This window comes from Paenibacillus sp. D51F, from assembly GCF_053345695.1.
The window spans coordinates 1-55,524 of record NZ_JBKFAO010000021.1; the positions used below are offsets into that span (position 1 = coordinate 1).

Annotated in this window: 45 protein-coding genes, 3 tRNA genes and 1 rRNA gene; 44 read left to right on the plus strand and 5 right to left on the minus strand. The window is 60.4% G+C overall.

All coding sequences use genetic code 11. The annotated features are described in order from the left end of the window. The 6 genes from ACLBWT_RS22320 to ACLBWT_RS22345 all read left to right on the plus strand — a co-directional run. A 23S ribosomal RNA gene (locus ACLBWT_RS22320) occupies positions 1–159 on the plus strand; the annotation flags it as partial. Between the two features lie 100 nt (positions 160–259). Beyond that, positions 260–336: transfer RNA gene (locus tag ACLBWT_RS22325), tRNA-Met, on the plus strand. A 39-nt stretch (positions 337–375) separates the two neighbouring features. Further along, positions 376–452, plus strand: a tRNA-Asp gene (locus ACLBWT_RS22330). Positions 453–471: 19 nt separating this feature from the next. Further along, positions 472–546, plus strand: a tRNA-Gly gene (locus ACLBWT_RS22335). A gap of 113 nt (positions 547–659) precedes the next feature. After that, positions 660–812 (plus strand): YfhD family protein, encoded by a 153-nt coding sequence (locus ACLBWT_RS22340; RefSeq protein WP_447665280.1) that lies wholly within the window; start codon positions 660–662, stop codon positions 810–812. Between the two features lie 498 nt (positions 813–1,310). Further along, positions 1,311–2,207 (plus strand): NAD-dependent epimerase/dehydratase family protein, encoded by an 897-nt coding sequence (locus ACLBWT_RS22345; RefSeq protein ID WP_447665281.1) that lies wholly within the window; start codon positions 1,311–1,313, stop codon positions 2,205–2,207. A 62-nt stretch (positions 2,208–2,269) separates the two neighbouring features. On the opposite strand, the gene ACLBWT_RS22350 is transcribed toward ACLBWT_RS22345, so the two are convergent. After that, on the minus strand, positions 2,270–3,583 hold the full coding sequence (locus ACLBWT_RS22350) for an MFS transporter (RefSeq protein ID WP_447665282.1): 1,314 nt from the start codon (positions 3,581–3,583) through the stop codon (positions 2,270–2,272). 160 nt (positions 3,584–3,743) lie between these two features. On the opposite strand from ACLBWT_RS22350, the gene ACLBWT_RS22355 reads away from it, so the two are divergent. Next, a complete protein-coding gene (locus ACLBWT_RS22355) occupies positions 3,744–4,607 on the plus strand; it encodes a YitT family protein (protein WP_447665283.1) in 864 nt (287 codons plus the stop codon). A gap of 76 nt (positions 4,608–4,683) precedes the next feature. Then, positions 4,684–5,865 (plus strand): radical SAM protein, encoded by a 1,182-nt coding sequence (locus ACLBWT_RS22360; protein WP_447665284.1) that lies wholly within the window; start codon positions 4,684–4,686, stop codon positions 5,863–5,865. A 3-nt stretch (positions 5,866–5,868) separates the two neighbouring features. Here ACLBWT_RS22360 and ACLBWT_RS22365 read toward each other — a convergent pair whose 3' ends face one another. Next, a complete protein-coding gene (locus tag ACLBWT_RS22365; RefSeq protein ID WP_447665285.1) occupies positions 5,869–6,108 on the minus strand; it encodes a hypothetical protein in 240 nt (79 codons plus the stop codon). Position 6,109: 1 nt separating this feature from the next. On the opposite strand from ACLBWT_RS22365, the gene ACLBWT_RS22370 reads away from it, so the two are divergent. The 12 genes from ACLBWT_RS22370 (at position 6,110) to msrB (ending at position 20,523) form a co-directional block, all read left to right on the plus strand. Beyond that, on the plus strand, positions 6,110–6,247 hold the full coding sequence (locus ACLBWT_RS22370) for a hypothetical protein (protein ID WP_447665286.1): 138 nt from the start codon (positions 6,110–6,112) through the stop codon (positions 6,245–6,247). After that, positions 6,244–7,179, plus strand: a complete 936-nt coding sequence (locus ACLBWT_RS22375) for a helix-turn-helix transcriptional regulator (RefSeq protein ID WP_447665287.1) — start codon at positions 6,244–6,246, stop codon at positions 7,177–7,179. The genes ACLBWT_RS22370 and ACLBWT_RS22375 overlap by 4 nt, the downstream gene beginning before the upstream one ends. Positions 7,180–7,523: 344 nt before the next feature. Then, on the plus strand, positions 7,524–7,973 hold the full coding sequence (locus ACLBWT_RS22380) for a MarR family winged helix-turn-helix transcriptional regulator (protein WP_447665288.1): 450 nt from the start codon (positions 7,524–7,526) through the stop codon (positions 7,971–7,973). Positions 7,974–7,994: 21 nt separating this feature from the next. Next, positions 7,995–11,186 (plus strand): efflux RND transporter permease subunit, encoded by a 3,192-nt coding sequence (locus ACLBWT_RS22385; protein ID WP_447665289.1) that lies wholly within the window; start codon positions 7,995–7,997, stop codon positions 11,184–11,186. A 240-nt stretch (positions 11,187–11,426) separates the two neighbouring features. Then, positions 11,427–12,431 carry an aldose epimerase family protein gene (locus ACLBWT_RS22390; protein ID WP_447665290.1) on the plus strand — a complete coding sequence of 335 codons (1,005 nt, stop codon included), beginning with the start codon at positions 11,427–11,429 and terminating at the stop codon, positions 12,429–12,431. A 104-nt stretch (positions 12,432–12,535) separates the two neighbouring features. Further along, positions 12,536–13,321 (plus strand): SDR family NAD(P)-dependent oxidoreductase, encoded by a 786-nt coding sequence (locus tag ACLBWT_RS22395; RefSeq protein ID WP_447665291.1) that lies wholly within the window; start codon positions 12,536–12,538, stop codon positions 13,319–13,321. A gap of 100 nt (positions 13,322–13,421) precedes the next feature. Continuing rightward, positions 13,422–16,202 carry a CHASE3 domain-containing protein gene (locus ACLBWT_RS22400; protein ID WP_447665292.1) on the plus strand — a complete coding sequence of 927 codons (2,781 nt, stop codon included), beginning with the start codon at positions 13,422–13,424 and terminating at the stop codon, positions 16,200–16,202. Between the two features lie 65 nt (positions 16,203–16,267). Then, positions 16,268–16,600, plus strand: coding sequence for a LapA family protein (locus tag ACLBWT_RS22405; RefSeq protein WP_447665293.1), 333 nt, complete (start codon positions 16,268–16,270; stop codon positions 16,598–16,600). Between the two features lie 78 nt (positions 16,601–16,678). Then, positions 16,679–18,136, plus strand: a complete 1,458-nt coding sequence (locus ACLBWT_RS22410) for a nicotinate phosphoribosyltransferase (RefSeq protein WP_447665294.1) — start codon at positions 16,679–16,681, stop codon at positions 18,134–18,136. After that, positions 18,108–19,253, plus strand: a complete 1,146-nt coding sequence (locus ACLBWT_RS22415) for an alpha/beta hydrolase (RefSeq protein WP_447665295.1) — start codon at positions 18,108–18,110, stop codon at positions 19,251–19,253. Before ACLBWT_RS22410 ends, ACLBWT_RS22415 begins: the two co-directional genes overlap by 29 nt. After that, entirely contained in the window at positions 19,254–19,454 is a 201-nt protein-coding gene (locus ACLBWT_RS22420; RefSeq protein WP_447665296.1) for a hypothetical protein, read from the plus strand. It abuts the gene before it with no gap. Between the two features lie 112 nt (positions 19,455–19,566). Continuing rightward, positions 19,567–20,523, plus strand: coding sequence for a peptide-methionine (R)-S-oxide reductase MsrB (gene msrB / locus ACLBWT_RS22425; RefSeq protein ID WP_447665297.1), 957 nt, complete (start codon positions 19,567–19,569; stop codon positions 20,521–20,523). Between the two features lie 91 nt (positions 20,524–20,614). On the opposite strand, the gene ACLBWT_RS22430 is transcribed toward msrB, so the two are convergent. After that, on the minus strand, positions 20,615–21,196 hold the full coding sequence (locus ACLBWT_RS22430) for a TetR/AcrR family transcriptional regulator (RefSeq protein WP_447665298.1): 582 nt from the start codon (positions 21,194–21,196) through the stop codon (positions 20,615–20,617). Between the two features lie 336 nt (positions 21,197–21,532). Between ACLBWT_RS22430 and ACLBWT_RS22435 the strand changes: the two genes are divergently transcribed. The 6 genes from ACLBWT_RS22435 to nrdF all read left to right on the plus strand — a co-directional run bounded on the left by ACLBWT_RS22435 (position 21,533) and on the right by nrdF (position 30,193). Next, on the plus strand, positions 21,533–23,806 hold the full coding sequence (locus ACLBWT_RS22435; protein WP_447665299.1) for a YhgE/Pip family protein: 2,274 nt from the start codon (positions 21,533–21,535) through the stop codon (positions 23,804–23,806). 561 nt (positions 23,807–24,367) lie between these two features. Further along, positions 24,368–24,922 carry a glutathione peroxidase gene (locus ACLBWT_RS22440; protein WP_447665300.1) on the plus strand — a complete coding sequence of 185 codons (555 nt, stop codon included), beginning with the start codon at positions 24,368–24,370 and terminating at the stop codon, positions 24,920–24,922. A 485-nt stretch (positions 24,923–25,407) separates the two neighbouring features. Further along, positions 25,408–26,061: a TVP38/TMEM64 family protein gene (locus ACLBWT_RS22445; RefSeq protein WP_447665301.1), complete on the plus strand. Its 654-nt coding sequence runs from the start codon at positions 25,408–25,410 to the stop codon at positions 26,059–26,061. Between the two features lie 579 nt (positions 26,062–26,640). Beyond that, a complete protein-coding gene (nrdI, locus tag ACLBWT_RS22450) occupies positions 26,641–27,000 on the plus strand; it encodes a class Ib ribonucleoside-diphosphate reductase assembly flavoprotein NrdI (RefSeq protein ID WP_447665302.1) in 360 nt (119 codons plus the stop codon). Further along, positions 26,987–29,071, plus strand: coding sequence for a class 1b ribonucleoside-diphosphate reductase subunit alpha (nrdE, locus tag ACLBWT_RS22455; RefSeq protein ID WP_447665303.1), 2,085 nt, complete (start codon positions 26,987–26,989; stop codon positions 29,069–29,071). The genes nrdI and nrdE overlap by 14 nt, the downstream gene beginning before the upstream one ends. A 165-nt stretch (positions 29,072–29,236) precedes the next feature. Beyond that, entirely contained in the window at positions 29,237–30,193 is a 957-nt protein-coding gene (gene nrdF, locus ACLBWT_RS22460; protein WP_447665326.1) for a class 1b ribonucleoside-diphosphate reductase subunit beta, read from the plus strand. Positions 30,194–30,490: 297 nt separating this feature from the next. Here the strand turns inward: nrdF and ACLBWT_RS22465 are convergent, their stop codons facing one another. Both ACLBWT_RS22465 and metE read right to left on the minus strand, forming a co-directional pair. Beyond that, positions 30,491–30,808, minus strand: coding sequence for a hypothetical protein (locus ACLBWT_RS22465; protein WP_021880059.1), 318 nt, complete (start codon positions 30,806–30,808; stop codon positions 30,491–30,493). Positions 30,809–31,053: 245 nt separating this feature from the next. Further along, complete coding sequence (metE, locus tag ACLBWT_RS22470) at positions 31,054–33,381, minus strand: 5-methyltetrahydropteroyltriglutamate--homocysteine S-methyltransferase (protein ID WP_447665304.1); 2,328 nt, start codon at positions 33,379–33,381, stop codon at positions 31,054–31,056. Between the two features lie 441 nt (positions 33,382–33,822). Here metE and ACLBWT_RS22475 point away from each other — a divergent pair, with 441 nt between their 5' ends. From ACLBWT_RS22475 to ACLBWT_RS22560, 18 genes are all read left to right on the plus strand, one after another. Beyond that, positions 33,823–35,433, plus strand: a complete 1,611-nt coding sequence (locus ACLBWT_RS22475; protein WP_447665305.1) for a PucR family transcriptional regulator — start codon at positions 33,823–33,825, stop codon at positions 35,431–35,433. A gap of 76 nt (positions 35,434–35,509) precedes the next feature. Then, positions 35,510–36,604 (plus strand): XdhC family protein, encoded by a 1,095-nt coding sequence (locus ACLBWT_RS22480; protein ID WP_447665306.1) that lies wholly within the window; start codon positions 35,510–35,512, stop codon positions 36,602–36,604. After that, positions 36,601–37,323, plus strand: coding sequence for a nucleotidyltransferase family protein (locus tag ACLBWT_RS22485; protein WP_447665307.1), 723 nt, complete (start codon positions 36,601–36,603; stop codon positions 37,321–37,323). The genes ACLBWT_RS22480 and ACLBWT_RS22485 overlap by 4 nt, the downstream gene beginning before the upstream one ends. 332 nt (positions 37,324–37,655) lie before the next feature. After that, positions 37,656–38,798 carry a BMP family ABC transporter substrate-binding protein gene (locus ACLBWT_RS22490; RefSeq protein WP_447665308.1) on the plus strand — a complete coding sequence of 381 codons (1,143 nt, stop codon included), beginning with the start codon at positions 37,656–37,658 and terminating at the stop codon, positions 38,796–38,798. Positions 38,799–38,904: 106 nt separating this feature from the next. Then, a complete protein-coding gene (locus ACLBWT_RS22495; protein WP_447665309.1) occupies positions 38,905–40,491 on the plus strand; it encodes an ABC transporter ATP-binding protein in 1,587 nt (528 codons plus the stop codon). Continuing rightward, positions 40,488–42,029 carry an ABC transporter permease gene (locus ACLBWT_RS22500; protein ID WP_447665310.1) on the plus strand — a complete coding sequence of 514 codons (1,542 nt, stop codon included), beginning with the start codon at positions 40,488–40,490 and terminating at the stop codon, positions 42,027–42,029. Before ACLBWT_RS22495 ends, ACLBWT_RS22500 begins: the two co-directional genes overlap by 4 nt. A 25-nt stretch (positions 42,030–42,054) precedes the next feature. Continuing rightward, the gene (locus tag ACLBWT_RS22505) at positions 42,055–42,984 is read left to right on the plus strand and encodes an ABC transporter permease (RefSeq protein WP_447665311.1); all 930 of its coding nucleotides are present in this window, start codon (positions 42,055–42,057) and stop codon (positions 42,982–42,984) included. An 89-nt stretch (positions 42,985–43,073) separates the two neighbouring features. Next, entirely contained in the window at positions 43,074–43,979 is a 906-nt protein-coding gene (locus ACLBWT_RS22510; RefSeq protein WP_447665312.1) for an FAD binding domain-containing protein, read from the plus strand. 331 nt (positions 43,980–44,310) lie between these two features. Further along, entirely contained in the window at positions 44,311–46,626 is a 2,316-nt protein-coding gene (gene pucD, locus ACLBWT_RS22515) for a xanthine dehydrogenase subunit D (protein WP_447665313.1), read from the plus strand. Then, positions 46,616–47,260: a (2Fe-2S)-binding protein gene (locus tag ACLBWT_RS22520; protein ID WP_447665314.1), complete on the plus strand. Its 645-nt coding sequence runs from the start codon at positions 46,616–46,618 to the stop codon at positions 47,258–47,260. Before pucD ends, ACLBWT_RS22520 begins: the two co-directional genes overlap by 11 nt. A 60-nt stretch (positions 47,261–47,320) precedes the next feature. Then, the gene (locus tag ACLBWT_RS22525; RefSeq protein WP_447665315.1) at positions 47,321–47,803 is read left to right on the plus strand and encodes a nucleoside deaminase; all 483 of its coding nucleotides are present in this window, start codon (positions 47,321–47,323) and stop codon (positions 47,801–47,803) included. Continuing rightward, positions 47,800–48,306 (plus strand): 2-oxo-4-hydroxy-4-carboxy-5-ureidoimidazoline decarboxylase, encoded by a 507-nt coding sequence (gene uraD / locus ACLBWT_RS22530; protein WP_447665316.1) that lies wholly within the window; start codon positions 47,800–47,802, stop codon positions 48,304–48,306. The genes ACLBWT_RS22525 and uraD overlap by 4 nt, the downstream gene beginning before the upstream one ends. 64 nt (positions 48,307–48,370) lie before the next feature. Continuing rightward, complete coding sequence (uraH, locus tag ACLBWT_RS22535) at positions 48,371–48,757, plus strand: hydroxyisourate hydrolase (protein ID WP_447665317.1); 387 nt, start codon at positions 48,371–48,373, stop codon at positions 48,755–48,757. A 26-nt stretch (positions 48,758–48,783) separates the two neighbouring features. Next, positions 48,784–50,184, plus strand: coding sequence for an allantoinase AllB (gene allB, locus ACLBWT_RS22540; protein ID WP_447665318.1), 1,401 nt, complete (start codon positions 48,784–48,786; stop codon positions 50,182–50,184). Between the two features lie 23 nt (positions 50,185–50,207). Further along, the gene (locus tag ACLBWT_RS22545) at positions 50,208–51,707 is read left to right on the plus strand and encodes a hydantoinase/carbamoylase family amidase (RefSeq protein ID WP_447665319.1); all 1,500 of its coding nucleotides are present in this window, start codon (positions 50,208–50,210) and stop codon (positions 51,705–51,707) included. Further along, positions 51,704–53,110, plus strand: a complete 1,407-nt coding sequence (locus ACLBWT_RS22550) for a pyridoxal-phosphate-dependent aminotransferase family protein (protein WP_447665321.1) — start codon at positions 51,704–51,706, stop codon at positions 53,108–53,110. The genes ACLBWT_RS22545 and ACLBWT_RS22550 overlap by 4 nt, the downstream gene beginning before the upstream one ends. Next, complete coding sequence (gene ggt, locus ACLBWT_RS22555; protein ID WP_447665323.1) at positions 53,107–54,702, plus strand: gamma-glutamyltransferase; 1,596 nt, start codon at positions 53,107–53,109, stop codon at positions 54,700–54,702. The genes ACLBWT_RS22550 and ggt overlap by 4 nt, the downstream gene beginning before the upstream one ends. 36 nt (positions 54,703–54,738) lie before the next feature. Next, a complete protein-coding gene (locus tag ACLBWT_RS22560; protein ID WP_447665324.1) occupies positions 54,739–55,287 on the plus strand; it encodes a chromate transporter in 549 nt (182 codons plus the stop codon). The last annotated feature ends 237 nt before the right edge of the window (positions 55,288–55,524 follow it).

Consider the following 55,524-nt stretch of genomic DNA (forward strand, 5'->3'; position numbering starts at 1 on the left):
ACGGGATAAGCGCTGAAAGCATCTAAGCGCGAAGCCCCCCTCAAGATGAGATTTCCCAGTATGTAAGACCCCTGGTAGACGACCAGGTTGATAGGTTCGAGGTGGAAGCGCAGCAATGCGTGCAGCTGACGAATACTAATCGGTCGAGGGCTTATCCTATGGTAAGAAGAGCAAATGGACTCAGCATCCATATTCGTTCGATCCAGTTTTCAAGGCGCAAGCTTTGAAAACAGGACATTCATGTCTTGGTACTTACTGGCGCGGGGTGGAGCAGTCCGGTAGCTCGTCGGGCTCATAACCCGAAGGTCACAGGTTCAAATCCTGTCCCCGCAACCAATTTCCTTTTTTACATAAGGAACTGACTGAAACAATTATGGAGCTGTGGTGTAGAGGCCTAACATGCCTGCCTGTCACGCAGGAGACCGCGGGTTCGAATCCCGTCAGCTCCGCCATTTTTTTATTTTACAACATGCGGAAGTGGCTCAGCGGTAGAGCATCGCCTTGCCAAGGCGAGGGTCGCGGGTTCGATTCCCGTCTTCCGCTCCATTTGAACGTTCAACCGCCCTTGGCGGTTTTTTTATTTTGTGCATATTCGGCTGCTTGCTGGCACATAGTAAAGATCCATCCCCTCTTCAAGAGCGGCAAAGGAGGAGCTTGATATGGCAGACAGCAAACACCGCGATCAAACCGGCAATAAAGATCTTCCGTTGGGTAAAAGCGAGGACGTGGAATTCAGCCGGGATTTGGCTGACCGCGAGGATCTCGAAGCTCTGCAGAGGGCCGAGGAAGCCGACCGACGGGCTGAGCAGTAAGAATACGACCCAGTTAATAAGCTTTCAAGCCTTGTTCCTTAACAGGAACAGGGCTTTTTTCGTTTGGTCTTTCTAAATTTTTTCCCAGCCAAAATTCCCCGCTTGGAGGAGAATAGGAACTACCTTCACCGATTCGATAAAGCAATGGCGTTCTCAATGAAGCCAAATGGTGGTCCCAAGGCGATCGCCCCGATCTGAGCGGCACGGACGGCTCTTGGAAATCGGTCGGAACCTGCGACACCGCTTCTCCTACGCCGACGCCGGCACCTACGGCAACGCCGACGCCGACAGCGACTCCGAAGCCATCGGTAACACCGACGCCAATCGAGACACCGACACCTGCCCCTTCCGCGACTCCCGGAGCCAATGCCTGGAAAGGGGGAAACGGCGAAGGGATGGGAACAGAACTTCCTCGCGAGGGACATAGAGGTATGGGTGCAGGTTTTCAGCCTGAGGCGGCGAAGTCTAGAGGATAGAATATCCAAGGAGGATCGATCCATGAACATACTTGTGCTGGGCGGAACGAGGTTTGTGGGCAAGAGGCTGGTCAATCTTTTGCTTGAGGAAGGCCATGAGGTGACGATCGGCACGAGGGGGAAAACGAATGCTTCCTTTATTCGTCCGGTGGAGCATCTGGTGCTGGACCGCGAGGACAAGGCTTCGCTTGCTGCTGCGGTGGATGGCCGTGCGTGGGATGTCGTCTATGATCAGATCTGCTATTCCCCGGAGGATGCCGCTCTTGCGGTAGAAGTATTCGCAGGCAAAACGAAGCGATATATCGAGGTATCCACTTTATCCGTATACGAAGAATCACCGGAAAGGCTCGCGGAAACGGCATGGATGCCGACAGGCTATCCTGTCACGGGCGGCAGCCGGCATACGCTGAGCTACGGAGAAGGCAAACGGCAGGCCGAGGCCGTCTTTTGGGAACAAGACCGATTCGAAGCAGCCATGGTCCGGTTTCCGATTATTCTGGGGCCGGATGATTATACGAAGCGGCTGCACTTCCACGTCGACAAGGTGCTGAGCGGGAAACCGATCGGAGTGCCGTCCCCGGACGCGAGAATCTCCTTCGTGCATTCCGCCGAAGCGGCGGCGTTCCTGTGCTGGCTCAAGGACAGCTCCCTGACCGGACCGGTCAACTGCTGCTCGAACGGGGATATATCCATCCGGGAAGTCATCGGCCTTGTGGAGAAGGCGACCGGCAAAACGGCCGTCATCCCGGAGCAGCCGGCGGACGAGCAGAGATCCCCTTTCGGAATTGGAAATTCCTGGCATATGGACAATTCCCTCGCTGCGGCGGCGGGATTCGAGTTCTACAGCCTTGAGCAATGGCTGCCCGAGCTTATGGAAGAGCTTGTCGCCGAGGCGAAGGCTGCTCATGCCGGGAACTGATCTGCTGTACGGCTAGGCCGCTGTAACATCCATGTCGGCCTGGCATCGATTGAAGCCGTATCCTAGAAGCCGCTCCCTGCCGGAGCGGCTTCTCTGTTTTTGAGATGGCGGAGCAGGAGGGCGGCCGCGCAGGCGCAGGGCAGCGCGCACAAGCCGATGAACAGGAAGCCGGCCTGCATACCGCGCATCTCGCCGCTGCCGGAGCTGCCGAACAGACGCCCGAAGCCGTCGGTGATGGCTCCGATCAGGAGATTGCCCGCTACGCTTGCAAATCCGAGCATCGTCACCGTAAACGTGATGGCTGCATCGCTCCGGCCTGCGTAGCGGACAGCCAGAAACGCCATTACCGTCGGATAGATCGGAGCGATGCCGGCTCCGGCAAGAGCGAACAGCCAGGCTCCCGGTTCCCCGGCGATTACGGCCGCGACGGTGCAGAGACCGGAAAACAGGGAGAAAATGAGAATGGAGCGGATAAGGCCGATTCGGTCGGTAAGAGGGCCAAGCACGAGCCGCGCAGCGGTGAAGCAGACGAAGAACCCCGAGAGCATCGCGGAAGCTGCCGTCCCGTCCCAGCGGTAGGCTTTTTCCAGAAAGGCGGGAAGCCAGCCTCCGAAAGCCATCTCGGCTACGACTCCCGCGGAGAGGATGGCAACGACAAACCAGGCCACGGGATCTCTCGCATACTGGCGCACCGAGAGGCCGCCAGCTGCGGCCGGACCGTCAGGCTCCGTCTCTTGCTTGCGGGCGGACGATGGATCTTCGGCGACTTCCTTGCCGGGGAAACGTGCGAGCAGAGCCGGGATGGCAGGCAGAATAGAGAGGGCCATGACGAGAGCATACATCCCTCCCCAGCCGAGGGGACCGCCGTCTCCTGGACGGAAAGCCATCAAATACGCGGCGGCCAGAGGCGCGGCCATGGAGCTGAGACCGTAAAAGAAATGCGCTAGATTCATCATCGTCCCTGCATTGCGGGTGAAGATCCGCGCTCCAAGCAAGGACAGGACGATCTCGAGGGCGCCGTTGCCGATGTAGAGGAAGAAGTAGGCGGCGGACAGCGAAAAAAAGCCTGAGGAGGCCCAGATGAACAGCCCGGATACGGCCATCGCCCCGAAGCTGGCGACCGTCGTCGCGCGCATGCCGAGCTTGCACACAAGGAAGCCGGTGAAGGAGCAGGCGATCAAGTACCCGAGGGAGTTGAACGCCAGCAGCAGGCCAATCTGGAATTCGCTGATTCGCAGGTCGGCTTGCATGCGCGGAATGGCGGGGCCTTTAATGTTCTCCGACAGGCCGAAGACAAGATAGCCGGCAAAAACGACGGCAAGCAGCAAAAAAGAATTCCATGAAAACGAGCCGGCTCGCCTGCGCAAAGGATTCATAATAGATGCCGCACCTCCGGAGACTGGCATCCGGAAGGCCGGACACTTTTCGTACCAATGTATCACACCGTTCGAGGGCGGACAATAACGGGCTTGCTCCGGCATTTCCGGGGAAGAATGAGGGGATGGGAAGATTCAAGGCGGGAGAGGAATTCACCTCATGAAAAGCACATCCTGGGGAAAGCATGCGAAAAACATAGCCGCCATCCTGGCCGGCTCCGCCCTCATGGGGTTCGGAATCAATGAAATCAATCTGGCCAACGGCTTGGCGGAAGGCGGGATAACGGGCGTAGCCCTGATTCTCAACTACGTGCTTGGCTGGAGCCCCGGCTGGTCCAGCCTCATCATTAACGTCCCTATCTTTTTATTGGGCTGGAGATACATGGGGCGAACCAGTTTTATTCATGCAGTAGTCGGCTCGCTCAGCCTCTCGCTGTTCCTCCTCTTGTTCGAACCGTTCAGGCTGCCGCTTCAGGACTTGCTGCTGGCTTCCCTGTATGCGGGGGCTATCGTCGGAGCGGGATTGGGGATCGTGTTCCGGCACGGCGGCATGACCGACGGGGTGGACGTCCTGGCGATGCTGTGCAGGCGATCGTTCGGCTGGAGCCTCGGGAGGACGATTTTCGTCACCGATGCGGCCGTTGTGCTGCTCTCTTTGATCTATTTGGACCTGACAAGAGCCATGTATACTCTGATTGCCATGCTGGTCGGAGCGAGACTGATCGATCTCGTCCAGGAAGGCTCCCATTCGGCCAAAGCAGCGATCATCATTTCCCGGAAGCCGGAGCTGATCTCACGCGAGATTTTGCGCGAGCTCAAGCGGGGAGCGACGTTCCTCGACGGGAGAGGCGCATTCAGCAACAGGCGCGCCGAAGTGATTTACTGTGTCGTCAGCCGCAAGGAGACAGGCCGTCTGAAAAGGCTCGTGCATGAAGCCGACCCCGGCGCATTTGTCACGTTCAGCGACGTGCACGAGGTCGTCGGCAAAGGCTGGGCACAGGAGCGGGATGAATCGGGCGTCTAGCATTGCCAGATGCTCATTCCTATGATATAGTATAGCTATATGGGAACAAATGTTCTTGTCTGGAGGAGGTGCGCTCATGAGCGCGAAGCGGTTGGAGACGGTCGTCGTCAAGCAAGCGATGACCCGGGTCAAGGAAGAGAAGATGCCGTTCGGCTGGTCGATCAATCCATACCGCGGCTGCGCCCATGGCTGCAGCTTCTGTTATGCGAGAGCGTTTCAATCGTTCATCGGCCTTGGAAGCGACGAGTTCCAGGATCATATTCTCGTCAAGGACAATGCCGCCGAAGCGCTTCGCAAGCAGCTGCACAATATGGCGGCTTCCCGGCACTTCGACCTTCAGGAGCTGGCGAGGGACATCGGCCATATCGCGATCGGCACGGCGACGGATCCTTATCAGCCTGCCGAGAGCAGCCGGCAGGTGACGCGGGAGTGCCTCAAGGTGCTGGCCCGCTACCGAGTGCCGGTATCGATCACGACCCGTTCGCCGCTGGTTTTGCGGGATATGGACATCCTGGCCGATCTGAATCTGCTCTCGGTCAACATCAGCCTGAATACCCTCGACGATGAGCTCATCCGGTTCCTAGAGCCCGGCGCGCCTCTGCCGCGGCAGCGGCTTCAGGCTCTGGCCGAGCTCAGAAATGCGGGCTTGCCGGCCGGCGTGTTCGCTGCGCCGATACTTCCGCTGCTGACCGACTCCCGTCCCCGGCTCGACGAGCTGATGGGAGCGGTCAAGGAGGCCGGCGCGGGTTATATGATGACTTCCTTGCTGCGCCTGACACCGGACGTGAAGAGCTGGTACTATGGAATGCTTCAGCGATACGATGCCTCTCTTCTTCCGGCTTACGACCGGATCTTTACCGGTGCCTATGCGAGCCGCGACTACGCGGAGCGGATTCAGCGAATCGTCTCGGAGCTCAGGGTCTTGCACGGAATTCCAGAGGACCGTTTTTATAGGGAAAGTGCGGGAGGCGTCCGGGAGAGCGGAAGGGGGAAGGCTGATGCCATGCTTGCCGCGCCTGTGCGTGAAGGGAGAACTGTGCCCGTTGATTCAGCGGAGTCTGTGAATGAAGGGATATCGAAGATCAATGCAAGGGCTGATCTCTCCCCGGCAGCAGCAGATGGACATGCCGGGCAACGGCATGCCTCCGAAGGGCCTGGTTTGGCAGGCAAGCTGGCCCGCCTCAGGGAAATCCCCGGCGCGGGATGCACGCCGGGGACGGAGATCGAAGTATTGGAGCAGATGTCTCTCCCTTTCTGAGGTTTAGAAGCCGGTATGATATTTACGCGCGCTGGATGAATCGTTTTTGGTCTTGGTCTTGTCCTTCTCGTCCTGCTGTTCGATCGTCTGGTCTTCCACCGGAATGGAATCCACGTTCATCTGGGAAGGATCTGAATCCATCAGGCTTTCCTTCTCCGTCGGCAGCATCTCCGGATTGTCCCGGTCCTGGATGGTGGAGCCTCCAGGCTTATGGTCCAGCTTTTTCTTTGATGGTTCGGTCATCATGATCACCTCGTTGGATGGGTTGTACTTCTTTACCCGGCCGCGCCCGGAAGTGAACCTGGGCGATGCCATGACGAAAAATGGCAGCCTGCAGGCGGCGGCCTGCAAAGGATTGAATGCAAGGAGGGAGCCCGATTGAAGCTGGAAAGATTGCTCGGCATCACGATGCTGCTGCTCGGACGCAGGCGCGTCGGGGCTCAGGAGCTTGCCGAGCGCTTCGAAGTGTCGCTGCGCACCATATACCGCGACCTGGAGACGCTGAATATGGCCGGTATCCCTGTCATTTCCTATCCAGGCCTCTCGGGAGGCTACGAGATTATGGAGAGGTATCGTCTGGAGCGGCAATATTTAAGCTGCGACGAGCTGCAATCCATCGTGACAGCGCTGCGCGGAGTAGGGTCTGCCTTGAGCGGAGAGCAGCTCTCGTCGCTGATCGACAAGGTGATCGCCTTGGTGGAACGATCCGGAAACGGGAGCGGGAGCTCCTCCGGCGAGCGGGTGCTGATCGATCTGCATCCATGGAAGGAGAAGGAGCGGCATCAAGCCATGCTGAGAACCATCCATGAAGCGCTGGATCGATGCAGGCTGCTGAGCATCGTCTATCTCGACTGGCAGGGAACGAGCAGCGAGCGGATGGTGGAGCCGGTCGGACTTGCCCTGAAGGGTTATATTTGGTATTTACACGCCTATTGCCTGAAGCGCGGCGATTACCGAACCTTCCGCCTCAACCGCATGGAACAGCTGGATCTCCTGCCGGAGAAGTTCACCCGCCGTGATGTCGATCTGCGAGAGCTCGACAAGCGCATGGCGATTCAAGACAGCCTCAAAATCGACCTGAAGCTGCTGTTTCACCCCTCGGTCAAGACGAGAGTGCTGGATGATTACGACCGGAGCTTCATTGTCATCCGGGATGACGGCTGGCTGGAGGTCACGGATCGCGAAGAACAGGGCTACTGGCTCTATTCCCGGCTTCTCAGCTATGGCCCCCATGTCAAGGTCGTGGATCCTCCCTATGTAGCCCGCAAGCTCGTGGATCAGGTAACGGAAATCCAGGCGTTGTACGAAGCCTGATGGGCTGAACGTGGCTGGAACAGCCCGGAACGGCAGATATGGCGCGAGCCGCCTACAGGAATGACGCGGGCCGCATGTAGGAATGACACGATCCGCAATGTAGGAATGAAGCGAACCGCATGTATGAATGACACGAGCTGCAATGTAGAATGAAGCGAGCCGCATGTATGAATGACACGAGCCGCAATGTAGGAATGGCGCGAGCCGCATGTATGAATGACACGAGCCGCAATGTAGGAATGAAGCGAGCCGCCTTGTCTGTTGACAGGGCGGTTTTTGACGTGATAAAGTTCGATTATCAAACTATTTCAATATCGAACTTGTACAAGAAAGGAGGACTGGCGATGAAGGAAGAGCTGCTGCCGGACATCATCAAGCGGTACGAGGCCGCGAGCTTTGTCGTGACGAGGCGTTTCAATGCCTTGATCCAGGAGAAGCTTCCGGAGGATCTGACAAGGGAACAATTCGGCATTGTCCGTTATTTGAACTCGCGAGGCGAGTCGGGCGGGGGCTGCACTTCAACGGAGCTTGCGGATGCTTTTTGCGTGGGCAAAAGCACGATTACTTCCTTGATTACGCGGCTGGTCGACAAGGAATTGATCCAGCGCAATCCAGACGGCAAGGACCGCAGAGTCACGTTTTTGTCGCTCACAGACAAAGGAATTCGGACAGCGAAGGAAACCGACCGGATCATCAAAGAAACTCTAGGACGCTACATCCAGGCATTCGAGGATGAAGAAGCTTTGCAGTTCATTGAAATGTTCGAGTTTCTAGCCGACAAACTAAAGAATTGATAACCGGAGGAGAATCATACTGTGAGAACGATATTGAAATGGCGCTGGGCCATCTTGATTGTTTGGATAGCGGCTGCAGCCGGATTGATGCTGTCCGCTCCGGATATGCAGCAGCTCGTCAGGGACAAAGGCCAGATCACCGTCCCGGACGGTTATTCCTCGTCGATGGCGTCCAGGCTGATCAAGGAGAAGAACGCCCAGTCCTCCGACGCGTCCAAAAAGGATGAGTTGTCGGCCGTCCTGGTGTTCCACCGTGCAGAAGGGCTGAGCGGGGACGATAAATCCGCCATCCGTTCAGGGCTTGACGCCATGAAGCAATCGGGCGGCAAGGAGGGGATCGTGTCGGTCACAGGCCCCTTCGAACAGAAGGAGCTTGAGGACCAGCTGATCTCCAAGGACGGCAAAACGATGCTTGCCCTCGTGAGCATCCAGAAAAACGGCCGTGAAGCCGCCGACCTGCAGGACGCGCTGTACAAGGCGGCTTCCGGCATCAAGACGGAGCATTACTACACTTCCGAATGGATGATCAACGAGGATCAGGTCAAAAGCTCGATGGAGGGCTTGGCGAAGACCGAATACATCACCGTCATTTTCATCCTTGTCATTCTGTTCATCGTTTTCCGCTCGGTCGTAGCGCCGTTCGTGCCTTTGCTCGCCGTAGGCCTGAGCTATCTGCTGTCGCAGTCGGTCGTGTCGTTCCTCGTCAAGTATGCGGACTTCCCGCTCTCGAACTTCACCCAGATCTTCATGGTGGCGATCATGTTCGGCATCGGAACGGATTACTGCATCCTGCTGATCAGCCGGTACAAGGAAGAGCTGTCCCATGGACTGGACCGCACGGAAGCGATATTGGCCACTTACCGCACAGCCGGGCGCACGGTGCTGATCTCGGGGGCGGCGGTTCTGGTCGGCTTTGCCTCGATCGGCTTCTCCACCTTCGTGCTGTACCGCTCGGCGGTTGCTGTCGCCGTCGGCGTCGCCGTGCTTTTGATCGCGCTTGTCACGCTGGTCCCGTTTTTCATGGCGGTGCTCGGCAATGCGCTGTTCTGGCCGGCAAGAGGTTCCCTCGAGCATAAGGAAAGCCGCATGTGGGACCGCATGGGCCGTTTCTCTCTGCGCAAGCCGGTATGGGCTCTCGTTATACTCGCCATCTTCATCGTGCCATTCATGGCTGCATACAAAAATACGATTTCCTTCAACTCGCTGCAGGAAATCGGGGATGAATACCGTTCCGTCAAGGCGTTCAATCTGATCTCCGACAGTTTCGGTCCCGGAGATTCGATGCCTTCGACCGTCATTCTGAAAGCCGATAAAAGCTTCGACAGCAAGGAAGGCCTGGCTGCTGTCGAGCAGATCAGCCGCGAGCTGTCGAAAGTGGACGGCGTCAAGCTCGTACGCAGCGCCACCCGGCCTGCCGGATCTCCGCTGGAAGACCTCGAGGTATCCAAGCAAGCCGATACGCTTGGCGGCGGCATCGGCCAGAGCACGGATGGACTCGATAAAATCGGCAAGGGGCTGAAGGAAGCCAGCACCAGCCTCGCGGACAATGCGCCGAAGCTGAAGCAGGCTGCCGACGGAGCCGGCGAGCTCGTCACCGGCACCGCCAGTCTGCAGGACGGAGTCGAGCAGCTCGGGCAAGGCCTCGAGCGGATCCGCAAAGGGCTTGTGGACGGATCGGCCGGCGCCAAAGAACTGAGCGCTGGACTTGCGCAAGCGCAGCAGAGCGCCGAGCAGCTGGCGGCAGCAAGCGACAAGCTGCTTGCGGGCTACAAGCAGGTAGGAGGAGGATTGGGGCAGCTGTCTTCCGCATATGGAGACGCCGCCGCCAGCCAGAAGGAGCTGGCCCAAGGACTTGCCGGATTGGAGCAGGCCTTCCAGGCGCTCGGCGACAAATATCCGGAGCTGGCGGCAGACGCTCAGTTCCAGGGAGCGATGCAATCGCTCGGCCAGCTGTTAGGCGGAGCTTCCCGGCTTGCCGGTGGACTGGAGAAGCTCAATGTCCAGCTGAGCTCGGCAGCCAAAGGCATCTCGGATGCCAATGCCGGCTTTTCGCAGGCGGCAGCTGATCAAGCGGCGCTTGGCGACAGCCTGAAGAAGCTGGCTGCGGGACTCGAATCGCTGCAGCAGGGGATTTCCCAAGCAGCAGCCGGCCAAGGCGAGATCATCGGCCGCTTGCCGCAGGTGACGAGCGGCTTCAGCTCCCTGCAGGAAGGACAGAAGCAGCTGCAGACCGGCTTTGCCGATCTCGATGCGCAGCTGGGGCAGCTTACCGGCGGGCTTGACCAGAGTGTCGACGGCATCAGCCAAGTATCGAACGGACTTGGCGAAGCCCGGACTTATCTGGATGAGCTGTCGGCACAGCCGGATTCGGGACTCAGCGGCTGGAACTTGCCGGAGCAGGCTCTTGCCGATGCGGACTTCAAGAAAGCTCTTGAAGCCTACTTGTCTCCTGAAGGGAACATGACGACTCTCGATGTCGTGTTCTCGACAAATCCTTATGAAGAAACCACGCTCAATAAAATTCCGGATGTGAACGCGGCCGTGGAGCGCGGTCTGAAGGGAACCGACTACGAAGGCTCCCAGTATGCGATCGGAGGCATCACGAGCACGCAGCATGATCTCAATACGATCTCGGACGAGGATTATTCCCGTACCGTTATCCTGATGCTGGTGGGCATTTCCATCATTCTGATCCTCCTGTTCCGTTCGATCGTCATTCCGGCTTACATCATGGCCTCGCTGCTCATTACGTACTATACGTCGATGGCTATCGCCGAGGTCATCTTCAACCGGATTCTCGGTTATGACGGGATCAGCTGGGCCGTGCCGTTCTTCAGCTTCGTCCTGCTCATCGCGCTCGGCGTCGACTACAGCATCTTCCTGCTCGACCGCTTCCGCGAATACAAGCATCTGGCTCCCAAGGAAGGCATTCTGCGCGCCATGCGCAACATGGGATCGGTCATTCTGTCCGCCGCCGTCATTCTCGGCGGAACGTTCGCGGCGATGCTGCCTTCCGGCGTGATGTCGCTCATGCAGATCGCCACGATCGTCTTGTGCGGATTGGTCCTGTACGCATTCCTCATGCTTCCGCTGTTCGTTCCGGTCATGGTCAAGACGTTCGGAGCGGCGAATTGGTGGCCGTTCATGCAGCGCGAGAAAAGCGCGGATCATGGCCCCGAGATGCAAGGGGAGCCGTTCATGGCGGATCGGTAACAATCTGCAAGGCTGAAAGAGCAGCCAGTGAAGCCTTGCTTCGCTGGCTGCTTTCTTTTCCTCTGCATGCAGATTTCTCCCTGTTGAATGCGGGGTGCCGGAACCGCGGCGTCAAGCGCCGGCATAGACGGCGCCAGGCTTTTGCTTGCAGGGCAATAAGCTTGTCAATTCGTATAGAACAGGTCGAAAAAAATATGGTAATCTAGTAGAAGCGGAATTTAGAGAGGAGCGGATATCCATATGAGCAGCGCGAGCAGTGCGTTTGAGGGCATCTATCAGGGACAAAAGGCGATCTATCTGCGGGCGGGAGCTTACGAAGCGGTCATGCTTCCCGAAATCGGAGGCAATCTGGTTGCCTTCCGTGATCTGGTCAACGGATACCGGTTTCTGCGCGAGCCGGCACATGAGGACATGCAGAAGTTTCGGGAAAATTCCATCGTCTGGGGAATTCCGGTGCTTTTCCCGCCCAACCGGTACGAAGACGGCAAGTTCCCTTGGAACGGCAGAATCTATCAGCTTCCCATCAACGAGCCGGCAACGGACAACCATCTGCACGGTTTTCTCTATCAAACCCCTTGGGAAGTAGAAAGCTTCGGCCATAAGGGCGACGAGAGCTTCGTGACGGTATCGGTAAAGGTCAACGAGGACCATCCCGCCTATCGCCGGCTGCCATTCAACTATACGGTGCGCCTGCACTATTCCCTCGGACCGGACGGCCTGTCCCAACGGGTCACGCTCCGCAACGACGGAAGCGAGTCGATGCCTTGCCTGCTGGCGTTCCATACGACGCTCAACGCCCCGTTCTCTCCAGGGAGCAAAGCGCAGGACTGCAAGCTCAAGCTGACGATCGGCGAGCGCTGGGAGATGAGTCCGAGGATGCTGCCAACCGGTTCTTTCATGCCTCTGAGCACCGAAGAAGAGAACATGAAGGAAGACGGAGTCGATCCATTCTGGACGGCGTTGGACCACCATTACACAGCCGTTCCCCAAAATGGCCGCAACCGGATGGAATTGACCGACACGAAGCGCGGAGTCACTCTCGTCTACGATGTCGGAACCTCCTACAAGCAGTGGATGCTGTACAACAATCAGGGCCGGGGAGAGTTCTTCTGTCCGGAGCCGCAAGTGAATCTCGTCAATGCTCCCAACATGAGCCTTCCAGCCGAGGAGATGGGGCTGTTCGAACTCGAACCGGGCGAGATCTGGGAAGAGCGCGCCCGCTTCTATGTCAAGGTAGGCCGCTAAGCCGCACGACCGATCCGGACGACAGGACGCGACACAGACTTCGATTTCCCGGGAAATGCAAGAGGCGATCCGGATGGATTCGATACCATCGAAGGAGGTTGACCATGGATCTCAAGCTGAGCGGAAAACATGCCGTCATCACAGGAGGCAGCAAAGGCATCGGATACGCCACTGCGCTCACGCTGGCCCGGGAAGGCGCTCATGTTGCCCTGATCGCCCGTACGATAGAGGATCTCGAAGCGGCGGCGGAACGGATTCGGCAGGAGACCGGGGCCGGCGTCCTGACGGCGGCCTGCGATGTTGCCGATGCCGATGGAGTCAAGCAAGCCGTCTCGGCCATTGCGGAGAAGTGGGGCGGGAAAATCGACATTCTTATAAATAATGCGGGAACGTCTGCGGCAGCCCCGTTCGAGGAGGTCGGCATCGAGAGCTGGGAGGCCGATATCGGCTTGAAGCTGATGGGAGCCGTCCATATGACCCGCGAAGCGCTGCCGTTCATGAAGCGGGCCGGAAGCGGCGCCATCGTCAACGTGACGGCGATCGGAGGAAAGTCGCCTGCGGCGGCTACGCTTCCTTCCTCGGTGACCAGAGCGGCAGGAATCGCGCTCACCAAAGCAATGAGCCGGGATCTCGCAGCGGAGGGCATCCGCGTCAACGCGGTCTGCATCGGCATGATCCGCAGCGATCAGATTGAACGGAAGTGGAGAAGCGACGCTCCCGCGCTCAGCTGGGAGGAGTATGCCCGGGATCCGCGCCATGCCGTCCCGCTCGGACGGATCGGAGAGACACGGGAGGCTGCGGATGCGATCGTCTTCCTCGCTTCCGATACGGCTTCTTATATAACGGGGACGACGTTGAATATCGACGGAGGCAAATCGCCCGTGACCTGATTCCGGAGGTCGATTCCGACATCCGTCTCGAACATTGAGGGATAATCCGGCGCAGGGCCAGCTTATGCGCCCTTCGCCGGCCAGAACAGGGGATAGAAAGTTGTCGAGCCAATCGAAGCGGAGAATTACGATCAGATCCAAGATTATCGCCGGTTATGCCGTCATATTGGTATGCCTGGCGGTTTCGATTCTTGTCGTCTTCACCCAGTTCGGAAAAGTACAGCAGGAAACGAATTACATTACGAGCCATGATATCGAAGTGCATAATCTAACGAACAAGATTGAAAAAAACATGCTGGACATGGAGACCGGACAGCGAGGCTTCATTGTTACCGGCGAGGATAATTATCTGGTGCCATACCGAAACGGGTTTTCGGACTGGCAAATCAATTATGACAGTCTTATGGAGCTTATATCGGACGACCCTCTTCAGATGAAAACATTGGAATCGATCCGGAAGGTCATTGAAGAGTGGCTGGCCATAACGATGCCTGTCATCGATTCCAAGCAAAACGGTGACGAGGCTGCGATCCGCGAGTTTTATGTCATTGACCGAGGCCAGCAGGACATGGACAAGCTCAGGGGAATGTTCGAGGGGTTCCGCGGCACGGAGAAAACCCTTACCGCCAAACGGCTTGCCAATCTGGAGGAAGGAAACAGCATGCTTCGAATGACGCTGCTGTCGCTGCTCGGACTGTCCATCCTTCTGTCGGCTCTGATCGGCTGGCTGCTGTCGCGCTCCATCGTGCGCACGATCCAAAATGTGACGGATTGCCTGGAGAGCATGTCCGGAGAAAGCGAGCAGAGCGCAGCCGATCTCTCGATCCGGGTGCCGATCTCGACTTCGGATGAGGTGGCCGATCTTGCCGCCGAGACGAACAAGCTGCTGAAGAAGCTCGAAGGAGAGAGCTGGATCCAGCGCTACAGCGTAGAACTGGGCTCCCGCCTGCAAGGCGCGGAGCATCTGGACGAGACGGCCGACATGGTGGTCCGCTACATCGCGGAGGCTCTGAAGGCGCCTTACGGGGCGCTGTATATTTCCGATCCGCAGCACGCTGGAGCCAAGTTGACGCTTGCCGCGTCCGTATCGGGCGGCGGATCGGCTCTGGAGAAGTCGCCCGCTTCCTTCGGCTTCGGAGAAGGGCTTGTCGGACGCACGGCTGCCGAAAAGCTCAAGCGAAGCTACGCCGTGCCGGAGACGTATATTCGGATCTCCTCCGGACTGGGCAGCGCTCCGCCTACTCATCTGCTGCTGATTCCGGTCCTGTTCGAAGGAAAGACGCTGGGCGTGCTCGAGCTGGCATCCTTCAAGCCATTCGAGCATCATCTGGAAACATTCGCAGAGAAAGCCGCCAATATGCTGGGCAGCGCCCTCAACAGGCTGTTCACGCAAAGTCAAATCCAGAGCCTGCTTCGCGAGTCTCAGGCGATGACGGAGGAGCTGCAGGTTCAGACGGAAGAGCTTCAGACCCAGCAGGAGGAGCTGACCGTCTCCAACGAGCAGCTTGGACGGCAGTTCGTGCTGTCGGAGGACAAGAACGACGAGCTGAGCCAAATCCAGTCGGAGCTGAAGCAGTATTCCGAGCGGCTGGAGCTGACTTCGCGCTACAAAAGCGAATTTCTGGGCAACATGTCCCATGAGCTGCGGACGCCGCTCAACAGCATGCTGATCCTGTCGGAAATGCTGGCCGAGAATCCAGCCGGGAATCTGTCCGAGAAAGAAGAGGAATTCGCCCGCATCATCCATTCTGCCGGGGTGGATCTGCTGGATCTGATCAACGACATTCTTGATCTGACGAAGATCGAGGCCGGACGAATGGATCTGCAAGTGGATGCCGTCAACATGTCGGAGCTGCCGGAGAGCATGTTCTCCGGATTTTCCGGCATTGCCCACAAACATCAGCTTGACTTCAAGATGAACTGCGGCAAGGATGTCCCTTCCCTGCTGTACACGGATGAGAGGAAGCTAAGGCAAATTCTCAAAAACCTTCTTTCCAACGCCTTCAAGTTCACCCCTCAGGGAGGAGTGTCTCTGGAAATTGCGCTCGTCCCCGCCGAAGAAGCCAGGAAGCTGCTTCCGCAAGCCGGCGGAGAGGAGATCATCTCCTTCCGGGTCAGCGACACCGGAATCGGGATCGATCCTTCCAAGCAGGAAGTCATCTTCGATGCCTTCCAGCAGGCCGACGGCACGACGAGCCGCCAATTTGGAGGCACTGGCCTCGGACTATCGATTTCCCGCGAGCTTGCCGGATTGCTGCGCGGGCTCATCACGCTCGACAGCAGCCCGGGAGCGGGCAGTACGTTCACCTTATATGTTCCGTCGTTGTCCTCCTTGACGAATGCCGGCGGTGCAAGCAAGGATGCGGCTGAGGCTGAATCGCATCAATTCCATACGACGCCGGAGCGGAGAGATTCGGAGCCGTCTTGGGTAAGGAGCGCAGCCGCCAAGCAGCAGGCAGCCGCGTCATCCGACCGGAGCGGCAGCCATCCGGCTCTGGCAGGCCGGCTTATCCTGCTCGTCGATGACGACATCCGCAATGTCTACAGCCTGTCGAATGCCCTGGAGATCGAAGGGGCCGAGGTGCTGACAGCGAACAACGGCGAGGAGGCGCTTCAGCTTCTCGACGAGCGAGAGGATATAGACGTCGTCCTGATGGATATGATGATGCCGGTCATGGATGGCTATGAAGCGACGAGACAGATACGAGAGCATCCCCTGTACCGCGATATTCCCGTCATCGCTCTTACCGCGAAGGCGATGATGCAGGACCGGGATCTATGCCTGGCCGCAGGGGCTTCGGATTACATCAGCAAGCCGATTGCGATCGAACAGCTGTATTCCCTGATCGAAGTGTGGATGCCGAAGAAAAAAAGGGTTTGAACGGGCATGGCGTCCGGGTAAAAGGGAACAATATCCAATGAAGAGAAGGCTTGAGGTGATTTCCGATGAAAACGCAAGGTCTGTTAATATCCGGCTTGGTTTTTGCCTTGCTCATTGCCATATTCGCCGTCATCAACGTCGATCCGGTGCGGGTCAACTTCATGTTCGCGACGACGAGCGCGCCGCTTATCCTGGTCATCCTGATCTCGGCTTTGCTGGGCGGCCTGAGCACGGGGCTTTTCGGAATCATCCGCCAATACCGGCTCCAAAGGGAAATCAAAGGATTGAAGAGAGAGCTGGATGAATCCCGGGCGCTGCACAGCTCCGACCGGCCCGTCATCCAGGATCGGGACCTGCTTGCGGAGCATGACAACGGATTGTTGAAACCGGCTGAATAAATTCCGAGCCAAAGGCTGCGCCGTTCAAGCGGCGCAGCCTTTGCCATTGGCGAAGCTTGTCCATCTAGGAGGTCAACGATGAACTGCGAGGATCTAACGCTTCATACCGACAAATACCAGGTCAATATGATGTATGCCCACTGGAAGATAGGCACGCATAACCGCAAAGCCGTCTTTGAGATGTATTTCCGCAAGCTGCCCTTCGGCAACGGATTTGCTGTTTTTGCCGGATTGCAGCGCATTGTCGAATACATCTCCAAGCTGACCTTCAGCGAAGAGGATCTGGACTATCTCCGCACCCAGGAGGAAGGATACGAAGAGGCTTTCCTGGACGAGCTGCGCTCCTTCCGTTTTACGGGCACGCTTGAAGCGGTGCCGGAAGGAACGCTCGTATTTCCGGGAGAGCCGCTGATCCGGGTCGAAGCGAGAATCATGGAAGCCCAGCTCGTGGAGACGGCTCTTCTGAACGCGGCCAATTTCCAGACGCTGATCGCGACCAAGGCATCGCGGGTCAAGCAGGCGGCGGGAGACGATACGCTGCTCGAATTCGGAACCCGGCGCGCCCAGGAAATGGATGCGGCCGTATGGGGAGCAAGGGCGGCTTACATCGCCGGCTTCCATGCCACAAGCAACATGAGAGCCGGTATGATGTTCGGCATTCCGGCAAAGGGAACCCATGCCCATGCCTGGGTACAGGCATTCGACAGCGAGCTGGAAGCCTTCATGAATTACGCCAAGGCGCTCCCGGATGGAGTCACGCTGCTTGTCGATACGTACGACACGCTCAAGAGCGGCGTCCCCAATGCCATCCGGACGGGAGAAGAGCTGAGGAAGGAAGGCAAGGAGCTTCAGGGCATCCGGCTCGACAGCGGCGATCTGGCGGTGCTGTCGAGGGAAGCCAGGCGGATGCTGGACGAAGCCGGATTTCCCGATGTGAAGATCGTCGCTTCCAACGACCTGGACGAGCACATCATCATGAATCTCAAGGCTCAAGGCTCGCGGATCGACACATGGGGCGTCGGCACGCAGCTGATCACGGCAGCGGATCAGCCCTCCCTAGGAGGCGTATACAAGCTCGTCGCCAGAGAGAAGGACGGCCGCTACGAGCCGGTGATCAAAATCTCCGGCAACCTGGATAAAGTGTCCAATCCGGGCGTGAAGGACGTTTACCGCCTGATCGATCGCCGAAGCGGCATGGCTGTAGCCGACTTCATGACTTTGCGCGGGGATTCGGCGCCGACGGAAGGAGCGATGCTCAAGCTGGTCGATCCGGCCCACCCATATGTGACGGCAGAGGCGGAGGATTATGCAGCCGTTCCGCTGCTGAAAGCAGTCTTCCGGGACGGACAGCTGACGGGAGCACTGCCCGCATTGGATGAGATTCGAGCTTATCACGCCGAGCAGCTGAAGCTGTTCCGCCAGCCTCATCTGCGCAAGCTGCATCCGGAGCCGTATCCGGTTGCTTTCAGCGAGTCGCTATGGAGCCTGAAGACGGAGATGATCCAGCGTGTCAAGCCGAGAACGGGAGGGCGCTGATTCCGCGAAGCGTCCGATTGGACCCCGCTCGCTGCCGCTCAGGCTGCTGCTTGGCATTGTCCATGCCGGATCTTGGATGACGGGCCTGCCATTGCGGCGGATGCGCCCTCGCATGCGGCTGTTCATGAAGGGATTGGATGCGGCCGCAGCCCTTCGGGTGGAAGGCAAGGCAGTCTGGAAGGACATGGCCGTAACTGCCCATGACGGCCGCCTGATTCCTGTTCGCCTGTATCGGCCCGAGAGCGCAGGCGAGTCGGACAAGCTCCCGATTGTCTTGTATTTCCATGGCGGAGGCTTCGCTCTTGGCGACCACACCGCCCGGCACCGATACAATCGGGCCTGGTGCGTGCTGAGCGGCTGCGTGCTGCTGTCGGTCGGGTACAGGCTGGCGCCGGAGCATCCGTATCCGGCCGGAGTGGAGGATGCTTACGATGTTTTGGATTGGGCCTCGATCCATGCGTCCGGCTTCGGGGGAGACGGCAGCCGGATAGCCGTGGCCGGCGAGAGCGCTGGCGGCAATATCGCGGCTGTGACGGCTTTGCTGGCCAAAGAGCGCGGAGGGCCGGACATCGCCTGCCAGGCGTTGCTGTACCCGGCGGTCGATCTGACAGGCGGCGCCGGCAGCGCGGCACAGCCTTCGCTGCGGGAAAACGGCAGGCAGTATTTGCTGACGCTGCGGCTGCTGCAGCAGTTCGCGTCCGCTTATGCCCCGAAGGACAATCGAAGCCGGCCAGCCGTATCTCCGCTCTTGGCGGATACGCTGGAGGGTTTGCCGCCGGCGCTCGTCGTCACGGCGGAGCTGGACCCGCTGCGCGACCAGGGGCATCAGTATGCTGAGCGTCTGCGGCGGGATGGAGTCGCGGTTGAATACCGCTGCTACGCGGGAATGATTCACGATTTTACTGCGATGATGCCGGGCTGGATTCCGGCTGCGGGACATTCGCTGCGGCTGGCGGCCGCCTATGTTCGGCGGGAGCTGGCCGCTGCAGGCAGCAGGATGCCATTCGAAGCGGATTCGGGGTTTTCCCCAGGCGGCGAAGAGAGCTCGGAGCTCATGGACTCGATCTTAAGGGAGCGGAGTCCGGAGCTGATGGTCCGGGAGGAAGGATGGAGCTAGATGAGCGATGAAGTACGCATGAACAGGCTGGCGGAAGAGAACGGGCAGCTGAGGGACCGCCTGTCCGGGCTGGAGCAGGAGAAGGCTTCTCTCGAAGCTGAGGTCGCCAGGCTCAGGGCGGAGATGCAGCGGCTGCGCAGAAGAATGGGCGGCGGCGGCTCGTCCATGTCGACCAAGCTGCAGGATGCGCTGCGGGAGTAGAGGCTTGGACTTGAAGGGCATGCTTTCGTTATAATAGTAGAAAGGGCCCGTGATAGAGTCCTTGCAGCATGATTGAATGCGACGATTACGATACCCCAGGAGGGATTTAGTTATGGCAAACGAGCAACTAGCTACATTCGCCGGAGGCTGTTTCTGGTGCATGGTATCTCCGTTCGAGGAGCAGCCGGGCATTATCAAGGTAGTCTCCGGCTACACAGGCGGACATAAGGAAAACCCGACTTACGATGAAGTATGCGCGGGCGATACCGGCCATACGGAAGCCGTTCAAATCACTTTCGATGCCGATGTGTTCCCGTACGCCAAGCTTCTGGACATCTACTGGCAGCAGGTCGATCCGACGGATGCGATGGGCCAGTTCGCGGACCGCGGCGACTCGTACCGTCCGGTCATCTTCTATCATAGCGAAGAGCAGCACAAGCTTGCGGAGGAATCCAAGCGCAGCCTCGAGGAGAGCGGGCGCTTCGACCGTCCGATCGTCGTCACGATCGAGCCCGCTGCAACGTTCTACGATGCGGAAGACTATCATCAGGACTACCACAAGACGCATCCGTTCCGCTACAAGATGTACCGCAAAGGCTCCGGCCGGGACGCCTTCATCAAAGAAAACTGGACGATGAAGAAAAACGAGGACGATCTGCGCTCCCGGCTCAATCCGATGCAGTACGAGGTGACCCAGAACAACGGTACGGAGCCTCCGTTCCGCAACGAGTTCTGGGATCACAAGGAGGAAGGGATCTACGTCGACATCGTTTCGGGAGAGCCTTTGTTCAGCTCCCTCGATAAATTCGATTCCGACTGCGGCTGGCCGAGCTTCACCCGCCCGCTGAGCAAGCAGGGCGTCAACGAGAAAACGGACACGAGCCATTTCATGGTCCGCACCGAAGTCCGCAGCCTCCGCGCCGACTCCCATCTGGGCCATGTTTTCGACGACGGTCCGAAGGATCAGGGCGGTCTCCGTTATTGCATCAATTCTGCTGCGCTGCGCTTCATTCCGAAGTCGGAGCTGGAGCAGGAAGGCTACGGCGAGTATGCTTCCCTCTTCCAGTAAGGTTTAACCGGCATGCCCAAAACAGCCGCCCGGCGTCATCGCGAGATGATGCCGGGCGGCTGTTTGCGTTGATTATGGTGCAGGACCAGGGCTATTCCTGCACGGAAACTCCGTTCAGGAAGTAGAGCTCGAACAATTTCATGATTTCCTCTTCCTTCATCGGCTGTCCCGTTGCGGCCGGCCAGTCGCTGACGAGCGTGATGAACAGCTTGATCAGCACATAGGCGGTAAGCTTGGGATCGCAGGGCTTGATCTCGCCTTTGACGATGGCGTCCTGGACGGCGCCGCTGACAAAGCCGTTCAGCGCTTCTTCGGTCATGCGGATGCCGAAGCCGGCCGCCGCGCTTCCGAATTCCTTCATCTCCAAGGAGAGGCGGACGCTGAGCTCATGCTCGCGGCGGTAGGTAAGCACGTCGAGCAGGCAGCGGTGAAGATTTTCGGCGAACGGCTTGTCCGGATCGATGGCAGCCTCCGCCACGGCGAGGATCTCTTTGATGAAGTTGTTCATAATTTCCTCGAACAGCTGCTCTTTATTATCGAAAAAAGTATAAATCGTTCCTTTACCCACTCGCGCGATTTTGGCGACCTGATCCATTGTAGTGGCTTTATAGCCGAACATGGCAAAGGATTTGGCTGCAGCGTTGACGACTTCCGTCCTCCGATCGATGGACATGAAAGGGATCGCTCCTTTATATCGGGGTTCCTCAGCCATCTCTTCATTGACCGTGGAACGAAAAATGTATTTTGGTCATTTGATACCAATCATAACTTTTCTATACGGAGAATCGCAACGGCCGTTTCATTTTTTACTTGAAGAGACAGGGCTTGCACTTCGGAGGAGCTCTTGCAAGATGCCCGAGAGCATGTTAAAGTAGTTTTTGACCAACTGACCGAAATTGATTTTTGGTCAGAACTTGAAGGAGAGAGCTACAGTGATCCAGCGGATCCTCGCTGGTTAGCATGCGCAAGCTGACTGAAATGATAAACGAAAGATAGGGTGAGAAATACAATGAAAGCCTTGAACGTCGTCGGCAAAGACCTGAAGGTCATGTTCAAGAAGCCGATGCTTGCGATTTCGTTCATTGCCGTTGCGTTTGTTCCTATTTTGTACAGCGGATTTCTGATCAAGGCGTCATGGGATCCCTACGGCCATCTGGAGAAGCTGCCCGTTGCTGTCGTCAACGAGGACGCCGGAGCGGTGTACAAGGGGAATACGCTTGACGCAGGACATGATTTCATCGACGAGCTGAAAAAAAACGAGAAATTCAACTGGCAGTTCGTAAGTCCTGCAGAAGCGGAACAAGGAATGAAAGACAACGAATATTATATGACGATCCGGGTTCCCAAGGACTTTTCCGCGAAAGCGACGACCTTGATGAACGACAATCCGGAGCGGGCCGAGATTATATTCGAGCCGAACGGCGATTACAACTTCATTGCCGGCCAGATCGGCAACAGCGCGATGAAGGACATTCGCGCCGATCTGAGCTCCGGCATTACGAAGGCTTATACCGAGAGCATGTTCGACCAGGTCAAGGAAATATCGGACGGCTTCTCGGAGGCCAGCAACGGCGCCGGGGAGCTGAAGGACGGAGCCGGCAAGGTGGATGACGGAGTGGCGAAGCTCAAGAGCAATCTCGCCAAGCTGGCGGAAGGCACGCAGAAGCTGCAAAGCGGCATGGATCCGCTCAGCCAGGGAGCCGGCAAGCTGAAGGACGGCACGCAGTCGCTCGTCAGCGGCAGCGGAAGCCTCGCAAGCGGCCTCAGCCAGCTGCATGCGGCCGGAGGCCAGCTGGAGCAGGGAGCTTCCGCGGCCAAGCAGGGAACCGACAAGCTGGCCGCAGGGCTGCAGCAGTCGGCGGACGGAAGCGCCAAGCTGCAGCAAGGGCTGCAGCAGTCGGCGGACGGAAGCGCCAAGCTGCAGCAGGGCTTGCAGCAGTCGGCGGACGGAAGCGCCAAGCTGGCGGATTCGCTGGCCTCGGCTGAGGAAGCGGGCGCGAAGGTGGCCGGCGGAGCCGAGCAGGTCGCGGCAGGCTGGGAGCAGCTCGTCAAGGCGAATCCCGAGCTTGCGGACAACGAGCAGGTGAAGCAGCTGCTCGCCGCGACACAGCAGCTCGCGCAGGGAAGCAATCAGCTGAGCGCAGCCCAGCAGCAGCTGCTTGACGGCGGCAAGCAGCTGGCTGCCAGCCAGCAGCAGCTGCTTGACGGCGGCAAGTCGCTGAATGGAGCCCAGCAGCAGCTGCTGGAAGGAAGCACTTCGCTCAGCGCCGCGCAGAAGCAGCTGCTGGCCGGAGCGCAGCAGCTGCAAGCCGGCACCGGCCAGCTGCAGACGGGCCTGCAGCAGTTCAATGCGAAGCTCGGCGACGCCGTATCCGGCGGAACCAAGCTGGCGAGCGGAGCGAAGGATCTCAGCAGCGGCGCCTCGCAGCTCGCTGGCGGCCTCGGCCAGCTCGCCGGCGGCGTCGGTTCCGTCGCGGACGGAACCGTCAAGCTGGAGAATGGCGCAGGCGAGCTGAAGGACGGCACGACCAAGCTGATCGACGGCTCGGGAGAGCTGCAGACCAAGCTGAAGGAAGGCGCCGACAAAACTTCCGACATCAAGGACGGGCAGCAGACGGTGGATATGTTCGCCGATCCGGTCCAAATCAAGGAAGACGGCTCGCGCAAGATCGAGCTGTATGGCGTCGGCATCGCCCCGTACTTCATCTCGATGGCGCTGTTCGTCGGAGCGCTGTTCTTCACGACCGTCATTTCATCGCGCCATTCGTTCCAGGAGAGCGCGGGCAGGCTCGGACGCTTCATGAGCCGCACATCGGTGTATGTGCTCATGAGCATCAGCCAGTCGGTCGTGGCGACGCTGATCCTGATGTACGGACTCAAGCTGACGATCGCGGATAAGCCTTTGTTCGTCGCCCTCGTCTTTGCCGCCAGCCTTGCCTTTACGCTCATCGTTCAGGCTCTCGTCACCTGGGGCGATCAGGTCGGCCGCTATCTGGTCGTCATGCTGATGATTCTGCAGCTCACCTCGAGCGCGGGCACCTTCCCCAAGGAACTGCTGCCTGAATGGATGCAGGCCGTGAATCCATGGCTGCCGATGTCCCACAGCATCACCGGGCTCAGAGCGGCGATCGGCAGCGGCGACTCATCGGCCATCTACTCGCAAATAGGTTATCTGGGCATCTACGCGGCGATCGCGCTTGCTCTGACCGCTCTTTACTTCGCTATATCCGGCCGCAAGAAATCCAGCATCGACGCGTTGCAGGAGCCGGCCGTGCCGGTCTGATCCTATCTCTTATGAACTCAGGGACTGCCCTAACAGTCATGAACATGACTTGGGCGGTCTCTTTTTGTTTTTTTAGCGCATTCGGTTGGAGGAGGGATGTGCATGCATCAAACAGGACTGGAAGCAGACTTGAAAAACGGATTCTGCAAGCGAAAGAAATCGATTGTAAGGATGTTCTTTAAATGGTATAACCTACCTTGAAATCGCGTTTTATGCGGATTAAATGGAGGAATAGTCATCAATCTGATCAAGCAAATATCTCTCTTCAGCCCGGGTACTTACTTTGTTGAAATCGCACGAGCTGCCTATGATCATTTGACCGACGAGCAAAAGGGCCAAGTTTCGAATCTGGCCACGCTGACAGCCGCCTAAGCGGCTTTGAGCCATCCTTGATAAACATGCAGCGCCGCCCAGCCTTCCGGAGTCCGGATGGCTGGACGGCTTGTTGCCTTTTTCTCTATTCGCGAAAAGAATAACCTCGCTGCCTCAGCGATTTCCCTGTTCATGTCGAAAAACAGGAAGGGATCGTGGGGGAATACAGCAGCTTGGGGGAAACAGAAGATGAGTGTGTACGATTATTCGGCCGTATCCATGATGGGGAAGGAAGTTTCGCTGGAAGAATACCGGGGCAAGGTGCTGCTGATCGTGAATACCGCCAGCGAATGCGGATTCACATACCAATACCAGGATCTTCAGAGGCTGTACGACCGCTACAAGGATCAGGGGCTGGTCATCCTGGGCTTTCCGTGCAACCAGTTCGCCGACCAGGAGCCGGGCTCGAATGAGCAGGTCCAAGCCTTCTGCACGCTGCGCTACGGGGTATCTTTCCCGATGTTCAACAAGGTGAATGTCCGCGATGCGGACGTGCATCCGCTGTTCCAGTACCTGACTTCGGCCAAGCCGTTCGACGGCTTCGATGAGACCCATCCGCCAGCCAAGCTTTTGAACGCCCTCATCGAGGAGAAATTCCCGCATTTCATGGACGGGGACTCCATCAAGTGGAACTTCACGAAGTTTCTGATCGGCCGCGGCGGCCAGGTCGTGAAGCGGTTCGAGTCTACGGTCGAGCCGATGGATATGGAGACGGATATCGAAGCGGAGCTGGCGCTCGGTTAACCGGAATTCCGATGGAGAGGAACCTGAAGGACTTGAGGTGAATTCGACCGCCGGCGCGCACCAATTGGCGGCGGGGCACAGATCGAAAAAAGACAAGGATGCGGAAGCTTTCCCGATTCTTGTCTTTTTTTCTTCTCCGACCCGGAAATCTCCTCGGCCTCGACGGGCAGCGTCAACGAAGAACCGCTTCGTCTTCCAGAGCTCCTGATCCCGGAGGGCGAGTCCTCAAGCGGCTTGACGAAATGCTGCAGAGCGGGGTGGAGCCATTTGCGCTTATAATGGAGATGTCGGGCCCGGCTGTTCCGCGTCCCTTTCCGATGTCGGCATCGCTCCAGGGATGGAAACGCAATCATGGAATGCCATGGAAAACGGCCTTCAGACGGCCATGTTTCCAAAGGATGTCTTTGTTTTTGCACGTGTCATAACGTAAAATGTTAAGTACTATATTAAAGGACCCCTTAATTCGATAAAGAAGCGGTGAGAGCATGTTCGATCGATTGAACGGGTGGATAGACGCCCTGGTCACGGCCAGCGGCCTGGATGGGCCATATATACTGCTTCTGACGATCCCTTTAGCTATTATTCAAGGGCTGTTCGGCGTCTTTCCCTTTGCCACGATCATCATGCTGCATATCTCTATCCTGGGCATTGCAGGAGGACTCGCGGCCAGCTGGGCCGCCGGCACGGTTTCCGCGCTCGTCGTGTACTTGCTGTTCCGCTATTTCTTCTACGGCAAGGTCCAGCGGCGCTTTCAGGCGCGGATGGACCGCTACGAGCGGTGGCAGGGCAGCCTGGACCAATACGGCGCCTGGCTCGTCATCCTGCTTCGTACGATTCCCGTCATGCCGAACAACCTGATCTCGTTCATGTCTGCCGTCGCCCCGGTCAAATTCGGACCCTATCTGTGGTCGTCCCTCGTCGGAAACCTATCCCATATATGGATGTTCGGCATCATCAGCTCTTCGCTGATTTTTCCCGATGCGGATCTTCGAGTGCTGATTTTGTCGTATTTTATCTTTCTCGGCATTCTCGGCATCGTCTTTCTGGCAAGCCGGGTGGCCAAGAGCTCGCGAGTTCGAAAATGGCGGGGAGAAAGCAAAAAAAATTCTGCGTCCGACAAGCCCGATCTTCCTGTCTAAGCGTGCAGAATCTTGTGGATAATTACCTGAACAAGAGCCCGGGAGACTCTCCCCGGGCTCTTTCGGTTCTTATCAACAGCTGTGAATAAGTCCATTTCCGGGATGGTGTTTTCAACTTGCAGGCATAAGGGTATATACGTGTCAACGGCTTGACAGCCACAATATATGGTGTTAAATTTAACACCTAGACCTACATATAGCAGTTTGAAGCATGAAGCGGACAAGCTGTCAAGACCCAATATATGCTTCTTCCGGAGACTCCGGAGACGGCCCGGCCACCCCGGGCGATGCTGCGGAGAGGGCCATCGGCAGCGTTTCTGCCGCCGCCCCGATCGGGAGTCCGGGCCGAGCGATTTGCTTGCGGGAGGCAACACCCGCAGCCAGACACAGACAGGATCAGACAACATGACCATACCAACCGGACACAGCCTGATGGAGCGGCAACAAGAGCAACGAACTCCAAGCAGGTCCTTTTTATTGTCTTTTCGACAGTAATCGGCAGAGCGGGCTCTCTGTACCCGTTCCGGTTCCGGACACAACATCTAGTTGCCATACATTTTTTCGAAGGAGTGAACCGCCATGCTGATCGCTTACGCCTCGCGTACCGGCAATGTGAAGAGATTCGTCAGCAAGCTGGGATTCCCGGCCGTGAAAATCGACGATTCCACAACCTTGGAGGAGCCGTTCGTCCTCGTGACCTATACGACCGGCTTCGGCCAGGTGCCGCCTGCCGTGGATGCGTTCCTGCAGCGCAGCGGTTCCTACCTTCGAGGCGTGTCGGCCAGCGGCAACCGCAACTGGGGACCCAACTTCGCGGGCAGCGCGGATATGCTGTCCGAGCAATACGAGGTGCCGGTCATTTGCAAATTCGAGCTTTCGGGCACGACGCGGGACGTCGAACAATTCATGCGGGAGGTGCAGCCCCTTGAGGCATATTGAGCTGAACAACGAGATTATGAAGCGCGGAGCGGACGGATTCTTCAAGTTGGAGAAGGATCGCGAGGCCGTGGCGGCATTCATGGAGGAAGCGCGAGCGAAGAGCCCAGCCTTCGCAAGCCATAAGGACAAGATCGATTATCTGATCGCGAACGACTATTACGAAAATCTGTACAACCATTATACGGAAGAAGAGGCGGTTGCCGTATTCGAGCTGGCTCACAGCCTGGAGTTCGAATTCCCTTCCTATATGGCGGCCTCCAAGTTCTACACGGACTACGCGATGCGCAGCAACGACCGCTCGCAGTTCCTGGAGCATTATCCGGACCGGGTAGCGGTCACGGCTCTGCATCTGGGCCGAGGCGACGCGGAGCTGGCCAAGTCGCTGGCGGTTTCCATGATGGAGCAGCGTCTGCAGCCGGCGACTCCGACCTTCCTCAACGCCGGCAAGAGCCGCCGCGGCGAGATGGTCAGCTGCTTCCTGCTGGAGATGGACGATTCCTTGAACTCCATCAACTACAACCTCTCGACCTGCATGCAGCTGTCGAAGATCGGCGGCGGCGTCGCCGTCAACCTGTCCAAGCTGCGTGGGCGCGGCGAGCCGATCAAAGGCGTGGAAGGCGCAGCGAAGGGCATCATGCCGGTGCTCAAGCTGATGGAGGATGCCTTCTCCTATGCCGATCAGATGGGCCAGCGCAAAGGCTCGGGAGCGGCCTACTACAACATCTTCGGATGGGACATCATGGAATTCCTCGACAGCAAGAAGATCAACGCGGACGAGAAAACCCGCTTGAAGACGCTGTCGATCGGCCTGATCGTGCCGAACAAGTTCTATAAGCTGGCCGAAGAGAACAAGCCGCTGCATGCTTTCGCCCCGTATTCAGTCTTCAAGGCTTACGGATCCCATCTGGACGATCTGGACATGGATGAGATGTATGACGAGCTGATGGCCAACCCGGCCGTCAAAAAGAAGCTGGTCATGAGCGCCCGCGACATGCTCGTGAAGATCGCCACGATCCAGCTGGAATCCGGCTATCCGTACATTATGAACAAGAGCAACGCGAACCGTAACCATGCCCTGAAGGATATCGGCTCCATCAAGATGTCCAACCTGTGCACGGAGATCTACCAGCTGCAGGAGACGTCCGAGATCGGCGACTTCGGCGAAGCGGACACGATTCGCCGCGACATCAGCTGCAACCTGGCTTCGATGAACATCGCCAACGTGATGCAGCACCGCAAAATCCGCGAAACGGTCCACGAGGGAATCGCCGGCCTGACTTCCGTCAGCGACATGACCCGCGTATCCAATGCGCCGGGCGTCGTGAAGGCCAATGAAGAGATGCACTCCGTCGGCCTCGGCGCGATGAACCTCCACGGCTATCTGGCAAAGAACAAGATCGCCTACGAAAGCCCGGAAGCCAAAGATTTCGTCCGCACGTTCTTCATGATGATGAATTTCTATTCCATCGAGAAGAGCTCCGACATCGCCGCGGAGAAGAACGAGCGCTTCCGCGACTACGATCGTTCCGAATATGCGAAGGGCACTTACTTCGATCGGTACCTGGCTACCGATTACCGTCCGACAACTGCCCGCGTCAAGGAACTGTTCGAGGGAATGGCTATCCCGTCACCGGAAGACTGGGCGGAGCTCAAGGAGAAGGTAGCCCGCCAAGGCCTATACCATGCTTACCGTCTGGCGATCGCGCCGACGCAGAGCATCTCGTACGTGCAGAATGCGACTTCCAGCGTCATGCCGATCGTAGAGCCGATCGAGACCCGCACCTATGCGAACTCGACGACCTACTACCCGATGCCGTTCCTGTCGCTGGATAATTTCTTCTATTACAAATCCGCTTATGCGATGGATCAGTTCAAGGTCATCGATCTGATTGCGGAGATTCAGGAGCATATCGACCAAGGCATCTCCGCCGTGCTTCACGTCAACAGCAGCGTGACGACGCGCGAGCTCGCCCGCTACTACCTGTACGCGGCGCACAAAGGGCTCAAGTCGCTCTACTATACCCGCACGAACCGTCTTGGGGTGGAAGAGTGCGTCAGCTGCGCCGTTTGATCTTTCCATGACCATCTCCGAGAGCCGCATTGATGCGGCTCTCGTTACTTAAGGCCGCCGAGCCGCGATATACAAGGAGGAAACCCCATGAAACCGATCGATCTCGCTACGCAGGATACGCCTTCTGCCTCTAGCCTGAACACGGAAGCCGCCGCTTCCGCTCCGCTGCGCGCCGTCAACTGGAACCGTCCGGACGACGACTACACCGCTACCTTCTGGAGCCAGAACCTCATGCAGTTCTGGACCGACGAGGAGATCCCGCTCTCCGATGACAAGATGAGCTGGATGTACCTGAACGACCAGGAGAGAGACACCTACATGAAGGTGCTCGGAGGCCTCACCCTGCTCGATACCGTTCAGGGAGGAGTCGGCATGCCGAGCCTCGTGGAGCATGTCGACGGCCTGCAGCGCAAGGCGGTGCTCGGATTCATGGGCATGATGGAGCAGATCCATGCGAAGTCCTACAGCAGCATCTTCACGACGCTGGCTTCCACGGAAGAGATCGATGCGGTATTCAAATGGGTGGAGAAGCATCCTTTGCTTCAGAAGAAAGCCTCGATCATCTCGGCATATTACCGCAACATCGACTCGCCTCGCTCGCTGTACATGGCTATGTCGGCATCGGTCCTGCTGGAGAGCTATCTGTTCTACAGCGGCTTCTTCTATCCTCTCTATCTGGCCGGTCAAGGCAAGATGACGAGCAGCGGCGAGATCATCGATCTGATTCTGCGCGACGAGAGCATCCACGGCCTCTACGTCGGCGTGCTGGCTCAGGAGGTCCATGCCTCCCTCAGCGAGCAGGAGCAGGCAGAGACGCTGCAGGAGCTGCGGACTCTCCTGACGACGCTGCATGAGAACGAGGACCGGTACACGGATGAGCTGTACAGCGGCATCGGACTTCAGGATGAGGTCAAGACGTTTGTCCGCTACAACGCCAACAAAGCGATGATGAACCTCGGCCTCGAGCCGCTCTTCGAGGAAGAGGATGTCAATCCGATCGTGTTCAACGGCATCAGCACCCGCACGAAGCAGCATGACTTCTTCTCCAAGAAGGGCAACGGCTATGTGCGGACCCTCAACGTGGAGCCGCTTCGCGATGAGGACTTTACCTTTAATTTCTAAACGGACCGAGCCGGTCTTGCAGCTGCCTCCAAGCGCATGAGCTTGGGGGCAGCTTTTTTTTGTGCAAGAATGCGGCCAGCTCGCCGGAACCGTCTTCATTGCTTGATGCTCTAGTGGCAGCGAAGCGGGAGATGCTTCAAGCGGGGCAGGTAGTCGTCAAAGGACAAGTACAACTGTCGGAAGAAGCAAGCTGCAGAAGCTCCAGAGGCTGCGGCTGTACATGGCTGGACGAACCAAAAAAAGCTCCAAGCCGATTGCGAGCAATGGCTTGGAGCTTTTTTTGGGGGGCGGGGACAGTCATTTCAGTTCGATGATTTCATTGATATCCTTGATCTTAAGCGCTTCCGCGATGGAACTGAGATGGTAGATGTTGAGCGTTCCGCGCTGCAGATGGCAGATCTCGGTGATGACATTGGGACGAACCCCGGCCAGGCGGGCGAGAGCGCCTTTGGTGAGTGGTTTGTACAGGCGTTTGGTTTCGCTGCTCAGCTCGGTGTAGGACCGGATGGGGAGAAGCGTGTTGGTCGATTCATCAATGAAATACTGGCGGATCAGCGTTTCCAGATTGCTTTGGATTCGATGCGTGGCTTTGTCATACGTGCTGGTAATGCTCATAGCAAACTCCCTCTCCTGTATATGTAAGAGTCCATTGACCTAATTAACTCTTATATCGGAAAGAAATCGGGAAATTTGCACTATTTATATCAACATTCGTAAAATTTATTTTTGAATTAGCGATTTTAACTTATTCGATTTGAGAACAAAAAAGAGGCTCTATTCCTTCTCTCCTGCCGGAGAATGGAAAAGAGCCTCTTTATTTGGAGCGGAAGCATGTACGCCCAACCAAAAATGGGAGATTATTACTGTTGCGCTGCGGAGCGGCGAGCGCGAACTTCCCGCGCGGCGGCCACCATATGGGCGAGCGATGCTTCCGTTTCCTCGCGTCCCCGTGTTTTGAGGCCGCAATCCGGATTGATCCAGAACAGCTCCGGATCAAGGTTGCGGAGCGAGCGCTCGATCATGGCGATCATCTCTTCCGTGGAAGGAACCCGCGGGCTATGGATGTCGTAGACGCCGAGTCCGATTCCCTTGCCGTACGTGTTCTCCTCGAAGCTGTGGATGAGCTCGCCATGCGAGCGCGACGTTTCGATCGAGATGACGTCGGCGTCCAGATCGCGGATCGTGTCGATGATATCCGAGAATTCGCAGTAGCACATATGCGTATGGATCTGAGTTTCGTCCTGGACTCCCGTCGTGACGAGACGGAAAGCGTCCACGGCCGCTTCGAGCTCTTCGGGCCAAAGGCTTTTCTTCAGAGGGAGGCCTTCGCGCAGGGCGGGCTCATCCACCTGGATCATGCCGATGCCTGCCGCTTCCAGAGCTTCGACTTCCTTGCGCAGCGCCAGGGCGATCTGGAAGGCAACCTCCGTGCGCGGCAAGTCGTGGCGGACAAACGACCAATTGAGGATCGTGACCGGACCCGTAAGCATGCCTTTGACCGGATGGCTCGTCAGAGATTGGGCATAGACGGTTTCCTTGACCGTCATCGGCTTCGTCAGTCGGACATCGCCGTAAATGACGGGCGGCTTCACGCAGCGGGAGCCGTAGGATTGGACCCACCCATTGCGGGTGAAAGCGAAGCCTTCCAGCTTCTCGCCGAAAAATTCGACCATGTCCGTACGTTCGAATTCGCCGTGAACGAGCACGTCGATGCCGATATTCTCCTGCACAGAGATCCACTTGGCGATTTCTTCGCGGATGAAGGCCTCATAGGCGGCATCAGGCAGCTCGCCTTTGCGCCAGCGCGCCCGGGCGGAACGGACTTCGGCCGTCTGCGGGAAGCTGCCGATCGTCGTCGTCGGCAGGAAGGGCAGCTGCCATTTCTTCTGCTGGACCGGCCGGCGGTTGGAGAAGCTGCTGGAACGGAATGTGCGTGCCGCTGCAAGCCGCTTCGCTTCTTCGCGCACAGCGGCGTTATGGCGCTCAGGCAGGGTTTCGAGAGCTTCAAGCGCCGCGCGGTTGGCCGCCAGGCCGTCCCGGATGCGCTCTGCGCCGGCAAGCTGCGGGTTGCCAAGCCCGGCGGAGCCGACGGCAGCTGCAGCAGTCAGAAGCGTCAGCTCCTCCAGCTTTTCATCCGCGCCGGCGAGAGCTCCCCGCAGACCTGCCGGAAGGCCGGTTTCACCGCTGAGGCTGACGGGCACATGCAGCAGGCTGCACGACGGCTGGATATGGAGACGATCGGAAGGGACGACGGAAGCGATCTTCTCCACGAGCGCCAGAGCCTTGGTCAGATCGGTTCTCCAGATGCCGCGACCGTCGATGATGCCCGCTCCGAGTACGCGTCCGGAAGGATATCCGCCGGAGAGGAGAGCTTGCAGGTTGACGCCGCGGTCATGGACGAAGTCAAGGCCGATGCCGGCGACCGGAAGCGCGGTAAGCGCGGCATAGTCGGCAGGCGCATCGAAATAGGTCTGAAGCATCAGCTTCAGCTCCGGAGCGGCGGCGGCGAGCTCGGCGTAGATGCTCTCCAGCCGCTTCCAATCCGCCGCATCCAGCTCGCCCGTGACGGACGGCTCGTCGATCTGCACCCATTCGGCGCCGGCATCGCGAAGCTCCGCGAGCACGCGGCCGTAGAGAGGGACCAGCTTGGCGATCCAGCTGTCGAACTCGCCGGCCGTGTAGCCTTTGGACAGCTTGAGGAAAGTGAAGGGACCGATCAGCACCGGCTTGGCTTGCAGGCCGAGCTTTTCCTTCGCTTCGAGATAAGCCTCCAGCGGGTAGTTGCGCACAAGCTTGGCTTCTGCATGCTGAAGCTCGGGAACGATATAGTGATAGTTTGTATTGAACCACTTTGTCATCTCGCAAGCGGTAGCGTCTTTTCTGCCGCGAGCCATGGCAAAATACAGATCGTTCGTCACAGGGCCGTCTTGATAGCCGAAGCGTGCTGGAATAAGGCCGAACATGGCTGACGTGTCGAGCACCCGGTCGTAGAAAGTGAAGTCGCCTACCGGCACGAGACCGATTCCTGCCTCCGATTGGCGGCGCAAGCGGCCGATCCGGATTTCTTCCATGCGGGAGAGAAATTCACCCTCTTCGATTTTGCCGGCCCAAAATGCCTCCAGCGCTTGCTTCCATTCACGCTTGTTCCCGATGTTGGGATAGCCCAAGCTGCTGCTGATCGCGTTCATTCCGTATCCTCCCGAAAATAAATGTGCGGCGGTCGTGATCTTGCCTTAAACGAAACATAACACGATTGCTCGGTTATAGACTAAGGCTTATAAGCTATAGCTGGCCATGCTCTGCGGTTATAGCGGATTTTCGTGAAGCGAAGCCTGGAGTTCAATGGAAAGGGAACCGAAAGAGAACCAAAAGGGAAACGGGAAGAAAAGCGAAAGGTAAAGAAAGTTGAAAGGAAAAAAGCCATAAAGGAAAAAAGTCAAAGAGGAAAAAGTCAAAGAGGAAAAAGCCAAAAGGAAAGCTGGCCGCTCACATGTAAATTAGATGTCAGATATAAAAGGGGGGATACGGAAGGGCAAATAAAAAAGGATTGTTGGATGGATGATCTCAACATATAATGATAGATAACCTAACACAAAGAGCGAATCAAGCCAGCGCGAGGAGGAATCCGAATGCATTTGACCGTCGAAGATGCGCTGTCCGTATATCCCCTTTCAGAAGGAAAGCTCGTTGCGGGAGCAGCCGGGAAAAACCGCATCGTCAAATCCGTCAATGTCATGGACGCCCCGGATATCTGGGACTGGATCAAGGACGGCGAGATGCTGTTCACGACAGGCTATCTGATCAAGGACGACCCTCAAGGCGGAGCGGGGCTGCTGGAGCAGCTGAACCGCAGAGGCTCTTCCGGACTCGGCATCAAGCTGGGCCGATTCTGGGAGCAGATTCCGCCCGCGCTTATCCTCATGGCCGACAAGCTTGGCTTTCCCCTCATTCAGCTTCCGTACGAATTCACTTTCTCCGATCAAATGAACGGGCTTTACAGGGCCGAAATGCAGCGAAGCACGAAAGCTCTTCAGGCGGCGATGGAAAAGCAGAAGCGTCTCATGCGCTTCGCCCTCCAAAGCGATCCCATTCTCCAGCTGTTCGAGGAAATCAGCGGAGTTGTCGGCTATCCTCTCGCGGTCGTCAGCGGGGAAGGCAGAGCTCTGTTCAACAACAGCGGCGTGCCGGAAGAAAGCCTTCTGCGGGCATGGCCATGGACGGGGCGGCATCCCTGGGTGAAAGGGGAAGGCTGGCAATGCTATCGCGTGCCTCTCCTCAGCGGGGCGAAGCCGGCGGGATACGCCTGCTTTGTCACGGGCGAGCCTCTCTTCACGACGCTTGAAGAAGGACTGTTCCATCAGGCGGCGGAGCTGATCGCCTATCAGATGGAAGCGCGAATTCAATCCGCGGACAACCGCAGCAGGCAGTACGAGGACCAGATCCGAGCCTGTCTAGCGGGCGTTTTGCCTCCCGCCGAGCTCGCCGCCTACGGAGAGAGCTTCGGCAATCCCGTGTTGAAAGGAGCGTACATCCCGGTTCTGACCTCGCCGGGCGGAACTTCCGACGCTGCCGGTCGCAGCGCCAGAATGGAGAGGATCCGCCAGGAATACGGGAGCCATCCCGTCCTGTCGGCATTGGGAGCCCTTCATCTGGATATGGAAGAGGGCGTCCTGTCGCTGTTTCCCGTTGGAGCCGGAGCCGATGAGCTGGCGGAGCATCTCGGGGCATGCTCCGGCAATCTGCGCAAGTCGACCGGCTGCGTCGCGAGAGTGGCCATAGGCGGACGCAGGAGCGGGGAGCAGTCGCTTGCTTCGGCATGGATGGAGCTCAAGGAGACGCTGCGGCTTGCCGCCGAATGGGGAGTGCCGGATCCCGTCGTGCCCTACCGGAGGCTGGAGCTCGCCTATCTGTTCGAGCATTGCCCGAAAGAGCGGATGACGGCCTATTGCGACCGGGTGCTGGGCGGATTGCTGCGCAAAGAACCGGAATACAGGCAGGAAATGCTGCGGACGCTGGAGGTTTACCTCGACAACGACGGCCAGCTGAGCGAGACGGCCAAGAAGCTCTACATTCACCGGAACACGGCTTCCTACCGGATGGATAAGATCAGCGAGCTGCTTGAGGTCGATCTCAAGAAGACGGACGATCTGCTGCGGCTGAAGCTGGCTTTCCAGCTGCGCGGCATGTCGGCGAAAGGAGAGGAGCCGGCTGCGGCGCTGCGATCGGCCGGAAGGAAATAGGGAGAGGGCCGAAAGGGATAACCGCGAACGTTCCGCATGGAATGGTTGTCGGGGAGGACTAAGAGGAGGGATGCTCATGGATGCGCATGTGGTGTTTTCTTCCTGGGATGGCGAGCGTCCGGCCGTCCTGGCGACGATTGTGGAGGCAAGGGGACATTCCTACCGCAAGCCGGGAGCCTGCATGCTGCTGGGCCGAGGGGGCTGGAAGCGCGGCAGCCTCAGCCCCGGCTGCCTGGAGGCCGATCTTGAGGCGCGGGCCGAGGCTTTGCTGGACATGGGCTCATCGCCCCCCGAAGCGGCTTGGGAAAGGGTGCTGTACGAAATGGAATCGCCCGACGACTTGATGTGGGGCGAGGCGATCGGCTGCGGCGGAACGGTGACCGTCCTCCTGGAAAGAGTGGAAGGGGAGCTGGCCGCTTGCATCCGGAGGGCTGCGGCCCATAGCGGCGAGACGGCCGTGCATTTGGAGCGGGTGCTTGAGCCGGAAGGGCGGATGATCGAATACCGGCTGCTTGAAGCTTCGAGCTTTTCCGGCGTTAGAGTCGAGAGCGATGGAGCTGGAATCTATTCTTTTCCGATTCATGCCCGCCCGCGCCTGATCATCTTCGGAGCCGGAGCCGATGCGCTTCCGGTTGCGCGGCTGGCCGAAGCGGCCGGGTTTCGCATTGCCGTGGCCGACTGGCGGGAAGAGCTCTGCACGGCGGAGCGGTTTCCGGAAGCGCAGCTGGCGCTCGGAACGGCGGATTCCATCCTGCGGAAGCTGAACGTCTGTCCTGCCGATTATGTGTTCATCTGCAGCCATCAGCTTCAGCGGGATCGGGCGATGCTGGAGCTGCTCGCTCCCTGCCCGCTGCGATATATCGGGATTCTGGGCTCGCGCAAGCGGGTGGCGGCGCTGCTTGACGGCCTTCTGCCCGCAGCTCCCGTCTACGCGCCGGTCGGTCTCGACATCGGAGCGGACGGTCCGGAGGAAATCGCGGTCAGCGTCGTTGCCGAGCTGATCGCCGTGCGGCGGCTGGCCGCGCGGGATGCGAAGCCGGCAGCAAGGGCCTCCATTCGTCCGCGGCATTCGCTTGTCCCTCTTCCTCGAGACAGAGAGGCGGCTGCGCTTGGCTCAGCCGGAGGAGAAGCCGGCTTCGCCTGCCCGGTTCGGCCCGGAAGGATAGGATGACAGCGGGAGAAGATGCGGAAGAAAGGGAAACCCTTGGGATGAACCGTCCGCTGAGAATAACGGGAATCTGCCTGGCTGCGGGCTTCAGCCGCCGGATGGGAGCCCCGAAGCTGCGGCAGCTGTTGCCGGATGGAACGCCGCTCGGTTCTTCTGCGGTTCGGACGATGACGGATGCGGGACTGCAGCGCCTGCTTGTCGTCGTGCGGGAGGACGACGACTGCTCCTGGCTGCCGGTTGGGCGCGGCGAAGCGGCTGGCAATGCGGCGGTGGAGATCGTGGCCTGCCGCGATGCCTCGCTGGGCATGGCACATTCCTTGCGCTGCGGCCTGGCGGCGGCCAATGACGGTGCTTGCGGCGAGCCGCCCGATGCGGTTCTGGTCGCTCTCGGCGATCAGCCGCTCGTCGACGCCGGACTGCTGGCCAGGCTGGCGGATGCCCTGCTTGGCAATCCGGAGCTCGACTGGGCCGCATGCGGCCTGCAGGGCGTTCCGATGCCGCCCGCGATCATGCGCGGCTCCATGTTCTCCGCGCTGGCCAGGCTGGAAGGAGACCGCGGGGCGCGGCAGCTGTTCGCCGGCGCGGGCTTCAGGGGTGAAATCCTCGGGGATGTGGCGGAAAGCAGCCTGTACGATGCCGATACTCCCGAGGATCTGGAGACGATCCGCGAGGCATGGCTGAATCGCAAGCCGGCGGCGGACCGGAGCACGCAGTTGCCATAGGTACAGCATTTTCCATAGGACAGAAGACTAGAATCTCCGTTTCGGAGGCTCGGGTCTTTTTTTGATTGCGGAAAGGCAGGACATGGGGAGGATCGGCCAGCCTGATGAAAAGGTGACATTCATGTTACGCGAGACAAGTCGAAGCGCAGCGCCCGGCACCATTTCCGCCTCGTGTTCGTGCATCATGCACAATGAAAACCGATACAAACCAGCCTTGATTCCAAATGTATGTCAGGTTAATTGACGCAACTGAAACATGAATCTTATAGTTGGGATCAGAAAGCCTCTGCCGCGGCCTCGAGCCAGGCAGCCGATCTGAAGGAGGATAAGAGATGAAGAGGGTCATTTCGTTCAAAGCAGCGACGGTCATGTTGATGGCACTTATGCTTGTGACGGCAGGATGCGGGAACAGCTCGAGCTCGAATTCCGGCACGGCGGCAAATGCAGGGACGGCGGAGGGCGGGAGCGCCAAGCCGGCGATCGAGAAGCCTCGCGTCGCATTTGTCTACATCGGGCCTCCCGGAGACGGCGGCTGGACCTACGAGCATGACAAAGGCCGCAAGTATATGGAAGAGCAGACCGGCATCAAGGCGGATACCGTCGAGAACGTCCCGGAGAGCGCGGACGCCGAGCGGATCATCACCGAGCTGGCGCAGGACCATGACATCATCTTCACGACCAGCTTCGGCTATATGGACTACACGCTGAACGTGGCGAAGAAGTTTCCGAAAGTGATTTTCGAGCATACGGCGGGCTATAAGACGGCGGACAATATGGGCACCTACTTCGGACGCAACTATGAAGCCAGCTATCTGTCCGGCATCGCAGCCGGCAAAATGACGAAAAAGAACCTCATCGGATACGTCGGGGCGTTCCCGATTCCGGAGGTCATCTACAACCTGAACGCCTTTGCCCTCGGAGCGCAAAGCGTCAACCCCGACGCCAAGGTAAGCGTCATCTGGTCCAATACCTGGTACGATCCGACGGCGGAGCGGCAGGCGGCGGTCAGCCTGCTGGACAAAGGCGCGGACGTGCTGCTCGCCTACCAGGATTCCCCGGCTACGATCCAAGCGGCGGCCGAGCGGGGCGCGTTCGCAGGCGGCAACGATTCCGACATGAGCCGGTTTGCGCCGGACAACTATTTGACCAACCCGACCTGGAACTGGGGTCCGTATTATACGAAGGTCGTCAAGTCAGTCATGGACGGAACGTGGAAGAGCGATCAGTACATGGGCGATATGAAGGACGGCATGGTCGGCCTCGCCCCTCTGGGAGCGAAGATTCCGGACGAGGTGAAGAAGCTGGTCGAGGATGCCAAAGCCAAGCTGCTGGACGGCACGCTGGACGTATTCGCAGGTCCGATCGCCGATCAGTCCGGAGCGGCCAAGGTCGAGCAAGGCAAGTCGCTCAGCCTCGACGAGATTCTCGCCATGGATTGGCTCGTCAAAGGCGTCGACGGAACGATTCCGAAGTAAGGACAACCGATAATCCGAACCGGAGCAGGCGTGTTCAGATCCCTTGTCCCCAAGGGGTCTGAGCCGTTTTTGCACCCGCGCTTATTACTGAAGGAGGACTGCCGACATGAATGCCATTCCAGCCGTCGACATGCGAGGAATCGTAAAGAGGTTCGGCTCCGTGACCGCCAACGACCATGTGGACTTCCAGGCGGCCAAGGGGGAAATCCATGCGCTGCTCGGGGAGAACGGGGCCGGCAAAAGCACGATGATGTGCATGCTCTCCGGGGTCTACCGCGCTACCGAGGGAGAGATCTGCCTGAACGGCAAGCCTGCCCGGATCCGCTCGCCCAAGGAAGCCTCCCAGCTCGGGATCGGCATGGTGTTCCAGAACTTCCGCCTCGTGCAGACGCTGACGGCCGCGGAGAACATGGTGCTGGGAGAGAAGGGCTCGCTCTGGAGAGGGCGCGGCTGGCTGAAGCGGAAGTCAAGGGAAATCGAGGAGCTTGCCGCTCGTTTCGGACTCGGGTTTCCGGTGGACCGGCCGATATGGCAGCTGTCCGTCGGCGAGCAGCAGCGGGTCGAGATCGTCAAGACGCTGTATCGCGGCGCCGACATCATCATCCTCGACGAGCCGACTTCCGTGCTGACGCCTGGCGAGGCTGAGCAGCTGTTCGCGACGCTGCGGCAGATGCGGGCGGAGGGCAAGACGATCATCATCACGACGCACAAGATGAAGGAGGTCATGAGCGTCGCCGACCGCATCTCGGTCATGCGGAAGGGCAAGATGATCGCCTCGCTCGCCAAGGAGGACACGGACGAGCGGGAGCTGGCCCGCCTGATGGTCGGCAAGGAGGTCGTGCTGGAGCGCAAGGAACGCGGGGAGGCGGGAACGGAGCCTCTGCTCGCCATCCGCAGCCTGAAGGCGGCCGGACACGGCGGGCGCCAGGCGCTGGACGGACTCGACCTGACGGTGAACCGGGGCGAGATCGTAGGCATTGCAGGCGTCGCGGGCAACGGCCAGAAGGAATTGGCCGAGGTGCTCAACGGACTTCAAGAGTGGAAGTCGGGCGAGATCGAGTTCGACGGCAAGAAATGGAGGAACGCCTCGGTGCGGGACACGATTGAGGCCGGCATCTCGCATATTCCGGAGAACCGGATGAAGAGCGGCCTCGCGGGCAGCCTCGCGCTGACGGACAACCTGATCGCCAAATCGTACCGGAACAGCGAGCGCTCCTCTCGTCTCGGCCTGCTGCGCGGGCGGGCCAACAAGAGCTGGGCGGCGGAGCAGGTGGAGCGCTTCGACGTCCGCACGCCGGGCATCGATACCCCTGTCCGGATGCTGTCGGGTGGCAATCAGCAGAAGCTGCTGTTCGCCCGCGAGATCGCGAGGGAGCCGAAGCTGCTCGTCGCCGTCCATCCGACGCAGGGACTGGATGTCGGAGCGACGGACAGCGTGCATCGGATGCTCATGGACCTGCGGGAAACGGGCAGCGGCGTGCTGCTGATCTCGGAGGATCTGGATGAGATCCTGCAGCTGTCCGACCGGATTCTCGTTCTGTTCGGCGGCCGGATCATCGGAGAGCTGAAGCATGATGAAGCGGACCGTGCGGTCATCGGCATGCTCATGACAGGGATGGGAGAAGCGGCTGCAGCCGCCGAAGCCGGGCAGGAAGGCAGTCCGGACGGCGGCAAGAAGGAGGCGTTGGCATGAGCAGGCTGAAATTCATCGCTGTCGGCGCTTCGGCCGCCGGGGCGGCCTTGGCGCAGAGGCACGCTGCGATGCCGGAGGAATCGAGCAAGGCTTCGACCGGCGGATCGGACTTGGCGCAGAGGCGGGAAGGGATGCCGGAGGAATCGAGCAAGGCTTCGACCGGCGGAGCGGACTTGGCGCAGAGGCGGGAAGGGATGCCGGAGGAATCGAGCAAGGCTTCGACCAGCGGATCGGACTTGGCGCAAAGGCGGCAAGGAACGCCGGAGGAATTGAGATCCGCTGCGGCTGCCTGGGCGGCATCGGAGCAGCGGCAGCAAGAGCAGCCGCCGGCAAGGGGCGCGCAGATGCTGGCCTCCGCCGGGGGAGATATCGTCTATATCCCGGCAGCTCCGATAAAGGCGGCATCGGCTGGCAGATCGGCTGGGTCGCCCGAAGCCTCGCCAGGAAGTTCGAGCGCAGCGGGAGCGCCCGGGACAGATAAGCCGCGCTTTCCGTTCCGGCTGGAGATCGATCCGGCGGGCAAGGGCTCGCCGTGGTGGACGCCGGTCGTCTCCATCTTCATGGGCTTGCTCATTTGCGCCGTCTTCATCGGGGCGAACGGCATGAACCCTGTTACCGTATACGCCAAAATGTTCCGTGGGGCCTTCGGCACCGAATTCGGACTTACGGAAACGCTCGTCAAAGCGATTCCGCTGCTGCTGTGCGGACTAGGCGTCTCGATCGCCTATCGGATCTCCGTGTGGAACATCGGCGCGGAGGGGCAGTTCCTCGCAGGCGCCATGGGCGCGACCGCGGTTACGATCTACATGCCGGGCTTGCCGCTCTGGCTGTCGATTCCGTGCATGCTGGCGGCGGGCATCGCCGCCGGAGCGTTCTGGGGGCTGCTGACCGCCATTCCGCGGACGTATTTCCAGGTCAACGAGCTCATCACTTCCCTCATGCTGAACTATATCGCCCTGCTCGGCCTGAACTACGTCGTCTTCGGTCCGTGGAAGGATCCCAAGGGCTTCAACTTCCCGGGCACGCCGATGTTCGGCGACAACCAGTCGCTGCCGGTGCTCGGCGATTCCCGCCTTCATCTCGGGCTGCTGTTCGCCGTCGGCGCCGTCATCCTGTATGCGGTCATGATCCGCTACACCCGCTGGGGCTACGAGCTCAGGCTGATCGGAGCCAATCCCGATGCGGCGCGGGGAGCGGGCATCAACATCCGCCGTCATATCCTGATCGTCATGGGCATCAGCGGCGGACTGGCCGGCATCGCCGGCATGGCGGAGGTGTCGGGAGTCGCCCACCGGCTCATGTACGGCATCTCGCCGGGCTACGGCTATACCGCCATCATCGTCGCCTGGCTCGCCAAGCTTCATCCGGCGGGACTGCTCGTCACCTCGTTCTTTTTCGGCGGCCTCATCGTAGGCGGCTACAGCGTGCAGACGATCGGCATGCCCTCCTCCATCTCTTCCATGATTCAAGGAGCGATCCTGTTCTGTCTCATCGCAGGCGACATGGCGGCCAAGTTCCGAGTCCGCCGCACCGCCTGACACCGCGCCGGGAGGCTATCGACCTATGGACTTTCTCATCATGCTGCTTGCAGCCGCCATCGCTTCCGGCACGCCGCTGCTGATCGCGACTCTGGGCGGAATTCTGAACGAACGCGCCGGCATCATCCAGCTCGGCACCGAGGGCATCATGCTGATGGGCGCGGTAACCGCCTGCATCATCTACCTGCGGACGGGGAGCCTTGGCCTGGCGCTGCTGGCGGCAGCCGGCGTCTCGGCGGCGCTTGGCCTGATCCATGCCTTCATGACGGTGTCGCTGCGGGCCAACCATATCGTCACAGGCCTCGCGATGACGCTGTTCGGCACCGGCCTCAGCGCTTACCTCGGCAAGCCGGTCAGCGGCCAGCCGATGCCGGCTCCGGTGCCGAAGGTGAATCTGAATTTCCTGGACGGCGTACCGGTGCTTGGCGACTTGTTCGCGCATCTGGATGTGTTCACCTGGGCAAGCTTCGCGCTCGCCGTCCTCCTGCATCTGCTCATCCACCGGACTTCGTTGGGGCTGCATTTGCGGGCGATGGGCGACAATCCGGCGACTGCGGACGTCATGGGCATCCGCGTCCAGCTGTCCCGCTGCCTGTACGTCACGGCGGGAGCCATCCTGATCGGGCTGGCCGGAGCGGATCTGCTGCTCGTCTATTCGCCGGTCTGGAACGAAGGCATGACGGCAGGCAGAGGCTGGATCGCCGTGGCGCTCATCATCTTCGCCCGCTGGAATCCGCTGCGCGCTTTGCTGTGCGCCTATTTCTTCGGGGCATTGGACTCGCTGGGCTTCCGCATCCAGCTGGAAGGCACCGCAATTCCGTCGTATTTCCTGAAAATGATTCCGTACGTCGTCACGATTCTCGTGCTCATGTATCTCGGCTGGCGGAACCGCGGCAAGCCGTCCGGCTCGCCCGAAGCGCTGGGAAGCCCGTACATTCGGGAGCAGCGTCTGTAAGGACGTCCGGGACTGAGGGGTCGGGGCTTCGGTCGCGAAAGGCATGCATGGGGCACGGCGTTCATTCCGTGCCGGAAGGAGGAAAAGACATGGCGGTTCAATCCATGCCCGGCATGCAGCCGGCGCTTCTGAAGCCGATGTCGCTGCAGGAAGCCTGGCTGCTCCGGGCTGGCCGGGAAGCGGCGGCCGTGCCGGTCGCCGGGGGATCCCTGCTGCGGACGCAGTGGGAAAACGGGGCGCCGCTTCCGCCGTATTTGCTGGATTTGAGAGGAATACCCGGGCTAGCGGACATCGCGGCAGATTCCGAAGGGGTCCTTGTCGGCTCGCAGGCCACGCTTGCAGCCGTAAAGCGTTCTGCGCCCATCCGAGAGCGCTGGCCGCTGCTGCATGAGGCTGTCGGCACGATCGGCGGTCCTGGCATCCGCAACCTCGGCACGCTGGGCGGCAATGCCGCCTCCGCGATCGGGGACTCGCTTCCGGCGCTGCTGGCGCTGGAAGCCGCACTCCTGTGGTACGACGGAGCCGGGCTGGCCGAGCAGCCGCTCGATGAATGGCTCGATGAGCGCCGCTCCTTGGCGGAGCCGGAACGGCGGCTGCTGGCCGGAATCCGGCTTCGGGAGAGCCGGGCGGAGCCGCAGGCTGCGGGCGGCTGGCATTGCTGGCGCAAGGTCGGACGCCGCGAGTCGTTCACTCCGTCGCTCGTCAGCTTCGCCGCGACGGGAACGATGCTGCCGGAGCAGGGCGGACAGCCCGCGCTGCGGCTTGCCGCCGGCGGCGGCTCCTGCATCCCGCAGCGGCTCCGCCTCGCGGAGCGGGCCGCTCTCGGCGCCATTGTTGGCGGCGCGAGCGCGGCCGAAGCCGCCGCTGCCGTCCATGCTGCGGCGCTGGCCGAGTTCCTGCCTGCCGGCGACGTCTTCGCGGATGCCGATTACCGGCGGCGGACGGCGGCCAATCTTGCTGCGGCAGCGGTGTGGGAGGCGTGGAGCGGAAGCTGACTTCCGGCTTCAGCCGAAGGTGTGGGTGGCGGGCAGCGGGCGAAGCCGCTGCTCGTACGGAGAGCTTGCAGCCGCAACTGCTGGAGAAAGGATACGGAGAAAAACGGATGTGCTCTGGAGAAGCGGCAGCGTTCGCCTTTGAAGACGGATTTCCCCTTATCAAGGGTGGGAAATCAAGAAATCCGTCTTCAACAGCGATCGGAGGAGCCATCCGTTTTCGGAGTTTGGACCGCCTGCTCCAGAATCGGAGGAGCCATCCGTTTTCGGAGTTCGGACCGCCTGCTCCACAGTCTAGCGATCCATTTTACGATACCGGAAGGAGAGGGACGCGATGATACTTGACCGTGAGTCCAGCGGAGAGCGCTGGCGGACCCGGCCGGACGGTCCGGACAAGGTGAACGGAAGGCTGACGTATTTGACCGACATGCAGCTTCCGGACGCGCTGTGCGGACGCGTGCTCCGAAGCGCCCATCCCCATGCGGCGATCAAGTCGGTCTCCATCGGCAAGGCGCTGGCATTGCCCGGCGTGCATGCGGTGCTTACCCATAAGGACGTGCCGGGCCTGAACCGGTTCGGCATCGCTTTTCCCCATCAGCCCGTGTTCTGCGAGGACCGGGTCCGGTATATCGGGGACGCTGTGGCGGCGGTCGCCGCGGACAGCGACGAGCTCGCGGAAGCCGCGCTCGCCCTCATAGAGGTCGACTACGAGCCGCTGCCGGTGCTGAGCGATCCTGCGCAGGCGCTGGAGGAGGAAGCCCCGCGCCTGCATGAGGACGGCAATCTGCTGCATCGGACGGAATACAAGACGGGGGATGCGGAGGCGGCTTTCGCCTTATGCCATCATATCGTCGAGAACGTCTACTCCACTCCCCGCCAGATGCATACCTACATGGAAACCGAGGGCGGCCTCTTCATTCCGGAGAAGGATGGCAGGCTGACCGTGTATTCGGCGACTCAGCACGGCCTGATGGACCGGATGCAGCTGGCGCGCATCCTGAACTGGGAGGAGGAGCGGATCCGCGTCGTATCCAGCCCGATCGGCGGCTCCTTCGGAGGCAAGGACGAATTGAATGTCCAGCCTTACGGCTGCCTGCTCGCGCTGGCGACGGGCCGGCCGGTGCGCCTGCACAATTCCCGCATGGAGTCCGTCCGGGCCGGGCTGAAGCGCCATCCGATGATCATCTCCATGAAGACGGGCATCGGAAAGGACGGCAGGCTGCTGGCCCACCGGGCGCGCATTTTATCCGATACGGGGGCTTACGCCACGTTGGGAGCCGAGGTGCTCAATTTCTCTACCGAGCATGTCATCGGACCTTATCTTCATCCGAACCTCGATGTGGAGGGCTCGGCGGTTTATACGAACAACGGCGTATCCGGGGAATTCCGCGGCTTTGGCGGCAATCAGGCCATCTTCGCCCTGGAGGGGCAGATGGATGAGCTGGCGGAGCTGCATGGAATGGATCCATGGGAGTTCCGGCGGCTCAACATGCGCCGGACGGGGGATCCCGGACCGCTCGGCCAGCCGATCGCGCAGACGGACGGGGCGCGGCAGGTGTGGGAAGCGTTGGAGCGCAGCCCGCTCTGGAGGCAGCGCAGGCAGACGCTGGAGCGGAAAGATTACAGCCTCGGCAAAAAGCCGTGGATCCGGACCGGCGTCGGAGCCGCGATCACGATGCACGGAGCCGGTCTCGGCTATGGCATTCCCGATCCGGCGGGAGGCATTCTGCAGCTTGCGGAGGATGGCGTGATCGAGGCGGTTTTCGGCTACGAGGAATTCGGCCAAGGACTGATCGCCACGCTGCAGGGGATGCTGATCGAGCAGTTCGGGTTCGGGGCCGCCGACGTGCGCATCGTCATCGGGGACACCGACAAGGTTCCGAACAGCGGCTCCAGCACGGCCTCCAGGGCGACGAGCATGATGTGGATGGCGCTGCGCAGGCTGCATCCGGAGCTGACGCGGCGCCTCAAGGAAGAGGCATCCGACGCTTCGGGCCTTCGGCCCGAGGAGCTGGAGACCAGCGAGGGAGGAGTCCGCGATCGGCAGGGCGGGCTGGTCCTCTCTTACCGGGAGCTGTCGCAGCGCCTCCGAGCTTCGGGCCGGACGCTGCGCTGCGAGACGACGTTCCATTATCCCGTCACGACGAAAAAGCATGTCGGAGCCCACTTCCTCTACACTTACGCCGCAGTGGCGGCGCGGGTGGAGGTGGACCTGCTGACCGGCCGGATCAAGGTGACCGACCAGTACCACGCCGTAGCCGCCGGCCCCGTCGCCAATCCGCAAGGCTATCTCGGGCAGATCGAAGGAGGAGCCTCGATGGCGCTAGGCTTCGCGCTGAGCGAGGATGCCGTCATGGAAGAGGGACGTTATCTGACCCGCAATCTCGATACGTATCTCGTGCCGACGGCGGCGGACAGCGGGCGGTTGACGGTGGAGGCCATCGAGGAGCTGCCGGAGGACGACGCCTACGGTCCCCGCGGAGTCGGGGAGATCGGCTCGGTCGCGCTCGCTCCCGCCATCGCGGCTGCGATCCTGCAAGCGACCGGCATCAGAGTAAGGAAGCTTCCGGTGCAGCCGGAGCTGCTCCAGCGAGCTTTCCTGGGAGAGACGCAAGCGGAAGCGGAAGGAGGCGGAGCGGATGCCGGATAACAACAGCCCGAGCTATCCCGAGGGCGAGGCGAAGCTGGAGCTCAAAAGGCATTCGGCGGCTGCATCGATCCAGGATGAACGGATAGCGGAACAGAGCGGGCGGCCGGCGCCTTCCATGCCGGAGCCGGCGGAGGAGGAAGGCGGCGGGGAGCCGCCGTTCGAGCTGACGTTCCGCCTCAACGGCGAAGAGCGGACGATCGGGACATGGCCCGCCCGCCGCATGCTCACGGTGCTGCGGGAGGATCTGGGCCTGACGGGGACCAAGCGCTCCTGCGAGATCGGACGATGCGGAGCCTGCATGGTGCTGCTGGACGGAGAGCCGGTCAACAGCTGCCTGCTGTCGGCTTACCAATGCAGCGGCGCGGATCTGGTGACGATCGAGGGGCTGCAGGGAGAGCGGGCCGGCCGGGTCAAGGCGGCTTTTCTGCAAGAAGGAGGCTTTCAATGCGGCTACTGCACGCCGGGAATGGTCATCTCCGTTTCCTCGCTGCTGGAGCATAATCCGTGCCCGAGCCGTTTGGAGACGGAGGAGGCGCTGGCAGGCAATATTTGCCGCTGCACCGGGTACGGAAGCATATTCCGGGCGGTATGCAGAGCCTCGGAAGGGCAGGCGGAGATGCCGCCCGCCAAATAGCCCGAGGCCGGAAGGGCAGACCAGCCCTATAACGATAGAGAAGTCAGGAGATGAAAAGGAATGGAGCCAAGAGACCATCTGCCTTATTTGCAGCGTGCAGTCGAGGTATCGAAGCGGGCGAGGGCGGCGGGCAACACGCCGTTCGGAGCGATTCTGGTCGACAAGGAGGGCCGTGTGCTGCTGGAGCAAGGCAACATCGAGATTACGGAGAGCAATTGCACCGGACATGCGGAAACGACACTGATGGAGCGGGCTTCCGCCGTCTATGACAGGAAGTTCCTGTGGGACTGCGTCATGTACACGACGGTCGAGCCCTGCGCCATGTGCGCGGGATCGATCTATTGGGGCAATCTCGGTACGGTCGTCTACGGCATCAGCGAGAAGCGGCTGCTGGAAATGACCGGCGACGACGAGCAGAATCCGACGCTCGATCTGCCGTGCCGGGAAGTGTTCGCAGCCGGAAGCAAGCCGGTGACGGTCATCGGCCCGTTCCCCGAAATCGAGGAAGCGGTCGTCGCCGTCCACGAGGGGTACTGGTCGTGAGCGCGGAGTGGACGATGGAACAGCTGAACGGATTGCCGGCCGCATCCTTCGTGGAAGCTCTCGGCGGCATCTTCGAGCATTCTCCCTGGGTAGCCGAGGCGGTCGAGCCGCTGCGGCCGTTCGAATCCGCGGAGGAGCTGCATGCGGCGATGGTGAATGCCGCGCGGAGCGCGCCGGAAGAGAAGCAGCTGGCGCTGCTGCGCTGCCATCCCGATCTCGGCACGAAGCTGGCGATGAGCGACCTGTCCGTATCGGAGCAGAAGGGAGCTGGGCTTGACAGCCTGAGTCCGGAGGAATACGAGCGGTTCAGCTCGCTGAACCGGGACTATGTCAGCCGCTTCGGCTTTCCGTTCATCTTGGCTGTGCGGGGCAAGAACAAGGACGACATCCTCTCCTCGCTGGCCGAGCGCGCGGCCAGGGAGCGCGGAGAGGAGCTGGATCAGGCGCTGCGGGAAATCGCGCGCATTTCCGGCTTCCGGCTCGCTGATCTGATCTCGGAATGACGACAGGCCCCCGGGAGCCAGGGAGCTCGGGCAAGGAGACAAGGGCAATCGAGGAGGAGCTTGAATGGCAGGGAAATTGACGACCCATGTGCTGGACATGGCCCATGGCGGCCCGGCCGCCGGCATGAAGCTGCAGCTTGTACGGCTGGCGGGTGCCGGCGGCAAAGGCATCCTTCATGAAAACGCCACGAACGAGGACGGAAGGCTGGATCAGCCTCTGCTCGAGGGCGAAGCGTTGACGCCGGGCATTTACGAGCTGCTGTTTTTCGCAGGCGATTACTTCCGATCCCTGGAGCCGTTGGCGCAAGGTTTGGAAGAAGGGACTGGAGCGCCCGGCGAGCGGTTTCTGGAGCAGATTCCGATCCGCTTCACCGTGACGGCATCGGGCGGAAATTACCATGTTCCGCTGCTCGTCGCTCCAGGCGGATACAGCAGCTATAGAGGAAGCTGACCATCAAACGAAAAGAGGCGGATGGGATGGGAGAACGCGGATTCCAAAAGATCGTGCGCGGCGGCCTTGTCGCGCTGCCCGGCCATGACGAGCCGCAGCAGGCGGACATCGGCATCTGCGACGGCAGGATCGCGGCAGTCGGAACCGGGCTGGAGGCGGCCGGAGCGGAAATCATCGACGCCGGGGGCTTGCTGGTCATGCCCGGCGGCATCGACGTCCATGTCCATTTCAACGAGCCGAACATGGGCCACTGGGAAGGGTTTCCGACCGGCTCCGCGGCGCTGGCCGCCGGCGGCTTCACCGCATATGCCGACATGCCGCTGAACGGCTTGCCTGCGACGGTGGATACTCCGGCGCTGGCGCTGAAGGCGGAGGCGGCCGCGGGCAGGTCGGCGGTCGATTACGCCTTCTGGGGAGGGCTTGTGCCGGGCAAGCTGCAGGAGCTCGAGCCGATGGCCGAGGCGGGCGTCGTCGGCTTCAAGGCGTTCGTCTCCAAGCCGGGCGGCGAAGGGGAGGGCCGCTTCGTCGAAGCCGACGACTGGACCTTGTATGAAGGGATGCGCCGGATCGCCTCCTTCGGCGGGGTGCTGGCGCTGCATGCGGAGAACGACAGCATGACGACGGCTCTGGGAGATGCCATGCGGCTCGAAGGGCGTACGGGCGCTCTCGATTTTGCGGCATCGAGGCCGCCGATCGCGGAGCTCGAGGCGGTCAACCGGGCGCTCTTCTACGCCGGCAGGACCGGCTGCCGCCTCCATTTCGTGCACATCAGCCACCCCGATTCCGTAGAGCTGATCCACAGCGCCAAGACGAGCGGGATGGACGTCACGGTGGAGACATGTCCGCATTATCTCATGCTGACCGAGGAGGATATGGCGAGGCTTGGAGCCGTCGCCAAATGCGCTCCTCCGCTGCGCTGCGCCGAGAGCAGGGACCGTCTGTGGGAGCAGCTTGCCGCGGGCAAGATCGATCTCGTCGCCTCGGATCATTCCCCCTCTCCCTTCGAGCTGAAGGAAGCTCCGGGGCTGAGCTTCTTTGACGGCTGGGGAGGCATCTCCGGCGCCCAGAGCACGATGGAGCTGCTGCTCCACGAAGGCGTGCGGAAAAGAGGGCTGCCTGCCGGACTTGTAGCGAGGGTGCTGTCGCAGGCGCCGGCAGCGCGCTTCGGCTTCGCTGCCAAGGGCGGCATCGTTCCCGGACTCGACGCCGATCTGGCGCTGGTGGACATGGAGCATCCCTATACGCTCGAGAAGAAGCATCTGCAGTACCTGCATCCCCACAGTCCGTACGAGGGCATGGAATTCGGCTGCAGAGTGGCCGGGACGCTGCTGCGGGGCGAACATGTCTATTCCCTGGAGAGCGGCGTTCTGCCCGGCGGCGGGGCGAGAATACGCGCCGGTCTCGGCAGCTATGCAGGCAAGGCTTGATGGATGGGAAAGGAGGCCGGCTCATGGCCAGACATAGAGAGGCTGCCGCCGCGGACGGGGCGGCGGCCTGCATGATGGATATTCTGGAGGAGCTGGCTGTGATCGGGGCCGAAGAGGCCGGGGCGGAACTGCCCAGGACGGAAATGATGGCGGTCGGCACGGAAGCTCAAGCTCAATCGGGCACTGCGGAGGCTGATTCCGGCGATGCGGGAAAACGGCTGGGCAACGTGAAAGCCCGGGGAGAGCAGCCGAGCCTAACGGGAGTTCAGCTCGGCGATTCGAGAATAAGGTCCAGCAATGTGGAAGCCCGGTCCGGCGATGCGGGAGAACGGCCGGGCAAGGCGGAAGTCCAGCCCGGCGTGACGAGGCTGCTCTACGATGGGGCTTGGCTGGAGGCCCAGCGCCATCTGGAGGCGCGGTTATCCGGCCTCGGCCTGGAGACGCGCTGGGACCGGACCGGCAGCCTGTACGGGCGGCTGCCCGGAAGGGATGGCGGCCGGACGATCCTGACCGGCTCCCATGTGGACACGGTCCGCCGGGGCGGCCGTTACGACGGCGCTTACGGCGTCGCCGCCGGCATCGCCGCGCTGGATGCGCTCAACCGGCTCTACGGACCGCCGCGCCGGACGCTGGAGGTCGTCTCTCTGTGCGAGGAGGAAGGCAGCCGGTTTCCGTTGTCGTACTGGGGATCCGGCAATCTGACCGGACGGTACGCTCCTGCCGATGCGGGCGGATACCGCGACGCGGATGGAGTGACGCTGGAAGAGGCGATGCTTGGCGCCGGCTTCGGCCGGGAGAGCCAGCCGGATCCGCGGCGGCATGACCTGGATGCCTTTGTCGAGCTTCATATCGAGCAAGGTGTCGTGCTGGAGCGGGCCGGCGACGATGTCGGCATCGTGGAGGCGATCGTCGGCCAGCGGCGCTACGGGATGACGCTGGCCGGCGAGGCGAATCACGCCGGGACGACGCCGATGGGGCTGCGGCGAGACGCGCTGGCGGGAGCGGCGGAAATGCTGCTCGCTGCCGAGAAGGCGGCGCGGGCGCATGGAGACCCGCTCGTCGCGACCTGCGGGCGCATAGAGGTGCAGCCGGGTACGGTCAACGTCGTGCCGGGCGAGGCAGCCTTCACGCTGGATGTGCGGCATGACGATGCGGCCGGGCTGGACGCCTTTTGCAGCGGGCTGCTCCGCACATTCGGCGCTATCGCGGACCGCCGCGGCTTGAAGCTGGAATCCACGCTGTGGATGGATGCGGCTCCGGCTCCGATGCATTCCGGACTTGCGGCCATGCTGGAAGCTTCGGCTGCGGGCCTCGGCCTCAGCAGCCGCCGGATGGCGAGCGGAGCCGGGCATGACGCGCAGCTGCTGCAGGGCATCTGTCCGACCGCGATGCTGTTCGTGCCGAGCAGCGGCGGCATCAGCCATTCCCCGCTGGAATATACGGAGCCTGAGGCGCTGAAGCGGGGGCTGGCCGTTTTGATGGACGTATTATACGAGCTTGCTTATGAGGAGAGATTGCCATGAAACGATATGCCGACCTTTCCCCGTCTCCGAGAATCATCATGACGCCTGGACCTGTGGAGGTCGATCCCCGGGTGCTGCGGGCGATGAGCCACGGCATCCTCGGCCAGTTCGATCCGGAGTTCACGGGCCTCATGAACGAGACGATGGAGATGCTGCGGGAGCTGTTCCGGACGACGAACCGCTGGGCTTATCCGGTGGATGGCACGTCCAGATCCGGCATCGAGGCGGTGCTGACCGCGCTTATTGAGCCGGGAGACCGGGTGCTCGTCCCGATTTTCGGACGGTTCGGCTATTTGCTGCAGGAAATCGCCCAGAGGCTCGGGGCGGAGGTCTACACAATAGAGAAAGAATGGGGCACTGTCTTTGAATCCAATGAAGTGATCGCGGCCATCGAGGAATGCAAGCCGCAGGTCGTGCTGATCGTGCACGGCGAAACGTCGACGGGCCGCGTGCAGCCGCTTGCCGAGATCGGCCGAGCCTGCCGGGATCGGGATATCCTGATCGCCGTGGACGCTGTCGCCACGCTCGGCGGCGTGCCGGTCGAGACGGATGCCTGGTGCCTGGATGCCGTCATCGGAGGGGCGCAGAAATGCCTCTCCGTGCCGTCCGGCATGGCGCCGGTCACCTATAACGACCGCGCCGAGCGCAAGCTGCTCGCGCGCAAGAGGGTGGAGCGCGGCCTGCAAGCGCCGGCTTCCTATGCGCCGTCCGCGTCTACGCCATCCGCGTCTACGCCATCCGCGTCAGTGACATCCGCGTCTGAGGCATCCGCGCCTGCGGCATCCGCGTCAATGACATCCGCGTCTACGCCGTCCGCGCCAATCGCAAGCTCTGCCACCTCGAGCCGGGCCTTGCTGCTGCAGCCTGCCGAGACGGAGGGCGGGCGGAGCGTCATCCGCAGCAACTACCTCGATCTCAGCCAGCTGCAGGACTACTGGAGTCCGGCACGCCTCAACCACCATACCGAGATGACCTCCATGCTGTACGCGCTCCGCGAAGGCGTGCGCCTCGTGCTGGAGGAAGGGCTGGAAGCCCGCTTCGCCCGCCACCGCCTCCATGAAGGTGCGCTCATGGCAGGCCTTGGCGCCATGGGCCATCGCTTCTACGGAGATCCGGCCTGCAAGCTGGCGGTCGTCACCTGCATCGAGATACCGGCCGGCATCGACGGCGAATCGGTGCGGTCCATGCTGCTGGAGCAGTTCGGCATCGAGATCGCGAGCTCCTTCGGTCCGCTCAAGGGGAGAATCTGGCGGATCGGCACGATGGGCTACAGCTGCAGCAAGCGCAACGTTCTGCTGCTGCTCGGTGCGCTGGAGGCGGCGCTGCTGCGCCACGGGGCCGACCTGCCTGCAGGAGCGGCGGTGCAGGCGGCGCTGCAGGCTTATGTGGAGGCGGCGTCATGAAGCCGGTCATGCCGATGGGCTATCAGGGCATGGTGGCGGCTCCCCACTACATCGCGAGCGAGGTCGGACGCGACATGATCCGGCGCGGAGGCAGCGCCGCCGATGCGGCTGTATCGATCAGCGCGTCGCTGGGAGTCGTGTATCCCCATATGACCGGTGTCGGGGGAGACAGCTTTTTCATGCTCTACGATGCGGCGAGCGGCGGGCTGGCGGGATACAACGGCAGCGGCCGCGCCGGCAGCGGGCTGCATCCCGGCGTTTACCTCGATGCGGGAGAGAGCGCCATTCCCCAGCGCGGGGTGCGCAGCTCCATCACGGTGCCGGGCATGGTCGACGCCTGGTGGGAGGTATGGCGGCGCAGCGGACGCCTTCCGTGGGAAGAGCTGCTGGAGCCCGCCGTCCAGTATGCGGAGAAGGGCTTCCCGGTCTCTCCGAACCTGCATCGCTGGATGCTCGCGAACAGGAAGGAGCTTGCGGCCTGCGCTCCGCTCGCGGAAATTTACCTCCCTCATGGCATCCTGCTCGGCATCGGCGACCGGCTGATCCAGACGGAGCTGGCCCGCACGCTGCGGGAGCTGCAGGCAGGCGGGCGGGACGCCTTTTATTCCGGCTCCGTCATGCAGAGGATCGTAAACGGCATGCGGCGCGACGGCGGCCTGCTGTCGGAAGGGGACTTCACCTCCCATCAAGGCGAATGGGTGAAGCCGATCTCCGTCAATTACCGGGGCTATGACGTTCACCAGATGCCGCCGAATTCGCAGGGGTTCTCGGCGCTCATGATGCTGAACGTGCTGGAGAATACAGATCTGTCGGCCGTGCCGAGGGAATCCCCGGAGTTCTACCATCTGATGGCCGAGACGGTCAAAAAGACGTTCCGCGACCGCGACCGCTATTTGACCGATCCCGACTTCGCGCATATCCCGCTGGAGCGGCTGCTGTCCAAATCCTACGCCAGGCATTTGTATGAGGAAATCGACCGGAGCTTCCCCGATCCGGCTCCCCATCTGTCTCCGGCGATGGGCCAGGATACCGCGTATGCGGCTGTCGTGGACGGGGAAGGAAACGCGGTATCTTTTATCCAAAGCTTGTATTATGATTTTGGGGCGGCCTACATGCCTGAGGAGACCGGCGTGCTCATGCAGAACCGGGGCTCGTTCTTCTCGCTCGATCCGGCGCGTCCCAATGTGCTCGCGCCCGGCAAGCGCTCGTTCCATACGCTGATGCCGGCCATGATCACGCGGGGCGGCAAGCCGTACGCCCTCGTCGGAACGCAGGGCGGCGAAGGCCAGCCGCAGACGCAGCTGTCGGTCATCACCGGCCTGCTCGACTACGGCTGCAGCATCCAGGAAGCGCTGGCGCTGCCCCGCTGGATCTACGGCCGGACCTGGGGCTCGGGCAGCGACTCGCTCAAGCTGGAGAACCGCGGCCTGGAGCAGACCGCCCGGACGCTGGAGCAGTGGGGCCACGCGGTCGAGCTCGTCGGAGCCTGGGACGGCGTCACCGGCCAGTCGCAGGGCATCGTCATCAGCGGCGAGGGGCTGCTGACCGGCGCGGCCGATCCAAGAGGGGATGGCATGGCCATCGGCTGGTAGGCCGGATGGGTTCAATTTGGAAAGGAAGTTCGTCTTATGATCGCTACGTTATGGAATTTGTTCTACTCTTTCGGCGTCGCCACGCTGCTCGGCTACGGCGGCGGGCCGTCCATCATCCCGATCTACCAGGATCAGGTCGTCAACCGCTACGGCTGGATGAGCTCGGAGGAATTCGGCAAGGCGCTTGCGTTCGGCAATGCGCTGCCGGGGCCGATCGCGACCAAGCTTGCCGGTTATATCGGCTACAAGGTCGGCGGAGTGGCGGGCAGCGCCGTCGCCCTCGTCGCGGTCGTGCTGCCGACGGCGCTCGTCATGGTCGCGCTCTCCGGCATCATGATCAAGCTGAGCGACAACCCCGTCATCAAAGGAATGATCAAGGGCATCCAGCCCGTCATCTTCGTCATGATGGCGATGCTGGCCTATGATTTCTCCAAGTTCGCCTTCAAGCCGGCGAACGGAATCGTCAGCTTCCTGCCGTTTCTGATCGCGGCCGTCTTTTTCATCATGGTTCAATATCTGAAGCTGAACGCCGTATGGGGCATCCTGCTGTCGCTGGCGGTAGGCGCGCTGTTCCTGCGGGGGTAGGCGGCCATCCGGCAAAAAAGGCGGGGCAAGGCAGAATTTCTGCCTTGCCCCGCCTTTCTTGCCGTGAGGAGCCGTCATCGTTTCCTGAAAAAGCCAATCCGGAACATCGAGGCCACTGAAAATGTGTCGATGCAGACGGAAATCATTCTTCCGATCGCTGTTGTCCCCAGATTTCTCTGATTTCTGCCGCTTTTAACGGTTGAAATCCGGGGACAAAGGCGACCACATCCGTTTCTC

Coding starts and splice junctions, on each gene's coding strand:
- ACLBWT_RS22340 (WP_447665280.1), top strand. CDS start 660: ATGGCAGACAGCAAACACCGCGATCAAACCGGCAATAAAGATCTTCCG.
- ACLBWT_RS22345 (WP_447665281.1), top strand. CDS start 1,311: ATGAACATACTTGTGCTGGGCGGAACGAGGTTTGTGGGCAAGAGGCTG.
- ACLBWT_RS22350 (WP_447665282.1), bottom strand. CDS start 3,583: ATGAATCCTTTGCGCAGGCGAGCCGGCTCGTTTTCATGGAATTCTTTT.
- ACLBWT_RS22355 (WP_447665283.1), top strand. CDS start 3,744: ATGAAAAGCACATCCTGGGGAAAGCATGCGAAAAACATAGCCGCCATC.
- ACLBWT_RS22360 (WP_447665284.1), top strand. CDS start 4,684: ATGAGCGCGAAGCGGTTGGAGACGGTCGTCGTCAAGCAAGCGATGACC.
- ACLBWT_RS22365 (WP_447665285.1), bottom strand. CDS start 6,108: ATGACCGAACCATCAAAGAAAAAGCTGGACCATAAGCCTGGAGGCTCC.
- ACLBWT_RS22370 (WP_447665286.1), top strand. CDS start 6,110: ATGATCACCTCGTTGGATGGGTTGTACTTCTTTACCCGGCCGCGCCCG.
- ACLBWT_RS22380 (WP_447665288.1), top strand. CDS start 7,524: ATGAAGGAAGAGCTGCTGCCGGACATCATCAAGCGGTACGAGGCCGCG.
- ACLBWT_RS22390 (WP_447665290.1), top strand. CDS start 11,427: ATGAGCAGCGCGAGCAGTGCGTTTGAGGGCATCTATCAGGGACAAAAG.
- ACLBWT_RS22395 (WP_447665291.1), top strand. CDS start 12,536: ATGGATCTCAAGCTGAGCGGAAAACATGCCGTCATCACAGGAGGCAGC.
- ACLBWT_RS22405 (WP_447665293.1), top strand. CDS start 16,268: ATGAAAACGCAAGGTCTGTTAATATCCGGCTTGGTTTTTGCCTTGCTC.
- ACLBWT_RS22410 (WP_447665294.1), top strand. CDS start 16,679: ATGAACTGCGAGGATCTAACGCTTCATACCGACAAATACCAGGTCAAT.
- ACLBWT_RS22420 (WP_447665296.1), top strand. CDS start 19,254: ATGAGCGATGAAGTACGCATGAACAGGCTGGCGGAAGAGAACGGGCAG.
- msrB (WP_447665297.1), top strand. CDS start 19,567: ATGGCAAACGAGCAACTAGCTACATTCGCCGGAGGCTGTTTCTGGTGC.
- ACLBWT_RS22430 (WP_447665298.1), bottom strand. CDS start 21,196: ATGTCCATCGATCGGAGGACGGAAGTCGTCAACGCTGCAGCCAAATCC.
- ACLBWT_RS22435 (WP_447665299.1), top strand. CDS start 21,533: ATGAAAGCCTTGAACGTCGTCGGCAAAGACCTGAAGGTCATGTTCAAG.
- ACLBWT_RS22440 (WP_447665300.1), top strand. CDS start 24,368: ATGAGTGTGTACGATTATTCGGCCGTATCCATGATGGGGAAGGAAGTT.
- ACLBWT_RS22445 (WP_447665301.1), top strand. CDS start 25,408: ATGTTCGATCGATTGAACGGGTGGATAGACGCCCTGGTCACGGCCAGC.
- nrdI (WP_447665302.1), top strand. CDS start 26,641: ATGCTGATCGCTTACGCCTCGCGTACCGGCAATGTGAAGAGATTCGTC.
- ACLBWT_RS22465 (WP_021880059.1), bottom strand. CDS start 30,808: ATGAGCATTACCAGCACGTATGACAAAGCCACGCATCGAATCCAAAGC.
- metE (WP_447665304.1), bottom strand. CDS start 33,381: ATGAACGCGATCAGCAGCAGCTTGGGCTATCCCAACATCGGGAACAAG.
- ACLBWT_RS22475 (WP_447665305.1), top strand. CDS start 33,823: ATGCATTTGACCGTCGAAGATGCGCTGTCCGTATATCCCCTTTCAGAA.
- ACLBWT_RS22480 (WP_447665306.1), top strand. CDS start 35,510: ATGGATGCGCATGTGGTGTTTTCTTCCTGGGATGGCGAGCGTCCGGCC.
- ACLBWT_RS22485 (WP_447665307.1), top strand. CDS start 36,601: ATGACAGCGGGAGAAGATGCGGAAGAAAGGGAAACCCTTGGGATGAAC.
- ACLBWT_RS22490 (WP_447665308.1), top strand. CDS start 37,656: ATGAAGAGGGTCATTTCGTTCAAAGCAGCGACGGTCATGTTGATGGCA.
- ACLBWT_RS22495 (WP_447665309.1), top strand. CDS start 38,905: ATGAATGCCATTCCAGCCGTCGACATGCGAGGAATCGTAAAGAGGTTC.
- ACLBWT_RS22500 (WP_447665310.1), top strand. CDS start 40,488: ATGAGCAGGCTGAAATTCATCGCTGTCGGCGCTTCGGCCGCCGGGGCG.
- ACLBWT_RS22505 (WP_447665311.1), top strand. CDS start 42,055: ATGGACTTTCTCATCATGCTGCTTGCAGCCGCCATCGCTTCCGGCACG.
- ACLBWT_RS22510 (WP_447665312.1), top strand. CDS start 43,074: ATGGCGGTTCAATCCATGCCCGGCATGCAGCCGGCGCTTCTGAAGCCG.
- pucD (WP_447665313.1), top strand. CDS start 44,311: ATGATACTTGACCGTGAGTCCAGCGGAGAGCGCTGGCGGACCCGGCCG.
- ACLBWT_RS22520 (WP_447665314.1), top strand. CDS start 46,616: ATGCCGGATAACAACAGCCCGAGCTATCCCGAGGGCGAGGCGAAGCTG.
- ACLBWT_RS22525 (WP_447665315.1), top strand. CDS start 47,321: ATGGAGCCAAGAGACCATCTGCCTTATTTGCAGCGTGCAGTCGAGGTA.
- uraH (WP_447665317.1), top strand. CDS start 48,371: ATGGCAGGGAAATTGACGACCCATGTGCTGGACATGGCCCATGGCGGC.
- allB (WP_447665318.1), top strand. CDS start 48,784: ATGGGAGAACGCGGATTCCAAAAGATCGTGCGCGGCGGCCTTGTCGCG.
- ACLBWT_RS22545 (WP_447665319.1), top strand. CDS start 50,208: ATGGCCAGACATAGAGAGGCTGCCGCCGCGGACGGGGCGGCGGCCTGC.
- ACLBWT_RS22550 (WP_447665321.1), top strand. CDS start 51,704: ATGAAACGATATGCCGACCTTTCCCCGTCTCCGAGAATCATCATGACG.
- ggt (WP_447665323.1), top strand. CDS start 53,107: ATGAAGCCGGTCATGCCGATGGGCTATCAGGGCATGGTGGCGGCTCCC.
- ACLBWT_RS22560 (WP_447665324.1), top strand. CDS start 54,739: ATGATCGCTACGTTATGGAATTTGTTCTACTCTTTCGGCGTCGCCACG.